This window comes from Bosea sp. F3-2 (assembly GCF_008253865.1).
Taxonomy (GTDB): domain Bacteria; phylum Pseudomonadota; class Alphaproteobacteria; order Rhizobiales; family Beijerinckiaceae; genus Allobosea.
In genome coordinates, this window is sequence record NZ_CP042331.1 from 781,712 (window position 1) to 837,786 (window position 56,075).

A 56,075-nucleotide genomic window follows, 5' to 3' on the forward strand; every position below is an offset into this window, starting at 1 on the left:
CAGTTTACCAGCGTAAAGGCCAGATAGCCGCCCAGCATGTAGAGCGAGCCATGGGCGAAGTTCACGATGCGCGTGACGCCGAAGATGATCGACAGCCCGCACGCCACCAGGAATAGCGACGACGCCGAAGCCAGGCCGTTCAGGGTCTGGGTGAGGACGAGATCCAGCATGTCGTCTCGAGCGAAGCGGCTGACCGATTGGAAACGTGATCGTCATTCCGGACAAGCGGCTGCAAGCCGCGCCGATCCGGAATCCATCACAGGCCTCGACACCCTATGATGGATTCCGGGTCAAGCCCGGAATGACGGCGTTTTCCATCGGACAAACTCAGCCGATGACCGGGCGCAGCTTGCGAACCTCGTCATCGCTAGGCAGATATTTGGCGCCGTCGCGATAGCTCCAGTCGACCATCACGCCCTTGCCGTTCCTTTGCGCGCTCTTGCCGACATAGGCGCCGAGCGTCGACTGGTGGTCGATCTTGCGGAACTCGATCGGGCCGAAGGCCGAGGTGAATTTCAGCCCCTCGAAGGCATCGACGAGCTTCTCGTTGTCGACCGAGCCGGCCTTCGCCAGCGCGGCTGCGATAGCCTGCACCGTCTCGTAGCCGACGACCGAGCCCAGCCGCGGATAGTCGTTGTACTTCGCCTTGTAGGCGTCTCGGAACTTGACGTGCTCCGGCGTCTGCAGATCGGCATGGGGATAGCCGGTGATGATCCAGCCTTCCGGCGTCTCGGCGCCGAGCGTGTCGAGATATTCGGGCTCGCCGGTCAGCATCGAGGCGACCTGGCGCCCCTCGAACAGGCCGCGCGTGTTGCCGGCGCGGACGAAATTGGCGAGGTCGACCGCGAAGGTTACGTTGAAGATCGCCTCGGGCTTGGCAGCTTCCAGCGCCTGGACGGTGGCGCCGGCATCGATGCGACCGAGCGCCGGGAACTGCTCGGCGACGAATTCGACATCGGGCCGCGCCTTCTTCAGCAACTCCTTGAACCACTTCACCGCCGACTGGCCGTACTCGTAGTTCGGCGCGACGATCGCCCATTTCTTCGCCGGGAGCTTCGCCGCCTCCTCGACCAGCATCGCCGCCTGCATGTAGGTCGAGGGCCGCAACCGGAAGGTGTAGCGATTGCCCTTCGACCAGACGAGCGCGTCGGCCAGTGGCTCCGAAGCGACGTAGAGCCGCTTGTTCTGGTTGGCGTAATCGGCGAGCGCCAGGCCGACATTGGACAGGAAGCCGCCGGCGATGATGTCGACCTTCTCGGCCGTCGCGAGATCGGCAGCGTGGCGTACTGCATCTTCCGGTTTGCCGGCATCGTCGCGGAAGGTCGTCTCGAGCTTGCGGCCGAGCACGCCGCCGGCCGCATTGATCTGCTCCTGCGCCAGCTCCCAGGCCTGACGATAGGGTTTCAGGAAGGCCGGCTGGGCGGTATAGCTGTTGATCTCGCCGATGCGGATCGGCCCTGCCCCCTGGGCACGCACCAAGCCGGGAGTTCCGACGGCGGCAACGCCGGCGATGAAACTGCGACGATCGATCTGCATCAGGCTGTCCTTCGCCCCGCTTCGGCCGCGGTCCGCGCCGATACCACCCGCCGCCTGATGCGGCAGGAGCGGAAATCATTTGCATGCATATGAAATTCCATGTTGGCCGATTGTCAACAGCATCTCGGCAATGCAGCAGAAGCAGGTCTGCCGAGAAACGCGGCGCCGCCAGCGCCCGAAATACATAAAATCGTTTGATTTCAAATTGATAAGGGAAGCTGAAAAATAAGTCAGTGCTGCTGCCCTTTTTGTCTTGCGGGAGCGAGGTGGCGCTCCTATCTAGTGGGCAGCGCAGCAGAGATGCTGCGTCGCCCTCCTTGGGCGTTTCCTCCCTAGACTTGGGCTGCGCTTTCCGGCGCGGCCCTTTTTTTGTCTGGGAGGCGGTTTGCTCACCACCAGCGGCGGCCGTAATACCACCCCGGCGGCGCATCGTAGCGGTCGAAGCGAGAACGCCGATCCGCCGCGCGATTGAGGTCGAGCTGCAGCAGGCAGTTCGCGAAGCCCTCGCTCGATGTGCGGAAGCCGAAGGAGCGGCAGCGCGCCTCGTCGGCCGCGCGCAGCTCGGCATCCGTCACGCAGCCGCTGCAGGCGAGCACCAGGAGAGCTCCGGCAACGAGCTTTCCGATCCTCATGGCGCGTCTCCTCTGCGCACTCGCTGCGAACGGGACTACGCGCAAAGCGGCCCTCCGGTTCCGGACCTGCTTCAGCGCGAGAACCGCACCGGCACCGCGAGTGCGATCGAGTTGCCGCCAATCCCGTCCGGCGGCGCCGGCACCGGGCTCGCCCGCCTGATCATCGCGACCGCCTCCTCGTCCAGCGCCGCATCTCCCGAGCCGCGCACCAGCCGCGCCGAAAGCACGCGGCCGCCCCGATCGATGCTGAAAGCGACCTGGACGGTGCCGGGGCTGGCGCCGCCCGGGAAGCGCTTGAAGCGATTGAGATGGGCGATCAGGGAGCCGCGCCAGCTGGCATTGGCGGCCGGCGAGGCTGAAGAGGCGCCCGAAGCCGGCGCAGCGGCCTGCGGCGCGTTCTGTGCCTGCGCCATCGGGGCCGTGGTCTGGTCGGCCTTGGGCTTGTCCGGATTCAGCGGCTTTCGCCGCTCGACGACCTTCGGCTTCGGCTTGGGCTTCGGCTTCACCTCCGGCGGCTTCGGCTGCTCCTCCGGCGGCGGGGTCAGCACGGCGGCAGCGTCAGGCAGCGGCGGCAGCTCGGGAATCTTGATCTCGGGTTCGGGGATCGCAACCGGCTCCGGCCGCGGAGGCTCGGGCTCCTTCGGCTGCTCGACCGGCTCAGGCGTCGGTGGCTCCGGTTCGGGCTGTGCCTCGACCATATCCGGACCCGGAGCGACATCCTGCTGCGGCGCCTCGGGCGCGACGGCGAGCGGGGCAAGCTCAATCATGACGGCAGCCGGCGGCGAGCCCATCGCGGCCTCGGCACGCTGCCAGTTCGCCACCACCCAGCCGGCCGCGCCATGGGCGCTCGCCACGACGAGCGCAGCGACGCTCCAGCGCAACGCCGCCGGCGCGAAACGCGACAGCGAACGGCGTTCCACGCTCATGGCTTGGGCCCCGCAACGGCGCCCTGCCCGGTATCCTCGAGGCCGACGAGGGCGATCTTCAGGTAGCCGGCATTGCGCAGGAGGTTCATCACCTCCATCAGCTCGCGATAGGCGACCGTGCCGTCGGCGCGCAGAAAGACACGCTGCTCGCGGTCGCGATTGGTGCGCTGGTCGAGGGTCGTTTGCAGGGTTTCGCGCGGAACCGGATCGTTGCCGAGCGCGAGCGAGAGGTCGCCCTTCACGGTGAGGAAGACGGGTGTGTCCGGCCGCGGCTGCGGCTGCGCGTTCGAGACCGGCAGGTCGACCGCGACATCGACGGTGGAGAGCGGCGCCGCCACCATGAAGATGATCAGCAGCACCAGGATGACGTCGATGAAGGGCGTGACGTTGATGTCGCTGACTTCGCCGAGATCACCGTCCTGCGCGTCCTTGACGGAAACGGCCATGGCTCACTCCGCCGGCACGAGCGACGCGGAGGCGGCCGCAGCCGCCGATGCCGACGAGGAGGATGCCGAGCGCGGAGCCGGTGCAATTGCACGCTGGCGCCGTTCGAGATCGCGCGAGAGATGGCGCAGGATCTCGCCGGAGGCGTCCGACAGGGTCGCGCGATAGCCGGTGATCGCACGGGCGAAGACGTTGTAGATGATGACGGCGGGGATCGCGGCAACGAGGCCGATCGCAGTCGCCAGCAGCGCCTCGGCAATGCCCGGCGCCACCACTGCGAGATTGGTCGTCTTCGCCTGGCTGATGCCGATGAACGAATTCATGATGCCCCAGACTGTGCCGAACAGGCCGACGAAGGGGGCGGTCGAGCCGATGGTGGCGAGCAGGCCGGTGCCGCGCGCCATGGCGCGGCCGGCGCGAACCTCGATCCGGGAGAGTGCGATGGCGACGCGCTCCTTGATGCCGTCCTCGCCGAGATCGGCCGAGCGGCGCGTCTCGGAGAGCGCGGCCGTGAGCAGCTCACCGACGGCGCCGCGCAGCTTGCCGCTCTTGGAAGCGGCGGCGCCGGCCGCTGCGCTGAGGCTTTCCGCCGCCTCGATGCGGCGCAGCGCGCGGCCGGCCGCGGCCTTTGCCGCGGCCAGTTCCATCGCCTTGGCGAGCCAGATCGTCCAGGTCACCAGCGAGGCGAAGGCGAGGCCGAGCATCACGGCCTTCACCACGATGTCGGCGGCCATGAACATGCCCCAGGGCGACAGGTCATGCGGCAGCACCGCCGTCGCGGCCGGCGCGGCAGTGGGAGCCGGCGGAGCCTCCGACGTCAGCGGCGGATGCGCGGTGCTTGGCGGGTTGATGCCGAGCTGAGACGGAACCGAAGGCAGCGGAGTGGTCGGAGCGGCCGGCTGGGCTTGAGCGGCGGGAGGCGGGGCGGCAGCAGGAGCTTGGCCCTGGGCCTGGACGGCAAGCCCGGACAGAGCCGAGAGACCCGCCGCGACGAGAGCCAGACGAAACGCGCGCATCATCACCAATCCAGTCTTCGCTGGAGGCAAGCTCGCCTGGCTGTCGCCGGCGCGGAACCCCTCGGTTTTCACCCTCCCCGGAGGCCGCCGCCTCCGCGCGAAAAGCACATCCCGAATTTCAGAGGCTCCGTTGCTTCCTCATTGGAATCATTACAAAAAAAGCTTGCAGAACCGATGCTGCATATGCGATACGCCTGTTCGAATCGGCCGGGCATGTCAAGGCAGACTCGCCCTGATTCATGCGGTCGCGCACTCGCGTTTTTCGGCGCCGCCGATGATCGCGCCGCTCTCACATATCCGTTATTCGATGCATGCAGGGCCGGGCGCCGGCTCGCCCTTTAGGAATCCGTCGGCCGGTCGATCTCGGCCTGAAGCGCGGCAAGGTGTTCGCTCGCCGCTGCGGTGGCCGCCTGCTCGACTTCGCGGAAGCGCATGATCAAGGCTTGGCCGAGATCGGTCACCCGGGCTCCACCGCCATTGCGGCCGCCGGTCTGACGCTCGACCACCGGCTTGCCGAACAGCGTGTTCAGCTCCTCGACCAGCTCCCAGGCCCGCCGATAGGACATCTCCATCGCCCGGCCCGCAGCCGAGATCGAGCCTCGCGCGGCGATCTGCTCGAGCAATTCGATCTTGCCGGGGCCGATCCGCCCCTCGGGATCGAGCTGGATGCGCAGGCTGAGCGAGGGCACCGTGGCCGCTCAGGAGGCTTTGGCGAGACCGGCGCTCTCCCCGCAGGCGGAGAGATAAATCGCCGCGATGCGCTCGATCCCGGCCTGATCGGCGGCGTCGAAACGCGCGACCGTGGGGCTGTCGAGGTCGATGACGCCGATGGCGCCGTCACGGCCGATCAGCGGGACGACAAGCTCCGAGCGGGAAGCCGAGTCGCAGGCGATATGGCCGGGAAAGGCATGGACGTCCTCGACCAGAACCGAGGCGCGACGCGCCATGGCGGTTCCGCAGACGCCCTTTCCGACCGGAATACGCACGCAGGCCGGCTTGCCCTGGAAGGGGCCGAGCACGAGCTCGCCCTCGCGCATCAGGTAGAATCCGGCCCAGTTGAGCTCCGGCATCATCTGGTAGAGCAGTGCCGAGGTATTGGCGGCATTGGCGATCGGGTCGCTCTCCCCGGTGAGCAGCGCTTCGAGCTGCGCCGCCAGCTCGCGATAGAATGCGGCCTTGTCGGTCGTGTCGATGCGATGGGCCTCGAACATGGTTCTGCGTCTCGCTGAGGGCTTTGAAATCCAAGGGCTGTCCTACCACCATCGAGAGGCCGGCGCCAAAGCCCTTTCCGAACGCAGGCGGGTCATGGCAATCCTCCCCCGCGCCATCTGGAAGGGAATCGACCTTTGAGCGGGACGACCCGGCGGCTGCGCATTGCGGCCGCCCTGCTGACCGACGAACGCCAGCGCCTGCTTCTCGTCAGGAAGCACGCAACCACGGCCTTCATGCAGCCGGGTGGCAAGATCGAGCCCGGCGAGCAGCCGCTCGACGCGCTGCTCCGCGAGCTGCGGGAAGAGCTCGGCTTCGCCATCCCGCGTGATGAGCCGCACTATCAGGGCCGTTTCGCTGCGCCGGCCGCCAACGAGCCCGGCTTCACGGTCGAGGCGGAGATCTTCGCGCTCGCCCTGCCCGCAACGCCGCGTCCGGCTGCCGAGATCGCGGAGATCGCCTGGCTGGAGCCCGACCAGCCGCCGGCCGTCGCACTCGCCCCGCTGACGCGAGACCATATCCTGCCGCTCTGGCGCTCCCTCCTTTCGGAGACTTTGCGTGATGAATGAGCCGAACCCCGTGGCCGGCCCGCGCCGCGCCGATGGCAGCGCCGGCGACGCCGATTACGGCCGGATCGGCCAGGGCTATGCCTCCTATCGCCAGCCCGAGCCTGCCATCGCCGCCCTGATCGAGGGCGCGCTCGGCCGGGCCGATCGCATCCTCAATGTCGGGGCCGGCGCCGGCTCCTATGAGCCGCGCAACCGCGACGTCACGGCGGTCGAGCCTTCCGCCTCGATGCGGGCGCAGCGGCCGGCCGAGATTGCCGTGGCGATCGATGCGACGGCGGAGAAACTGCCCTTTCCCGACCAGTCCTTCGACGCGAGCATGGCGACCTTCACCGTGCATCAATGGCAGGATCTCGATGCCGGCCTGCGCGAGATGCGCCGCGTGACACGCGGACCGGTCGTGATCCTCTCCTGCGACCCGGAGCTGGTCGAGGCCTTCTGGCTCAACCACTACGCTCCCAAGGTTCTGGCGACGGAGGCGCGGCGCTATCCGTCGCTCGGGCATATCGGCAAGGTGCTGGGCGGCGATGTCGAGATCGTCGCGGTGCCGATTCCCCTCGCCTGCCGCGACGGCTTCAACGAGGCCTATTACGGCCGGCCGGAGCTTTTTATGGAGCCGGGTGCGCGCTCAGCCTGCTCCGCCTGGAGCTTTGTGAGTGAAGCCGAGAGTGCCGGCTCGATCGCCCATCTGCTGGACGACCTCGAATCCGGAGCCTGGGACTCCCGCCATGGCTTCCTGCGCAGCCAGCCGAGCTTCGAAGGCTCGCTGCGCCTCGTCGTCGCGCGGCCCTGATTCAGGCGGCTTTCTGTCGGACGCGGGTGTTTCCGCGATCCAATGCTCCAGAGCGGCGGCGTAGTCCGCGGCGGCATCGTCGAGCGCGGGCTGCGGGAGCTTGTCCGCCTGGTAGAGGATGAAGGGCTCGCTCCAAGGCAGGCCGCAGCGATGGGCCGTGGCGCGCAGCGGGGCGAGCAGCTCGATCATCGGGAACATGTTCCGGCCGCCCGGCCGGTAGGCCTCGGGCACGTTGCCGGCGGTCGCGGCCAGCATCAGGGACGTTCCTTCCAGCAGCCGCCCTTCCATCTCGTAGGCGAGATAGAACATCCGGGTCAGCACGGCGTCCTGCCAGGCCTTCAGCAGTGCCGGCGTCGAATACCACTGGATCGGGAACTGCAGCACGATCCGGTCGGCCGTGAGCAGACGGGCCGCCTCGCGCTCGCCGTCCCGGAAGATGTCGATCCCCGTGGGATAGGCCGCCTGCATGTCGACGATCTCGACGCCGGGCAGCCTGCCGGCCGCCGCAGCCAGGGTAGCATTGGCCTTGGACTGGGAGAGGTCGCGGTGGAAGAGGAGGATGAGCGTCTTGGTCATGGTCGTCTCCTGCGGTGGTGAGACAACCCTGCGACCAAGCAAGAAATCCCTCCAATCGATTATCAATCTATCGTATTATCTGATCCATGAATTTGAGATCGCTCGACCTCAATCTCCTGGTGGTTCTCGATGCGCTTCTGGACGAGGCGCATGTCAGCCGCGCGGCCGATCGGCTCGGGCTGTCGCAGCCGGCGACATCCGCGGCGCTGCAGCGCTGCCGTCATCTGTTTCGGGACGAGCTTCTCGAACGCGGCCGGGGAACGATGTTCCTGACGCCAAAGGCGGAAGCTCTGCGCGCTCCGCTGAAATCGCTGCTGGCTGGCGTGACCGAACTCGTCGATCCGCCGCAGGTACCACTCGCGGAGATCCGCCAGACCCTGCGCATCACCACGGCCGACTATCCGGCTGTGTTCCTGATCGGCCCGCTGCAGGAAGAGCTGCAGCGTTCGGCGCCGGGGATCGATATCGTGATCCAGCCATGGCACGGCGCCGACACCGCCCGCGCAGCCCTGGTCGACGGCACCAGCGATCTCGCCATCTCGGTGTTTCCCCCGGCTGAGGACGACCTCCACCGCGAGGAGCTTCTGGTCGAGCATTATGCGGTCGCGATGCGCCACGGCCACCCGGCGGAAAGGGCCTTCGATCTGGCCGCCTGGCTGGCCTATCCGCATATCCTCGTCTCCGGCCGCGGCGATACGCGCACCCCCATCGACGCGGAACTCGTCAGCCGCGGCCTGACGCGGCGCGTCGGCTTCGTCGTGCCGAACTTCCAGATGGTCCAGACGCTGCTGCACGGCTCGGACATGATCGCGCTGCTGCCTTCGCGCGTGCTGTCGTCCTTCGAGGGGCTGGTTTCGTTTCCGCCGCCGCTTCCGGTGCCGGGCTTCGCGCTGCATCTCGCCTGGCACCGGAGACGCATGAAGGACGTCGCCCTGCAGCATGTCGCGGCGATTCTGGCCAGAATGTTCCGGTAGCGGCACGGTTTGAAAGACACCTTGCGAGGTGTCGAAAACATTGGCCGCACTCTTCGGACGTTCTAGAGGCTGTTAGGGACCATGGGAGCGATTTGACGCTGGCAATTTTGCGCGAATGCCAGGAGTTCGAGGACGCAAACCTTCCGGTTTGCTACGAAGAACGACGCAGCAGTCGCGCAAAAGCGCCGCGCCCTGCGGGTGAGGTGAAAACCGCAGAGCTGCAGCGTCGCACCGCTTGCCGATACGGAGGTATCGGCGGCACGATGCTCCTCCCGTCTCTGCGGTTTTGACCTCATCAAATCGTTCCCATGGTCCCTAACAGCCTCTAGGCTGCCATTTCCGAAGCCAATCTGGAGCGTATCCTATGGAGCGACGTTCGTTCGTGTTCGGATTGCTTGCCCTTGCAACGGGGTCGGCTTTCGCCTTGCCGGCGCAGGAGGCCGAAGCGGCGCCGAGGCAGCCGACGCTATCGCCGGATCAGGAACTGAGGTTGCCGGACGGCACGCCGATCGACTGGTCCCAGAATCGCTGGGGGCCCCCGGGCCACCGCCCGCCGCCGCATCATAATCGGCGCTGGCATCGCCCTCCTCGCCACCGGCGGCGGGTTTGCCGGACGCATTGGGATCGGTGGGGAAGGCCTATTCGCCGGTGCCACTGGGTCTGGGTTTAGGGCTGCTTAAGCGGGCGGGCACGGCAAATGTCCGCCCGCTCTATCAATGGCTTAGAGCCGGACCCGATCAGGTTGATGCAACCTGATCGGGGCCGGCTGCAGCGATCGCGACCTTGGGGGGAAACATGCAGACGCTCGATCATGTGATTGTCTGGATCATCATCGGAGTGATCGGTGGCAGCCTGGCAGGCCTCGCGATCAGATGGGACAGGCGCGGCTTCGGCCTCCTGCGCAATCTCGCTGTGGGTCTGGCGGGCGCCATCGTCGGCGGCCTGCTCTTCCGATCGCTCCAGATTCTGCCGGGCCTCGACAACATCGCGATTTCGCTCAGGGATGTGGTCGCAGCCTTCGTCGGATCGCTGATCGTGCTCGGCGGTCTCTGGGCCTGGAAGCGTTTCGAACGGCCTTCGGCCTGAGGCCGGAGCGCCGCGACCCTTCAGAACCGCCAGATCAGCGGCACGTAGAAGACGGCGATCACGAAGAACCAGAGCATCAGCGGTGTGCCGAGTTTCCAGTAGCTGTTGAAGCTGTAGCCGCCCGGCCCCATGACCATCATGTTGGTCGCGGTCGCGATCGGCGTCAGGAACGCGGCCGAGCCGGCGACGCACAGGCTCATCAGCACCGGACGCGGCGAGACGCCCATGCCGGCTGCTGCCGCCATCGCGATCGGAATGACCAGCATCGTCGTCGCGGTGTTGCTCATGACCTGGCCGAGGCTCGCGGTCAGCACGAAGAGGCCGGCGAGGAAGACGATCGGCCCTGCCCCACCGGTCAGAGACACGAGATGGTCGGCCACGACCTTGGCTGCGCCCGATTGCACCATCGCAGTGGAGAGCGGCATCATCGCCGCGATCAGGATCACCGTCGTCCAGTTGATCGCGCGATAGGCCTGCTCGACGCTCATGATGCCGGCGGCGATCAGCGCTCCGGCGCCCAGCAGTCCGGCGACGGCCGGCGGCAGGATGCCTGTCGCGAGCGCCGTGACGAGGCCGGCCAGCACCGCCAGCGCCACGCCTGCGCCTGCGCCCATCGGCACGGCCTGGCGCCTGACGAGGTCGGGCGAGTTGACGACGAGCACGTCGGGATCGTCGAGGCGCAGATCGAGCGCTTCCCAGCTGCCTTCCAGCAGCAGCGTGTCGCCTGCGACGAGGGCGTCGCCTGGCTCGAGGTCGACCCCGGCCCGCTGGACGGCCAGCACCACGAGATCGCCGCTGTCGGTCACCATGCCGGCGAACAGCGCACGGCCGATCAGCGCCGAGCGCGGCGGAATCACCACCTCGGCAAGGCCGGAACGGCGGCTGAACAGCCCCGATTGGTCGCCCGCCTCGCGCAAGGCGAGGTGCTTGTCCGCGGCCAGCTTCGCGACGGCCTCGGCATCGCCGCGCACGAGGAGATAATCCCCCTCGGAGACGGCCGGCGCCCGCAACGGCATGCCGGAGGCTCCCGCCTGCACGGCCATCAGGCTGAGCCGTCCGTCCAAATCGACATCGATCCCAGCCGGGTTGACACCGACATAGGAGGATGTCGAACGCACACGCAGCCTGAAAATCCCGTCGCTTAATCCGTAGTGCTCAACGAGAGTCTGAGCATGCTGGCTGAAATCGGCCGGCAGCCGCGCGCTGCTCTTCTGCGGCAGCAGGCGCTTGCCCAGCAGCAGGATGATCGCGATCGTGCCGGCCAAAAGCGGCAGGCCGACGAGCGCGAACTCGGCAAAGGCGAAGCCCGGCAGGCCGGCATCCTCCAGCGCCTCGGACACCAGGATGTTCTTGGGTGCTCCGGTCAGCAGCAGGTTGGAGCCGGCATGGGAGGCGAAGGCGAGCGGCATCAGGAGCTGGGCCGGCGACTGGCGCAGCCGCACCGCGGCCATGACCGCCACCGGCATGAGGGCCGCGACCGAGCCGCTGCCGCTGATGAACGCGCTGAGACAGCCGGCCGCCATCATGAGGATGATCAGCAGGCGCATCTGTCCGGAGCCGGCCTTCGCGATCAGATATTGCCCCGCCCAGGCGGTGACGCCGGTCTTCTCCAGTGCCGCGCTGACGATGAAGAGGCTGGCGACGAAGAGAGCGGCGCGATCGCCGAAGCCGGCGAAAGCCTGCTCGAGCGTGACCGCGCCCGTCGCCCAGAGCGCCAGCGCCGCCCCGATCGCGACCACGACGACCGGAAGCCTGTTCCAGGTGAACAGCGCGATCGCAGCCACGGTGACGACGGCGGTGCTTTCGATCGGTGTCACGCAGCGGTCTCCTGCAGGCCGTCGTCAGGTCCGGAGTATCAAAGCACCGCCGAGCAGGACGGCAAGAGCGATCAGCCGCAACCTGCTCGGCCACGGCCTCGCGCAGATCGAGGCAGTGGATGCGCAGCGTCCCGTCCACCTCAGCCGAGACCGGCAGCTTCCCCGGCTGCAGGCTCATCACGGCGCAGGCTGAGTCACGCGCCAGACCGCTGGGTATCGTGGAGCGGCAGGTCGCAAAGCCGGGCTGCAGGTCAGGTGTCCGGGCAAAGGCGCGCCGCGCGACGTCGAGTCCCGCGACGACAGATTGCGGCAGGAAACGAGCCAGGAAACGAGCAAGCCCGACCCATGAGAGCGCCCCACCGGTGGGCCAGAGAATCGTGCTGGTCCAGACGCCCGCGGCACTGGCGACCAGCCCGGCCGGCAGATCCTTCAGCGCGGGGCCCATCAGGGCGAGCCATAGCAGCAGCAGGCCGAGCCCTCGGGCCAGAAGCGCCGAGAGCGGCGTGTCGTCGGCTGGGCCCGCCGCCTTCATTCCATCCGTCTGCCTCTTCCGGGTGTCCTGCCGGACTGTCGGCGCAAGGTAGCCTTCGCTTCCGCAGGCAACATCAGCCCGACGTCTCACTCCTGTGCGCCGCGTCCCATTCTCGCCGCGGCTGCTGGCCGTGGCGGGGGCGATATGCGCAGGATGGCACTCCGCGCCGCTCTCCGGAAAACACATGAAACAGCCACGGCTTTCGCCACGACGTGCGCTCTGTCCCGCCGGGCTGTCGCGCCCATGATCATCGAGCCGCGCAATGGCGACGCCGAAGACGATGCCAGCAGCACCAAGAAGCGCTCGCTGATCGCGATCGCCGGCAGCCTGCTCGGCGAGATCAGTCTGCCGAAGCTTGCCCTCGCCTGGGTGCTCGGCGCCCTGCTGCCGAGCCTGTTGCTGGGTGTGGCTCCGCTGGTCATGACCGCCTGGGTCGCGTCGGTATCGGGCCGCGTGATGGCGCTGGCCGGGATCGGCTCCCTCGTCTTGCTCGTGCTCGTCGGAATCGTCGGCTGGTTTGGCTTCCGGCCGCTATTCCGCATGGCGGAAAGGAGCTTCTGGTCGTTGAACGCTCTGGTGGTCCAGCCCGGCTACGCGGTCTGTCGCGAAGGGCTGCAACATCTCGCCGAAAGCTTCATTTCCGTTGGCGCCGACCCCGACAAGCGCGCGCGATTGCGGGCTGGCAGCGCGATCGGAGCAGGGCTTCTGGGTTGCGCCGTTGCCGGCGGGGTCTTCGCCCTGGTCTGGCCAGCGACGCGCTGGTCGGGCGGCTTCGCCGACTTCATCGATCCGTTGCGGCTTGTCGTCCCGGCTCTCGCAAATGCCGTCGCGCTGATGTCGCTCTATCTGGCGGTGGCCTCGCTGCTCTGGGGCATGGCCGACGGTCTGATGGACCAGCCACGCGATCTCGGAAGCTTCGACACCGCGCCGGCCTCAGCGCGCCGATGGCGCGTCGCCCATCTCTCCGACGTCCATGTCGTCGGCGAGCGTTATGGCTTCCGGATCGAAAGCGGGCGCGCCGGACCGCGCGGCAACGAACGTTTCCTGCAGGTGCTCGACAGTCTGGCGGAGATCCACGCGCGCGAGCCGCTCGACCTGCTGCTGATCACCGGCGACATGACCGATGCCGGGCGCTCGGCCGAGTGGGCCGAATTCCTCGACGCGATGCAGCGGCATCCCGCCCTCGCCTCGCGCTGCCTGATCCTGCCCGGCAATCACGACGTCAACATCGTCGACCGCGCCAATCCCGCTCGGCTCGAGCTGCCGGGCAGCCCGGGCAAGCGCCTGCGCCAGATGCGCACGCTCTCGGCCATGGCGGCTGTGCAGGGGCAACGCGTGCAGGTCTTCGACCAGAGTCGGACCCGGCTCGCCGGCAGCCTCGCCGCCGCGCTGGAGCCGCATCGCGAGAAGATCGCCGCCTTCGCCGATGCGGGTGGCCTGCGCCTGTCGGCCGGGCTTTCCGCGATCTGGGCTGATGCCTTTCCCATGGTGTTGCCGCCGGCGGAACCGGACGGGCTCGGCGTCATCCTGTTGAATTCGAATGCGGAGGCGCATTTCTCCTTCACCAATGCGCTCGGCCTCGTCGCCGAGGAGGATATGCAGGCCGTGCTCGCCGCGGCCCGCGAATTCCCGCAGGCACGCTGGATCCTGGCGCTGCATCACCATCCGATCGAATACCCGAAACCGGCGAAAGCCTTTTCGGAACGCATCGGCACCGCGCTGATCAACGGCAGCCGCCTGCTGCGGCTATTGCGGCCGATCGCGGCCCGGATGGTCGCGATGCACGGCCACCGCCATGTCGACTGGATCGGCCGCTGCGGCGCCTTGAAGATCGTCTCCGCGCCCTCGCCCGTCATGGAGGGAACGGATGCCGAGCCGACCTGCTTCTACATCCACACGCTGGCGGCGGCGCCCGATGGGATCGCGCTGCTGGAGCCACAGCGCGTCGTGATCGAGCCCATGCCGCCCGTCGTCACCGTGTGACAGACGGGCCCTCCGCGACCTTCTCGTCCTTCTGCGGCGAGCCGAAGATTTCGGCGAGCCACAGGCTCGACGGATGCAGGGCGCAGAAGGTGAGGAAGGCGATGGTGATCGGCACGCCGATGAAGGCGCCGAACACGCCCCAGAGATAGCTCCAGAAGAAGACCGAGAACAGCACCGTCGCCGGCGAGATCGAGAGTGCGCTGCCGGCGACCCGCGGCTCAACATAGCTGCCGACGACAAACTGGATCAGGTTGAGGCAGGCGAAGACCGCGACCACCGCCTGCCAGGAGCCGAATTGCGTCATCGCGAACAGCGTCGGGAAGACGGTGGCGACGAGCGGCCCGATGAAGGGGATGTAGTTCAGCGAGAAGGCGATAAAGCCCCATTCCTCGGCGAGCTGCAGCCCGACCGCCTTGGCGAAGACCCAGACCAGCAGGCCGGTGATCACGCTCATCAGCGTCCGAACGAGCATGTAGCGGCGGATCTTGGTGGCGGTCGCCATGCTGCCGCGCAGCAGCAACTCGCCGGTCGTGCGGTTGCGCATGCCCCGAAGCTTGCGGCCGAAATCATCGACCTCGAGCAGGCCGAGGAAGACATAGACCAACACGACCAGCCAGAAGCTCATCGTGCTGTTGAGCCGGCCGGTGATCGTCTGCGCTGTGCGCAGCATCCAGCCGACGCTGAAATTCTCCGACCAGGCCCCGGCGACGGCGATGCCGTGGCCTTCGAGCCAGAGCGTGATCTGGTCGTAGAAGGACTGGAAGCGGGCGGCGTCGCTGACGATCCAGCGCCCGACGCGGCCGAAGGCCCAGACGATCAGGGAGCCGAAGGCGACGAAGGCCACGACCATGACGACGACGCTGATGGCCAGCGCCAGCAGTCGCGGCAGGACGCTCTGGAGCGCCTTCTGCAGCGGCCAGACCAGCGCGATGATGAACAATGCGAAGGCGACCGGGGCGAAGACCGAACTCGCGATCGACAGCGCCGCGACGACCAGGATCGTGGCAACCACGACCTGGGCTGCCTGATGAATGCCGCCACTCGTCATCGGGCGGCCCAATTCCGCATCCGAAGCTCCGCCGACGCAGCTCGATCCTTCAGCAAAAGCACCCGTCAGACCCCCTTTGTGAATTCGGCGAGATCGAGCGTCGAGCGCTTTCCGATTTCGTCGCGATGCGCCCGGTAGAATGTCTCGGCGGAGCGCCTGCCCTCGTCATGGAGCATCGTCAGGAACTCCCATTCTGCATTCAGCTTGGAAGAGTAGCCGAGCTCGGTCATGGCGTCGCTGGCGATGCGGTGGATCCGCATGCGCGCCCAGCGGGCGCCCTCGCCCGAGCCGGACACGGCTTCGCGCTGCAGGAGCGCCAGCATGCGCAGCTCCTTCAGCAGCACCGCATTGAAGGAGACCTCGTTGAGGCGGTTCAGGATGTCCCGCGCCGTCCGCGGCGTGCCCGGCCGCTCGACCGGGTTGATCTGGACGAGGATCGTGTCGCTCGCGTTGCTCTCCTCGATCAGCGGGGTCATGGTCGGGTTGCCGGAATAGCCGCCGTCCCAATAGCTCTCGCCGTCGATCTCGACCGCCTGGAACAGGGTCGGCAGGCAGGCCGAGGCGAGCAGCACCTGAGGCGTGACCTCGGCGTTGCGGAAGACGCGGTTGCGGCCGGTCCGAACGTTCGTCGCGGTGATGAACAGCTTGATCGGACTCTTCGCGACGGCGTCGAAGTCGATCACCTCGGCAAGGATGTCCGTCAGCGGGTTGGTGCCCATCGGGTTCAGGCTGTAGGGCGAGACGACCCGGGACATCATGTCCATGGCGACGAAGAGCGGCGAAGAGTCGAGTGTCCAGCGCCCGAGCAGCACGTCGAGCGGCGAGCGCTGGAACGGGCTGAAGCGTGCCGCCTCGGAGACCTTCCGCCAGAATTGGTTCAGCGCCTCGCGCGCGCCGTCCCGCCCGCCGGCGACATAGCCGGAAGCCAGGACTGCCGCATTCATCGCGCCGGCCGAGGTGCCCGATATCGCCTCGATCGTCAGCCAGTCCTCTTCGAGGATCCGGTTCAGCACGCCCCAGGTGAAGGCGCCATGTGCGCCGCCACCCTGCAAGGCGAGATCGATGTTCAGCGGCTCGCGCCGAGGAGCCGGTCCGCGCTCACCGCCGGTGCGGCTGGAAGGAGAAGGCGCCTTGCTCACGATATCACCCCTGCTGATGGCACCGGCCGCGTCACGACGACTTCACCAGCCCCGAGAAGCCCGCGACTGCGAGCAGGCTCAAGGCCCAGCCGACGACCGATTGGAAGTAGAAATAGTTGATCGCGACCCGCCCCCCGGGCTTGGTCGGGTTCGGCCGCCAGAAGCTGCGCTGGCCCATGTCCAGCACCGGCAGCAGCGTGTCGAGCGCGTACATCCACGGGCTGAAGGCGGGATAGCTCGAAGCCTCCCAGCGCTGGCGGAAGCAGGCGAGCTGGTTCTGGCCGGGCGCTGCCAGCCCTTGCGACGGCCCACTGGCGACCAGCGGCCGCTGCTCGCCTTGCTCAATGCCGCACAAGGTCCATTCCGGCGCGCGCAGCACCACGGCGCTGTTGGGCATCAGCGCGCCCTGGCGCTCGGCATAGGCGAAGATGGCGACGCCCAGAAGCCAGAAGAAGGCCAGCCAGACGAGGGCGAAAAGCGGTCTGCGGCCATAGCCGAGCGTGATCCCGAGAATGCCGTCGGCGACGAAGAGGAGCGCGCGCCAGACCGGGTTCTCCGTCCGCGCCCGGCGGGCCCGGCGCTGGAGCCTCTCCTTGATGACGAGCACGGAGCGGGCATCCTCGCCATGCCCCATCTCCCGAAAGACCGAGGCGAGCTGCTCATAGGGCTGCGGCCAGAAATCCTCGCCCCAGCGCTGGGGTGTCTGGCGTGCCAGCCAGTCCAGCCGGCTCGCGGCGTCGACGGGGCCGTCGATGAAGGCGCCGTAGCGGCAGCGGTTGAGCAACAGGTCGCCGGGCTTGGGCCAGCAGGCCGCCTCGTCATGGATCGTGCCGAGCGAGGCTCCGGTGAGGGCGAGCGTGCCATCCAGCCGCGCCTCGCGGCGCAGGAAGAAGGCGCCGTTGACCGCGCCCCGGCTCGCTTCGATCGCAGTCTCCCCCGCATTGTCGACGACGGTGCCGGAGCAGTCGAGATCGCCGGCGATGGCCGAACCGGTCAGCCGCACCTCGCCTGTCACGCGGGTGTTCCGCAGGACAACGCTGCCCTGGCAGGCGATCTCGCCCGCATCGAGCGCCATCCGCTCGAAAGCCGAGACGGTCGCGCCCGCCGCATCGAGATCGGCGACCAGAACGGCTCCCGACAGGTTGATGCCGCCGCGCAGCGTCGCGCCGCGCAGGAGGACGTTGCGAACCTCGAGGCTGCGGCCCAGCAGCGCGTAGTCTCCACGGTTGCGGATCGTCGCGCCGTCGCATTGCAGATTTCCGCCGAGGCGCGCCTGGTCGAGATTGACCGCGCCCTCGACCTCGGCCCCGCGCAGATAGACGCCGCCACGCGCCTCGAGCCGCTCCGCCTGCAGGCCGGGTAGCCGCGAGCCGTCGAGGAAGAGCCGGTTGATGATGGCCGCGCGCAGGATCGGCGTCGCCTCGAAATGGCAGTCGTTCAGGCCGATGTCGCGAAAGATGCGACAGGCCTCGAGATCGAGTACCTCCGAGATCCAGGCGCCTCGGACGAGCACGCCCTTCTCATGCGGCCGGCACCCCGCCTCGCCGCCCAGGATCAAAAAGCGCAGGAAGGCGGCGCGCACCAGCCGGGCCGGGGCCGGCCCCGTAGGCAGGACGCCGTCCCCCAGCCTGTCGAAAGTGCCGGACTGAAGCCTGGCGACGATTTCCTCCTCCGCCGGAAGCAGAGGCCGGAAATCGTCGAGACGCGCGGTCGACGCCGCCCAGACGGCGGCCTCTGCGCCCAGGCTCCAGTCGAGGGTCACGTCGCCGCTGCTTGCGTGCTCGCCGCGGCAGAGAGGGCTTCGCGCAGCTGCGCCTCCTTCGTCTCGTCGAAGGAGGTGCTGATCAGCGTGCCGCCGGTGCCCTTGAGATCGGCCAGCACCTTGTCCGTGGTCATCTTGCGGATGAGCAGGAAGAGGCCCGCCGTGTTCGGCTGGAGCGCCGAGGCGGCATCCTTCATGAACTGGTCGTTGATGCCGATGTCGCTGAACTTGCCGCCCAGCGCGCCCGAGGCCGCGCCGATCGCGGTGCCGATTAGAGGCGACAGGAAGATGAAGCCGATCAGCGTGCCCCAGAGCGCACCCGAGGCGGCGCCCGTGGCCGTCAGGTTGATCATCTGGTTGAGCTTCACGTGACCCTTGTCGTCCTTGACGACGACGACGGCGTCGCCGAGCTCGATCAGGTATTCGCGCTGAAGCGAGAGGACCTTCTGACGGACCTCCTCGGCCTTCTGCTCTGTCGGAAAGGCGATGAAGACGAGATCGCTCATGAGTGCAGCTCCGTTTTCGAGCGGGGAGGAAAGATCGGCTGGCCCGGCGCCGCTCGCGCCCGGCCGATCAGGAATTCGGCCAGCAATGGAACCGGTCGCCCCGTCGCCCTGCGCATGCGGCCGGCGGTCGAGGCCGTTCCCGAGATGTCCAGATGGGCCCAGGGATAGGCCGTGGCGAAGCGGGCCAGATTGGATGCGGCAGCGATCGCATCGGGCGGGCTTTCGGCCTGATCGGCCTCGCCCCGAACCGTGGTCAACGACAGCTCGTCATCCCAGAGCGGAAGCCGCCAGACGCGATCGCCGGACACCCCGCCGCAGTTCACAAGCTCCGATGCCAGGGCTTCGTCATTGGCGAAAAGGCCGCTGACGTGGCTGCCGAGCGCCACGACGCAGGCTCGCGTCAATGCCGCGACATCGATGACGCAGCTTGGCGAGAAATGCGCGGCATAGCAGAGGACATCGCCCAGCAGGGATGGTTCCAGCCCAGTCGATCCGCGGTTGCCCGCCGACCGCGGTCGCCGACCGATGCCACGGGAGAACTCGCCCTGGCCGGCCACGATCAGGCCCACGACATTCAAGGCAAGGCCGAGCCGCTCCACCGTCCGCATCGCACCCAGAACGCTGCCGATACCGCGCATGTCGCGGATCGGGGCGCGGTGCAGGCGCTGTTGCTGCTCGGGCAGCGCCTCCAAGGCCGCCATGCCGTTGCCGATCAGGACGATCGGGCGGCCGGTCGCCATGCGATGGTCGCTTCTCAGGACGATCAGCCTGCAGTCGCCGCCCGTCACTTGCTCCAGTGCGAGAAAGGTAGCGAGCCCATGGTTCTCGAACTCGCGCCGCCCCAGAATCTCGATGCTGAAGCCGAACTGGCGCGCCATCGCCTCCGCCGTCCGCGTGACGAAGGCCGGCGTGCACTGATCGGGCGGCAGGTTTCCGAGCTCCTTGGCAAAGGAGACGCCCTCCCCGATCGCCACGCCTTGCCGGAGCGCCACAACCAGCTCGGACGTCAGCGCCTGCGGCACGAGCAGCATGATGCTGCGCCGTTCGTCCCGCACGGACCTGTCGGGAAGCCCAAAATCATAGTGACTATCCGCGAGAATCCGCCCTGCCTGCTGCATCCGCCAGCTCAGCGTCCGACGCGGGACTTCGTTCTCCGCCAGCGTCACGACAACCTCCGCTGCCGGGTCGTCGTTGAGGGCCCTGGCCACGACGGCGAGCGCTTGGCGATAGGCCCTGTCCGAAAAGGTCTCCGCCCGTCCGAGGCCGACCAGCAGCAGGCGCTTTGCCGCAACACCGGGCAGCCGCCCGGTGAACAGCGTCGCGCCGACTGCCTCCCCGAGCTCGCCCTGGGCGAGCTTTGCTGCGAGCCGGCCGGCGGAGCGATCATTGACCGCCCGAGCCGACCCTGTCAGGGGGCCATCGCAAAAGGCGCCCAGGACGAGCAACTCGGTCCCGAGTTTCTGAGCTTCTCCGACTGCCGGAATGATCTCCATCGATGCTCTCTGCCAGGGAAACATCATATCGGTTGGCCAAATTCTCGAACGCCCTTGCCCTTTCTCCGCGCCAGAACCTGCCGCTGATGTCACGGCGGTAGCGCCAATGAGGCCGCCTGCTGCCGCGGTGAAGGCCTCTGTTCGGGCAAGGGCCTGACGCGCTGACCGGGGTGCAACGCCTGGATGCCGGCCGAGACAATGGTTTCGCCGGGCTCCAGCCCCTGGGACAGGATGACCTTGCCCGGATCGAAACGCAGCACATCGACGCTGCGCAGGGCGACGGTCGATTTGGCGGGATCGACGATCCAGACGGCGGGCGAGCGGCCCTGCTGGGTCAGCGCGCTCGCGGGGATCGCGACGATCGCTGCGGTGGTGAGCTCGATGGTGCCGACGACGGTGGAGCCGAGCCGCATCGCCTCCGGCGGGTTCTGCAGGCCGACCCTGACCGCGAAGGTCCGCGTCACCGGGTCGGCCTGCGGCGCGACTTCGCGCACCGTGCCATAAGCCGTCACGCTGGGTGAATCCGCCAGCGCGATGCGGATCCTGGCATCGCTGAGATGGGTGTCGAGCACCGCGGCCGGCACGTTGAACACCGCGTCGCGGTCGTCGTCGCGGGCGATCTGGACGACGACCTGGCCGGGCTGCACCACCTCGCCCGGCTCGATCTGCCGCGCCGTCACGACGCCGTCGACATTGGTGCGCAATTCGGTGAAGCCGAGCCGGTCCCGCGCCAGCTCGAGCTGCGCCTCCACATTCTCCAGTTGCGCCTGCGCGGTTTCCTGGGCGCTGTGCGCCTGGTCGAAGCGCGGCCTCGTCGTGAAGCCCTGCGCCATCAGGCGTTCCTGGCGCTCGAAGGTGTTGCGCGCCGTGCTGACCTCACCGCGTGCCACCTGCAGTGCTGCCTTCGCCGCAGCCAGTGCATTCTGTTCGAGGGCGGGGTCGAGCCGGGCGATGACCTGCCCCGCCTTGACCCGGTCACCGACATTGACCGGACGTTCGAGCACGCGCCCACCGATGCGGAAGGCGAGCCCGACGTCCTTCTTCGCCTGGATCTCGCCGCTGAGCTGGATGTCGTCGGAGAATTGTCCCGCCTCGACTGTGACGACTCCGACCGGTCGTCCCTCCGCCTGCGGCGCCTTTTCATTGCCGCAGGAAACGAGGACCGCGCCCAGCAGCGTGACCGCTGCAACCCGTCCCAGCCCCGTCATCGGCATCCGCCTTGTCGCGATCGCGCTCATGACTGGGAGCCTCCCGCACTGGCTGTTCGCTTCGCCTTGCCACGCGCGGTCGCGGCGCTGAAGACGGTGACGTAGAGGACGGGGAGGAGAACGAGCGTCAGCACCGTCGCGACCAGGAGGCCACCCATGATCGCGAAGGCCATCGGCCCCCAGAACACGGTTGGCGCGATCGGGATCATGCCGAGCACGGTCGAGATAGCGGTCAGCATGATCGGCCGGAAGCGCGTGCCGGCGGCATCGACTGCCGCTTCGACCACGCCCTTGCCGGCGGTCCGCTCGTCTTCGATCTGCCCGATCAGGATCACCGCATTCTTGGTGATGATGCCGATCAGGGCGAGGATGCCGAGCAGCGCGACGAAGCCGAGCGGCTTGCCGGAGAGCAAGAGCGCGCCGACGACGCCGATCAGCCCGAGCGGCGCGATGCTGAGCACGATCGCCAGGAGCCTGAAGCTCCGGAGCTGTGCCATCAGCACGGTGAACATGATCAGCAGCATCACCGGCACCACGGCGATGACCGAGGCCTGCGACTTGGCGCTTTCCTCGACCGTGCCGCCGACGGTGATGTCGTAGCCGGCCGGCAGCGCCTTCCGGAGCGCCTCCACCGAAGGCTGCAGCGCGGTGACCACGGTTTCCGGGAGCGTGCCCGGCGGAATATCAGCCGAGACTGTCAGGTTCGGCACGCGGTCGCGGCGCCAGATCAGCGGCGCGTCCAGCCCGTAGCTGAAACTCACGAATTGCGAGACCGGCACCGAGCGGCCGCTCGGCAACGCCACCTGCATACTGCGCAGCGTATCGAGCGAGGCGCGCTCGGCATCCTGCGCCCGCACGACGACGTCGACGAGGTAGATGGAATCGCGCACCTGCGTCACGACCGTGCCGGAGACCACCGTGTTGACGATCGCGGCGACGGCGGCGGAGCTGAGGCCGAGCCGGCGTGCCTCGTCCTGATCGACGCGCAAACGCAGTTCCCGGGCAGGTTCGATCCAGTCGAAATTGATCTGGAGGGCCTTGGGGTTCGCCGCGACGACCTGCGCGAGCCGCATCGCGATGCTGCGGATCTCGGCGATGTCGGGGCCGCTCACGCGGTACTGGACCGGCCAGCCGACCGGCGGGCCGAGCTCCAGCGGCGAGACGCGGCCGACCACATTGGGGAAGTCCTTGGCGAGCAGCGCCTCCAGCTCTTTCTGCAGCCGCTCGCGGGCCGCCACGCCCTTGGTGACGATCACCATCTGGCTGAAGAAGTCGTTCGGCAATTGCGCATTGAGCGGCAGGTAGAAGCGGATCGCGCCGCGGCCGACATAGGTGCTCCAGCGCACGATGTCGGGATCGCCCTTCAGCGAGGCCTCGAAGCGGTTGACGAGGTCTTCGCTCGCATAGATCGAGGCGTTCTGCGGCAAGGTCAGGTCGACGAGCAGCTCCGGCCGGTCCGAGGCCGGGAAGAACTGCCGCGGCACCAGCGGCAGCGCCAGGATCGACGCTGCGAACAGGCCGAGTGTCACCGCGATGGTCACCCAGCGCAGCTTGATCGCCCCCGACAGGAACGAGCGGAAGCGGCGCTCGACGCGGCCCGGCTCCTTGCCTTGGGCCGAGGCGTCCGGCGCCTTCAGCATGGCGACGCCGAGCACAGGCGCGAAGAGCACGGCGACGAACCAGGAGACGACGAGCGCGATCGTCACGACCGCGAAGAGAGAGAAGGTGTATTCGCCGGCCGAGCTCGCCGCGAAGCCGATCGGGACGAAGCCGGCGATCGTCACCAGCGTGCCGGCAAACATGGCGGTGGCGTATTTCTCGAAAGCGAAGGTCGCCGCCTTCATCTTCGCCTCGCCGGCCGCGAGCCGCGTGACCATGGCGTCGGTCGTGGTCATGGCGTCGTCGACCAGGAGCGCGAGCGCGATGATCAGGGCGCCGAGCGAGATACGCTGCATGTCGATGCCGGCGACCAGCATGCAGGCAAAGACGATGGCGAGCGTCAGCGGGATGGCAAGCGCGACGACGAGGCCGGGCCGAACGCCGAGGCTGATGAAGCTGACGACGAGGATGATGCCCACCGCCTGCCAGAGCGAGGTCATGAAGTCGTCGATCGCATGCGAGACCGTCACCGCCTGGTCGGCGACGAGATAGGGCTCGATGCCGAGCGGCAGGCCGGCGTTGACCTCGGCCATCGCCTTCTTGATGTTGGTGCCGAGCGCGAGGATGTCGCCGCCGTCGCGCATGGCGATGCCCAGCCCGATCGCCTCGCGCCCGTTCACCCGGAACATCGGCGTCGGCGGGTCGGCATGGCCGCGCCGGATCGTGGCGATATCGGCGAGCCGCAGCATCCGGTCCCCGGCGGGAAAATTGATGCTCAGCAGATCGGCTTCCGACTGGAAGGCGCCGGAGACCCGCACCGAGAATTTCTCGTCCTGTGTCTGCACCTCCCCGGCCGGCCGCACCACGTTCTGGGCCTGCAGCGCCGCGAGCAGGGCCGAGCGGTCGAGGCCGAGATTGGCGAGTTCCCTCACCGAGAACTCGATGAAGATGCGCTCGTCCTGCGCGCCGACGATCTCGATCTTCGAGACGTCGGGCACCAGCAGCAGGCGCGAGCGGATGGTCTCGACATGGTCGCGCAGCTCGCGGCTGGTGAAACCGTCCGAGGTGAAGCCGTAGATGATGCCGAAGGTGTCGCCGAAGCGGTCGTTGAAGAACGGGCCGAGCGTGCCGGTCGGCAGCGTATGCCGCATGTCGGCGATGAGATTGCGCACCCGGTACCAGGTGTCCTGCACCTGGCGGCCCGGCACCTCGCCCTTGAGGTTGACGAAGATCGTGGTCACGCCGGGCTTGGTGTAGCTGCGCACGCTGTCGAGGCCGGGCGTTTCCTCGAGCTGCCGCTCAAGGCGCTCGGTCACCTGGCTCAGCGTGTCTTCCATGGTGGCGCCGGGCCAGACGGCGGAGACCACCATCGTCTTGATGACGAAGGCCGGGTCCTCGTTGCGGCCGAGCCGGATGAAGGCGAGGATTCCGGCCGCGACCGCTACGATCATGAGATAGATCACGACCGAGCGGCTCTTCAGCGCCCATTCCGAGAGGTTGAAGCTCATCGCGGCTCGGCTCCGATCAGGCGCACCCGCTGGCCTTCACGCAGAAGCCGGGCCCCGGCGGTGACGACGATGTCGCCTATGTCCAACCCCTTTGAGATCTTGGCGGCCGCAGGGTCCGCGCTCGCGACGTCGAGCTTGCGCAGCGAGACGGTCAGCTTGTTGGGATCGACCACCCAGACGCCGGTTGCCTGATCGCGCGTCGTCAGGGCCGTCGCGGGAATGGTGATGGCGCCGCTCCCGCTGGCGCGGATCGAGCCCGAGACGGCGGCGCCGAGCCGGAAGGCCGGCGAGGGATCGGTGAGGCCGACCCTGATCCGAAAGGTGCGGGTGACAGGGTCCGCCTGGGGCGCGATCTCGCGCACGCGACCGGTCGCTTCGCCGCCGCCCTCCCCGGTCAGCGCGACCCGTACCGGCATGCCGGGCGTGAGCTGCCTTACCCGTTCCGCTGGAATCTCGAAGACGGCATCGCGGCCCTCCCGCCGCGCCAGCTGGACGATCATCCGGCCGGCCGTCACGACCTCGGAGGGCTCGGCGCCGACGCGCGTGACGATACCGGGCGCATCGGCCGTCAGCGTCGTGAAGCCGACGATATCCTCGGCCGAGCTAACCTGGGCCTGGGCGGCGTCGACCTGGGCGCGAGCGGCCGTGAGCGCCTGCTTGGCAGCCTCGAAATCCGCTTGCGTCGTGATGTGGCGTTTGAGCAGATGGCTCTGCCGCTGGAACTGGTTTTCCGCCTTGCGCTGATTGCCCTGGGCGGCGGTCAGCGCGGCTTGGGCCGAACGGAGATCGTTGAGCTCGTTTTCGGGATCGAGCCGCGCGACAGTCTCGCCCTCGCGCAGGTTCGCCCCGACGCCGACCAGGCGCTCCGCCAGGCGCCCGCCGATGCGGAACGCCAGCGAAGCCTGGTCCTGCGCCTCGATATGCCCGGTGAAGGCAAGATCGGGCGCCTGGCGCGGCGGCTCGACCGTCACGGTTCGGACGATGCGCACAGGCGGTGGCGCCGCCTTTTCCTCGCGGTTGCAGGAGGCGACGGCAAGCGCGATGACGGCCGCGACCACAGCGCAGCCGAGGCGCGATGTGGCTTCGCCGCGCCTCATGCCCGCTCCGCGGCAGCTTCCCGGTGCCCTGTCGGTGCATCCGGACGCCGTAAGCCTCGCCTCTGCATCGAATTGTTCCTCTGACGCCTGCCGCAACGCGCGTTCGCATGCGCGCTTGCGCCCTGCGAAACCCTTCGGACGGTGCTGCGACGCTAGCAACGGCAGAGGGAGCGCGGATTAGCTCAGAATCCCAACTCTGGGCTGCTCATCCCATTGTTGGGAAGGAGCGCTTTCCCGCTAGGTCAAGCTCAAAGGTTCCTGCGCCGTAACACGACGCAGACCGAGGGCGATCGGCAACAGCAGGGACAGCCCAACCGCCGCGACGACAGCCATGACGAGATAGATCTGCTCTCCCCATGTCTCGTAGAGCCGTCCGCAAAGCGTCGTCAGAACCGCCATGGCGCCGGCCCAGCCGCCGGCGAGCCAGGCCTGGGCGCGCGCTTGCATTCTGCCTGACGCCAGCCTCGCGAGGAGAAAGATGCTGGCGAGATGCGTGGCGCCGAAAGTCACCCCATGCGTCAACTGGAGAAACATCAGCGTGGAGAGGCCCGGATCCTGCGACATGGCGCCCCAGCGCAAGGTCGCGGTGACGGAAGCCACGACCAGCAGGCCGGCTGCGCTCGAGGCGCCTTTCACGCGGTAGCCCAGGAAAGAGAACAGGACGACCTCGGACAGGACACCGAGAGCCCAGAGCCCGCCCATCGCTGCGCCGGAAGCTCCGGACGCCTGCCAATGGAGCGTGCCGAAGCCGTAGAACGCGGCGTGGCTAGCCTGCACCAATGCCGCGCCAGCGATTGTGCCGACGAGCAGCAGCGGGCGCGCCGTCGGTCCCTCGCTCTCTTCGGAAACCCGCGAGCCGTTCGGCTCAGGAGCCATGCAGCTGGCGGCGGCGACAGCCGTGAGGATGGACGATAGCAGCAGCAATGGGACGATCGAGGAGGTCGAAAACCATTCGAGTGACCAGCCGGCCGCGAGATTGGCGGCCGCGAAGCCGAGCGACCCCCACAGGCGGATACGCCCATATGTCAGCTCGGATCGCGGCGTTTTGGCGAGACGGCCGAGCGTCATCGCATCGGCCAGCGCGATCAACGGGCCCTGCGCCAGAGCAATCGCGATGACGACGGCGAGGATCGGCCAGAAGCCGCGTGCGACGGTCAGGAGGCCGGTTCCGGCAGCAACCAACGCTGCGCAGACCATAAGCGTCGCCGAGATCCGTCCGCTCCGGTCGGCGAGGGCCCCGACCGTCGGATTCGCGATGATCCGGATCAGCAACGGCGCCGCCAGAACAATGCCTATCGCATCGGCGTCAAGCGATTGAGCCTGCAGCCAGAGCGGGAAGAATGGGAGGTTGACCCCGAGCTCGAAGAACAGAAATGCGTAGAGAAGCGCAAGCCGCCCTGTAGGTATCCCAGCCGTCGGGCTGGCTCCCTGCATTTGCTGAACGGCAGAGTTCGAGCCCCACCGGCCGAAACGCCGCGTTTTGGCGCGTGATCGAAGCCGCATCGTTCAGCCTTGGGTCGGCTCGTCCGGTTCATCGGGGAAGGAGCGTATGATCCCGCGCTCGCGCGCCTCTGTCGGGCTGTAGCCGAACTCCCGCCGGAAAGCCCGGCTGAAGGTCGAGTGATCGACAAATCCGACCTCGTTTCCGATCGCGTGGACGGAAAGTGTTTCGCGCTGCGAACTCAACCGGAGATGCGCTTTGCGCAGGCGCTCCCTGTTGATGAAATGCGCCACCCCGCCGCTGTTCTCGAAAAGCCGGTAGAGTTTCGAACGGGACATCGCCAGCAGGCGGGCCAGCCGCTCGGGGCCGAAATCCGGTGAGGCCATGTTCTGGTGCACGACGCTACGCGCTCTGTCGATCAGGACCGAACCCAGGGGCGCCCTCGCAGCCTCGTGGTAGACCGATTGCGGGATGATGCAGGCCGCGACGAGCGCCCTGGTCGGCATCTCGAGGCTCGCAGCATGCTCGGGAGTGACGTGAGGCAGCTGTCGCACCAGGCTGTCGAGATAGCCGATGAGCAGGGGGGCGAAATCCTGGCTCACCGCAAGGTCATGGGCCCGGTCGAAGCGCTGCTCGTCGGCAGCGTGCTGGTCGCGCGGAAGATAGAGGGTGATGACCTCGCTATCCTGGGCCCGCCCCTCATAAGGGAGCGCCAGGGAACGGAAACTCAGCTCCTCGTGCAGCGCGCCATTGGCCGCAGGCGTTCGCGCCAGCACGACGCACCAATGGTCCAGATAGGATTTGGGGCGATGCCGCCACTGCCTGTCCGGCGCGCCGGAGTAGACGACATGCGTCAGAGCGAGTTCGCCCATGCGCCATGAGCAGAACTCGGCGGCGAATCCTGCCGAGAACTCGCGCGTTGGGAAAAGCTCGATGGTGTTCCCGTGTAAAGACCGCCAAGCGTCGAACTGTTCTTGTGGCCGAAGATCAGCCGTACAAAAGTGGGCCACAGAAAATACGCTGGCGTCCTTTCTCACCCCGCCTTGAGAGAAAGTCGGCATCGGACACTCCGATTGTCCTATGATCTTCAAAAATAAGGTAGAATTCTGCCAACGATCAATTTTCGCTGAGATTGATCAAGATCAATAAACGATGAAAGGATTAGTATTTGTTAATCAGCAGTTTAAACTTAAAGTACCGCACAAATATTGGCACCCTGAACACAGCGCGTCAACCCTAGGGCGCCGCTGCAGCATCGAACACCCTGATCGGGGCAGTGACCAGAAGAGTTGCCGCGGAACCAAGCGCTCCCGCTGCAGCCAGGGGCGCGGGAACGTCGAAATCAGTGATCACTTGCCCCTGGAGGAGCCTGCCGCCGATCAGGCGAACGGCGTCCGGGCTGGCCGCGAAGAGATCGTGGTTGATCCTGTCCCCGGCATTGATCGCCGACAGGTCGATCACGGTAATCCCGGACAGTCCCGCGAACTGGGTGCGGTATTCCTCCTGTGTCGGATCGATGCCGCCGAGCCGCGTCGCTCCACGCGAGATGAACCGGGACAATTGCAGGGCCCGGTCATGCTGTGCCGTGAACAGGGTGACTTGCGGTCGTTTCGGCCCCATGTCCTCGATTTGGCGCCGGAAGACCCCGATATCGAGGTCGGGCGATGCCAGGATGAGGTTGCTGATCTTGCGCGGGACGCCGCCGTCCTTGAGCGCGATCTGCCTGACCGCTTCGACCGCCGGCCAGCTCCCCATCGAATGGGCCAGGATCACGACTTCCCGAACGGAGGGGCTCGCGACGGCCACCTTCAGCAGAGCCGCCAGATCCGAGCGCGAATAGGAGGCGTTGTCGAAATCGCGGCTGTAGTCGAGCAGATAGCCGCGCGACGGCCAGGAGAACAACACCGGCGCTGCGTCGGCGTCGGCGTCATGCGCCAGCTGGGCGAAGCGGAAGACGGCGCGATCGAACGGCGTGTTGAACCCGTGGACGAACACGAAGACGCGCTTCGCCCGCCCGCTCGTCGACCGGAACCAGTCGGCGAGTCTGGATTTCGGCAGCGGCGTCGAGCTGGTGACGACGAAATCGGTGGCGGGGTTGCCGGGAACCGAGCGCGGTAACTGGATCGTGCCGACCTCGCGCTCGCGCGGGACCGAGACAATGATGTTGCTGAACGAAACACCCTCGCCTCGCTCGCCGGTGAAGAGCATGCCGGGATCAGGCGAAGCTGCGCGCGTCGTTGCCGCCAGCATGTCGACACGGTCGGTCCCGGGAGCTGCAGCGACGGGTTGCAGCAGCCCCTGCGGCGTCGAAGCACAAGCGCCGAGGCCGATGGCGAAGACCAGGAAAAGAAGCAGGGAACGAACCCTGCAATCACCAAGTGAATACCGGCCGGGCCGAAGCTCGCCATCCGCCGCGAAGCAGGCCCCGGCCCCGCTTGCGCAACCATTCTCTTTGCCCCGAGCTGGCATTGCTTCGACTCTGTCCGTGACCGGTAGGCGGCATTCGCTTGTGCAGCAGACCGTAGAAAACCGCTCCGTCGGCGGCAAGCCAGAGCACATCCGGCCGGTACGACGGGCCCAATTTTGGGACAGGCGGCCCAGAGTTTGGGATTCTCTGCCGATGCCCTCCCCGCGTCTGGATTTAAGGTTCGTCCCCGAGACTCGGGGTCTTGTCAGCGCCGAAGCTGCTTGCCGGCGCGAACCACAGCTCTTGCGTCGAAGACTTTGGCTCAACGGGGATGAGAGCGATGACGACTGCCGCCGCCGCGCCGAAGACGACCATGCAGAGGTTCCTCGACACGGTCGAGAAGGTCGGGAACATGGTTCCCCACCCCGTCGTCATCTTCCTGATCCTGATCGGCATCGTCATCGTGCTGTCGGCCGTGCTGGGGCTGTTCGGCGCCGCCGTCACCTTCGAACGGATCAATCCCGATACGCACAAGGTCGAGACGGCGAGCACGGCGATCCGCAGCCTGCTGACCATCGACGGCATCCGCTTCATGTATTCGTCGCTCGTGCCGAACTTCATGAGCTTCACGGCGGTGGGCCTGATGATCGTGGCAATGATCGGCGCCGGCGTCGCTGAGGAATCGGGGCTGGTGACGGCCCTGATCCGCAAGCTCGTCATCGTCTCCCCCGGCTGGGCGCTGACCTATATCCTGTCCTTCGTCGGCATTCTCTCCTCGATCGCCGCCGATGCCGGCTATCTTGTCTTGATCCCGCTCGCGGGCATCGCCTATCTCGCCGTCGGCCGCAACCCGGTGGCAGGCCTGGCGCTGGGATTCGCGGCCGTCGCCGGCGCCTTCACCGTCAACATGTTGATCAAGCCGCTCGATGCCGTTCTCGTCGAATTCACCAATGACGCGGCGCGCCTGGTCGATCCGAACCGCACGATCGGCCTTGCCTCCAATCTCTGGTTCTCGATCGCCTCGGTGCTGGTCCTGACCGTCGTCGTCGCCTTCATCACCGACCGGATCGTCGCTCCGCGCCTGGGCACCTACGATCCCGCGCTGGCCGCCGAAGGCACGGTCACCGAGCAAGGCGCCGTGTTGTCCGAGGCGGAATCGCGCGGCTTGCGCTTTGCCGGCTTCGGCATGCTCGGCCTGATCGCCGTCTTCTGTCTGCTGACGCTGCCCCCGGGGGCGCCGCTGCGCGATCCGGCGACCGGCGAGCTGATCGGCAACTCGCCTTTCATGAACGGCCTGATCGCGCTGATCATGCTGATGTTCCTGATCTCCGGATGGACCTATGGCATCGGCGCCGGAACGATGCGCAGCTTGACCGAGGTCATCGCGGCGATCGAGAAATCGATCAAGAGCATGGGTGGCACGATCTTCCTGTTCTTCGTGCTCAGCCAGTTCGTCGCCTACTTCACCTACACCAATATCGGCACGGTGATGGCGCTGAGCCTCTCCGGAGTGCTGCAGGCGGCCAATGTCGGGGCGCTGCCGCTGCTGATCGGCTTCATCGTGGTGGTCGCGATCATCGACCTGCTGCTGACCGGCGCGATCGCGAAATGGGCGATCTTCGCGCCGGTCTTCGTGCCGCTACTGATGAAGCTCGGCGTCGAGCCCGAGGCGGTGCTGGCCGCCTATCGCGTCGGCGACTCGCCGATGAACGCGATCACCCCCCTCAACGCCTACTTCGCCCTGGTCGTCGGCTTCGCCCAGAAATACGACCGCACGGCCGGCGTCGGCACGATCGTCTCGCTGATGCTGCCCTATGTCGTGTGGATGTTCGTGCTGTGGACGGCCCTCTTCGCCGTCTGGAAGATGCTCGGCCTGCCCTGGGGGCTGTGACTCCCCGCTTACGGCCCTCCCCGTCGCCATTCCAACCCGACCGGATGCTGATCATGACGACACCCTCCATACCGCTCGACGTCGAAGCCGCCATCGCGCATCTCATGCGCTTCCTCTCGGTCGAAGGCGTGACCGGCAAGGAGGCGAATATCGGCGCTGCGGTCAGCGATGCGCTGAAGGCCGTCGGCGTTCCGGCCTCGGCGATCCGCTTCGACGATGCCAACAAGCGCATTCCCCTGCCGACCGAGACGGGCAACCTCATCGTCGACCTGCCCGGCGCCAAGGCCGGTCCGCGGCTGCTGTTCTCGACCCATCTCGACACCGTGCCGCTCTGCGCCGGCGCCAAGCCGAAGCGCGAGGGTGACCGCATCGTCTCGGACGGCACGACGGCGCTCGGCGGCGACGCCCGCACCGGCGTCGCGCTCCTCGTCGTGCTCGCCGAGACGCTGATCAAGCACAAGCTGCCGCACCCGCCGATCACGCTGCTGTTCACGGTGCGCGAGGAAAGCGGCCTGCATGGCGCGCGCGAGCTCGATCCGAAGGATCTCGGCGGTGCCGTCATGTGCATCAATGTCGACGGTCAGCTCGCCTCCGAGTTGCTGATCGGTGCGGTCGGCCAGGAGAACTGGGAGGTGGAGATCACCGGCAAGGCCTCCCATGCCGGCGTCGCGCCCGAAAAGGGCATCTCGGCCACGCTGGTCGGCTCCATCGCCATCGCCGACGCGCGCCGCGAAGGCTGGTTCGGCAAGATCGTCAAGCCGGATGGCCGCGGCACCAGCAATGTCGGCATCTTCGGCGGCAAGGGCGGCACGGTCGCGGCGGGCGACGCCACCAACGTCGTCACCGACTACGCCTATATCCGCGGCGAGGCGCGCAGCCCCGAGGCTGCCTTCGCCACCAGGATCGCCGAGGCCTTCAAGGCCGCCTTCGCCAAGGCGCAGGCCGAGGTGAAGGACGATGCCGGCGAGACGGCGCAGGTGAAGTTCACCCACAAGCCGGCCTACCCGCCCTTCGAGCTCGCCAAGGATGCGCCGGTGGTGCAGCGCGCCGCCAAGGCCCTTGGCATGCTCGGCCTCGAGCCGAACTACCTGTTCTCGAACGGCGGCCTCGACGCGAATTGGCTCGACAAGCACGGCGTGCCGACGATCACGATCGGCGCCGGCCAGGCCGAGATCCACACGATCAAGGAATATGTGAACCTGACCGAGTACGAGAAGGGCTGCCGCCTCGGCATCCTGATGGCGACGCTCGAAGACTAAGACCCTGCAAACGGGTCTGCGACCGAGCGGGCCCCACAGAGGAGCTGATGCGTGAGCCCGATCGCCTATACCGGCATCATCGTCGCCATCGCCGTCGTCCTGTTCGTCACGAACAAGGTGCCCGTCGTGCTCGTCGCGATGGGCACGGCGCTCGGGCTGTGGGCGACTGGCGTGCTGACCCTGCCGCAGGCTCTGGGCGGCCTGGGTGACCCGGCCGTCATCTTCATCGCCTCGCTCTTCGTGGTCAGCTCCGGTCTCGAGGTCACCGGCGTCACCGCCTGGGCGGGCCAGCTCCTGATCAAGGGGGCGGGCGAGGAAAGCCGGACGCGGCTTCTGCTGTTGATGATGGTGCTGGTCGCGCTTCTGGTCGCGCTGATCAGCCTCAACGGCGCCGTCGCCGCGCTGCTGCCGGTCGTGGTCGTCATCGCGGTTCGTCTCAAGCGCAACTCGTCGCAGCTCCTGATGCCGCTGGTCTTCGCCGGCCATGCCGGTTCCATGCTCGCGCTCACCGGCACGCCGGTGAACGTGCTGGTCTCCGAGGCCGGGCTCGATGCCGGTGTCGGCGATTTCGGCTTCTTCGAGTTCGCGCTGGCCGGCGTTCCGCTTCTGGCCGGCACCATGGCGATCATCATCCTGTTCGGCGAGCGCCTGCTGCCCCAGCGCAACGGCGCGACGATGCCGGCCGATTTCAGCCGTCACGCCAAGACGCTGGTCGAGCAATACGGCCTGGCGAGCGGCATCCACCAACTGCGGATTCGCGCCACCTGCCCCTATGTCGGTGCGCCCTCCAGCGCGATCACGCTGGATGAATGGCCCGGTCTCCAGCTCGTGGCGATCCAGGATGGCGCGACCGCAGGCCCCCTGCGCCGCGCTGCGATCGCGGAGGGCGATCATCTGCTGCTGCGCGGCGATGCCGAGGCCGCGGCCAATTTCGCGGCCAAGATGCATCTCGCCTTCCGCGAGGAAGGGGCCGGCGACAGCGAGGAAACCCTGTTCAACCGCCGTTCGGGCCTGGCCGAGGTGGTGATTCCGCCACGCTCCGGCCTGATCGGCCAGACCGTGTTTCCGGGGATGGTCACCGAAAGCGGCGACCTGATCATCCTGGCGGTCCAGCGCGGCGCGGGCGAGGCTCCGAGCGTCGGCACGACGAAGGCGGCAGGTATCGTGCTGCAGGCCGGCGACACCATGCTGCTGCAGGGCACCTGGAAGGCGCTCGATACGCATCTCGACGACCCCGACGTGCTCGTCGTCAGCTCGCCGGAACTGGTCCGGCGCCAGGCCGTGCCGATGGGACCGGGAGCCAAGCAGGCGATCGTCATCCTGTTCGCGATGGTGCTGATGCTGGCGACGGGCATCGTCCCCTCCGCCGTGGCGGGCCTGCTCGCTGCCGGCGCGATCATCCTCTGCGGCATCATGACCGTCGAGCAGTCCTACCGCGCGATCAGCTGGACGACCGTGATCCTGGTCGGCGCGATGATGCCGCTCTCGACCGCGATGATCGAGACGGGCGCCGCGAAGATGCTGGCCGACCGCCTCGTCACCCTGGTCGGCGGTGCCGGACCGACGGCGCTGCTCGCGGGACTGTTCGTCCTGACCGCGATCATGGGTCAGCTCATCAGCAACACTGCGACGGCGCTCATCGTCATTCCGATCGGCGTCGCCGCCGCAGCGGCCATGGGCATCTCGCCTCGGCCGGTGCTGATGAGCACCGCCGTCGCCGCCGCCGGAGCCTTCCTGACGCCGATCGCCACGCCGACCAATCTGATGGTGATGGGTCCGGGCGGCTATGCCTTCAGCGATTACTGGAAGCTCGGGCTGCCGCTCCTGATCTGGTTCTTCGTCGTCGCCGTTTTCATCGTGCCACTGATCTGGCGCTTCTGAGGGAGGAAACGATGCGTTGGAAGTTTGCTCTATTGGCCATCGGTTTGGCTCTTGCAGGCTGCAACACCAACTCGGCCGACCAGCGGACGCTGGGCGGCGGGCTCATCGGCGCGGGCACCGGAGCCGCGATCGGTGGCATCGCGGGTGGCGGCCGCGGGGCTGCAATCGGTGCAGCCGTCGGTGGCGTGACCGGTGCGGTGATCGGACGCGCGACCACCCCCAACAACTGCATCTATCGCGACCGCTACGGCCGCACCTTCGAGGCGCGCTGCCCCTAACCGTCGCCGATCATTCCGCGCGGTGCCATGCGACGGCCGTGACACCGCGGATGATGGTATTCTCAAGCTCGATCCGCGAGGCGCGCTCGACGCGCCTCGCGCCAGAAGCCTGCCGCCCAGGACGAAAAGCATGATCCGCGTGGGCAAGAAGTATCAGCACCTGATCCACGGCGCAGCCTGCGGCTGCTCCAATCCGATGCTCGTCCAGGCCTCGCGTCGCCTGGAGACCTTCACGCGCCGAGGCCTGCTGACGGGGGCGGCCCTGCTGGCCGGCGCAGCCGCCGCGCCGGCTCTGGCGCAGAGCACAACCCCTCCGACCAGGACCCTCTTCCGGCAGGTCAGGCTGTTCGATGGCAAGTCCAACAGCCTGCAGTCGAACGCCCAGGTGCTGGTCGAGGGCAATCGGATCGCCGCGGTCGACACCAGCAACAGCCCGCCCCAGCCAGACTGGACGGTGATCGATTGTGGCGGCCGCATGCTGATGCCGGGCTTGATCGATGCCCATTGGCATACGCTGTTCGCGGCGATTCCCGCGCCGATACTAATGACCGGCGATCCGGCATCGATCTTCACGACCGCGACCGCCGAAGCCAACCGCACGCTCCTGCGCGGCTTCACCAGCGTCCGTGACGTTGGCGGACCGGTCTTCTCGTTCAAGCAGGCGATCGACACGGGGGTGATCCCTGGCCCGCGCATCTTTCCCTCCGGGGCGATGATCACGACGACCGGGGGACATGCCGACCTGCGCATGCTGAGCGACATTCCGCGCGATCCTGCGCGCCTCAGCCTGATCGAGAGCATCGGCGGCGCGGCGATCGCCGACAGCGTCGGCGATCTGAGTATGCGGGTCCGCGAGCAGCTGATGCAGGGCGCCTCGCAGATCAAGGTCGTGGGCGGCGGGGGCGTCTCCTCGCCGCGCAGCCCGCTCGACATGACGACCTTCAGCGAGAGCGACCTCAGGGCCGCCGCCGCCATCGCCCGCGACTGGAACACCTATGTGACCGTCCATGCCTACGCGCCGCATACGGTCCAGCGCGCCATAGCGGCGGGGGCGGCCTGCATCGAGCATGCCCATCTGATGGATGAGGAAACGGCCGGCCTGATGGCCCAGAAGGGCATCTGGCTCAGTATTCAGCCCTTCCTGAGCGAGGCGGATTCCGTGCCGCTGACGGGGCCGAGCCGCGAGCGGATGCTGCAGGTCTTCGGCAACACGCCGCGGGCCTACGAACTCGTCCGGAAGCACGGCATCAAGACGGCGTGGGGATCGGACCTGCTGTTTTCGCCGGAATTGACGCCGCGGCAGAATGTGATGCTCACCCATCTCGGCCGCTGGTACAGCAACGCCGAGGCGCTGCGCATGGCGACTGCAGGCAATGCCGAGCTTCTGGCCCTGTCCGGCCCGCGCAACCCCTACCCGGGCAAGCTCGGCGTGATCGAGCCGGGAGCGCTGGCGGACATTCTGGTCGTCAACGGAAACCTGCTTGATGACCTCAAGCTTATCGAGCAGCCCGATCGGAGCCTTGCCGTCATCATGAAGGACGGGAAGCTCTACAGGAATTCACTGGCTTCATAGCGGGCTGCGTTGATGTCTCGCAGGCCGCGCAGGCCGGAACGCGCGCCCGGACCGGCAGGCCGGCGCATCCTTGCCGGAAAAGGGAGCGCAACAGTATGATGGACAGGCGTCTCTTCCTGTTCGGCCTTCTGAGCGGCGTCGGCCTGGCGCCGAACGGCGCCACTGCCGAGGCCAGCCTTCCCCCCGGCGACGATCGCCCCGTCACGAAACAGCTCGCACGCACGCTGGATAAGGCCGACGCCGTCTTCAGCCAGCAGCGGCCGCAATTGCACTATAATCGCCAGCGCCAGCACGGACAGCCGCCGCCGCGGCAGCGCCGCCAACGCCGGCGTTGGCCGCATTGGCGCCATCGCAGACAGTAAGCCACCCTGCTCTACGCAGGAACTGCTACCGAGCGGGAGGCTCCCGCCAAGCCTCCCGGAGTGAAAGGGAATGGCGTGTTCGGGAGCCCGAGTTCCGTCGGGCGCCGCCTTCAGAACGGGATGTCGTCGTCGAGATGGCTCGACGAGGAACGACCGCCGCCAGCGCCGCCCGACATGGCCGGCTGCCGCGAGCCACTGCTGCTGCCGCCCATCGCGCCGGAGCGCCCGAAGGAGCCACCGCCGCCCGAGCGGTCGTCCATATAGCCGCCGCCACCGCCGCCTTCGCTGTACTCATCCGAGCCGCCCTGGCGGCTGTCGAGGATGGTGAGCTCGCCGCGGAAGCGCTGCAGCACGATCTCGGTGGTGTATTTCTCGACGCCGGACTGATCCTGCCACTTGCGGGTCTGGAGCTGGCCCTCGATGTAAACCTTCGAGCCCTTCTTCAGGTACTGCTCGGCGACCTTCGCCAGGTTCTCGTTGAAAATCACGACCGAATGCCACTCGGTGCGCTCCTTGCGCTCGCCGCTCTGCTTGTCGCGCCAGGTCTCGGAGGTGGCGATACGCAGATTGACGACAGGCTCGCCGCTGCCGAGGCGGCGCACTTCGGGGTCACGCCCGAGATTGCCGACCAGAATGACCTTGTTGACGCTACCAGCCATGACAGGCTCCATTTCCTGCGCACTTCACACAAACCGGCCGCCCGACCGGAGCCGAACCCTATCGGCCGATTAAGGCATTATCAATGATGTTCCTGTTTTGTTCAAGTGACTCATACGAGGTTTTCCCCTGCTGATTCGCACGATGTCCGGCTGGCGCGGAGCCGGGTCGCGGCCAATCGCCGCCGCTTTCAGCCGGGCGATTTCCGGGCGCCGAGCGTCGCCTGCGCCATTCGGTCGAGCAGCACGGCGAGCAGGACGATGGCGAGCCCGCCGACGAAGCCGAGGCCGGGATCGGCCCGCTGCAGGCCGAGCAGCACGACTTCGCCGAGCCCCTTGGCGCCGATCATCGAGGCGACCACGACCATGGCCAGCGCCATCATGATCGCCTGGTTCAGCCCTTGCAGGATCGTCGGCCGGGCGAGCGGCAGCTCGATCAGCCAGAAGCTCTGCCGCGGCTTCAGGCCCAACGCCCGCGCGGCCTCGATGAAACCCGGATCGACGCCGCGCAGGCCAAGCTCCGTCAGCCGCGCAAAGGGCGGCAGCGCATAGATCAGCGTCGCGACGAGGGCCGGCGCGCGCCCGAGCCCGAGCACCATCGCCACCGGGATCAGGTAGACGAAGCTCGGGATGGTCTGCATCAGATCGTAAAGCGGGGTGAGCGCCCGGCCGAGACGCGGCAGCCGCGCCGCCGCAACGCCAAGCGGCAGCCCGATCAGCACGACGAACAGCACCGCGACGGCGACGAGGGCGAGCGACTGCATCGCCTCATTCCAGACGCCGAGCCCGGCCAGCGCCACCGGCAGGACCGCCATCGCCAGCGCGAAACCGATCCGCCGTGTCGCCAGCCAGGCGCCGGCGGCGACCGCCAGGACGAAAGCGGGAACCGGGATGTGCTGGAGTGCCATCTCAACCAGCCGAACCGGCGCGGTCAGCGTCGCACCGAAACCGTCGAGCTTGTCGCCATAGCCGGTGACGACGGCATCGACCGCGCGGTTGACGGCGCCCTGCAGCGCCTTGCCGAATTCCGGCACGAAAGCGGTCGTCACAGGCTCGACGCAACCTTCGTGGCGATATCGGCCGGCAACCATTTGCGCCAGATGTCAGGCTGCGACTTCAAGAAGACGATGGCCTGCTGCTCGGGCGTGACGCCTTTCTCGCGCGCCTCGGCGAGCATCTTCGAGGTCATGTCGCTCGTCGTGCCGTAGCTCTTGAAGAAGGTCACGAGCTGCGGCGCCTTCCTGGCGAGGTCGACATTGGCGCCGATGACCACCTTGCTCGTCGGGTAGGCGGTGGCGCGCTTGGGGTTGTCGCTCGCCTTGAGTTCGGCCCAGATCGCGGGGTCGAAGGGCGGCTCCTCGAGCTTGACGAGGTCATAGGCCCCGAGCAGCCAGCTCGGGCCCCAGTAGTAGAACAGCACCGGGCGCTTGCGCTTGAGCGCGGCTTCGATGGCGGCGACCAGTGCCTCGCCCGAGCCGCCGCGCGTATTGGTGAAGTCCTCGGCGAGCCCGTAGACCGCGAGCTTCTTGGTGTTGATGCCTTCGCAGACCCAGCCGGCGACGCAGTTGTAGAAGCGCCCCTTCCCCGGCTCCTCCGGATCGGCGAACAGGTTCTTGTAGCGCTTGAGATCCTGTGCGGACTTCAGATCGGGCGCCTTGGCATCAGGCCCGGAGACCAGATAGCGCGGCACGAACCAGCCCTCGTTCGCATCGGGAAAGGCCGTGCCCAGCGGCTCGACCTTGCCGGCCTCGGCTGCCTTCACCCAGGCCTCGACCGGATTGGCCGTCCAGATTTCCATGACGATGTCGACATCGCCGCGCGCCAGGCCGTTGACCAGCGGCGCGATGGCGCCAGGCACGCGCTCGACCTTGCAGCCGAAGCCGCGCTCGGCGATCGCGCTGGCGACGGCGGTGTGGAAGGCGGCGGAATCATAGTCGAGCCCCGCCATCTTCAGCGGGCGGTCGAGCTCGCAGGCCATGGCTGGAGCGCCGAGCCCCAGGCCAAATGCGAGCGCTGCGACTCCAAGAAGGGTTTTCATCGTCGTCGCTCCCCCGGTTGACCATGACAGAGGCCGTCGCGAATGATCGCACAGGCGGTTCGCGCTGTAACGCGGGACCGGGCGAATTGATCCCGGCTCGCGACCTTTCAGCGGGACCATCGCTCATGTGGCGCGGCGAGACTACGCCCTCCCCTGTCAGTGCCCGTCAGGACGTTAGATCGCCGTGCGTCCTACCGGACGCGAAGTGGCGATCTATCCTTTTGTTTGAGCACCGGATTTGCCCGAAAAGCGGATTCCACTTTTCGGTCCGATGCTCCAGGCGCGTGAACGCCTGTCGACACGGCTCCCCCAGAACCACCGCCGGCATTCCGGGTTGGCCCCTGGGCCGAGCCCGGAGCCCATGAACACGACGCTGCAGGCATGACCGTGTCGGGTCGGAGCTCCCTTCTGGCCCGAACAGTGTTCATGGGTTCCGGGCTCAGGCCTTCGGCCTGCCCCGGAATGACGGCGGTGGGGCCGCGAAGCCGGTTCGGCAAGGTCCGCAGACGGCCCATTCCCGACGTCTGGAACGTCTGCTGCTGCTGGGCAACGGGTATGCAGGGAATCGTTACCGGAGCGACATGAGATAAGTCGTGACGCCAGCGTCGATGCTGATGACGGGCTTGTCGCCCGACACCTTTGACCGATCGATTCCGGCATCGCGGAGCTGGGTCTCGGACAGGTCGGCGATGACACGGTGGGTACGCTCTCGAACAAGAGCCCTGCCGAAAGCCCGGCAGATGCGTCCGAGCGCACCGCTCAGATTGAGAATGGAAAATGTGGCGGCTTGCGGAAACGCTTGCGTGATCGGTGACATGGCTCATCTCCAAAGGTAGCGTTCCAACTGCGAACGGGACGAGCGTGCCACCACCGCGCTCGACCCGTGTTCGCCCCGGCGTGAACTCCATGTTTCGACAGGTTGGCCGAGACGTGAAATCGGCGTTAAATCGCAATTTGCCGCGCGATGGTCGTGACTTGAGCGCCGCGAGGTGCCGCATGCGGTTGCGAATTCTGGGCGGATTGGATTTCACGTCGGCCGGCGGCGAGCCCACGCAGGACGTGACCCGCCAGACGCGGCTTCTGCTGGCGTGTCTCGCATTGGCTGGAGCCAGGGGTCTCAGCCGAGCCGAGTTATGCGCGCTGTTCTGGCCGGACCGCCCGTCCGCGCAAGCGCGCAGCAGCCTGCGCCAGGCGCTCGCCGCCATCAGGAAAGCGCTCACCAGCGCTCCCGGCGATGCCGATGCGATATCACTGCAAAGCGATCTGGACATCGTGAAACTGGTGGCCAACCCCACGACCGTGGATGTCTTTGCATTCCGTCACGGCGTGAAGCAGGACGGTCGCGAGGGTTGGATCGTCGCGGCGAACGCCTATCGGGGCGAATTACTTGCTGGCGTCGAGGTGCCGGACGATATCGAGGAATTCCTGACACCGCATCGCCGGGGTCTCAGCGCTCAGGCGCAAGCGGTTGTCGAGGGCCTGAGCAAGATCGATGATGCTGATGGCGAAGCGCTGAGCGCTGCCCAAGCGCTCGCGGAGCGCGTGCTTCAGTCCATCCCCGCATCGGAGGAGGCGCATCGTGCGCTGATGCGCATCCATTTTCGGCGAGGCCGGACGAACGCAGCGCTGCGGCAGTTCGAGCAGTGCAGGGAAGCCCTGCGACGGGAGCTGCAGGCCGAGCCGGACGGGGAAACCAGGCAACTTCTTGGTTCCATTCAGTCATCCGTCAACGACAAGCATGACAAGCCCCGGCGAGCCGAAGCCGGCGAGCCAGAAGCGAATGGGACGGCAAACCTCATGATCAGCGGGCCGTCTGTCGCGATCATGCCGTTCGATAATCTCGGTGACGCCGCCGACGAGTATTTCGCGGATGGTGTGGTTGAGGAGATCACGGCGGCGCTTTCGCGCATTCGCGATTTCTTCGTCATCGCGCGACAGTCGGCGTTCACATTCAAAGGCCGTTTTGTTGACGTGAAGGAAGTTGGACTCGCGCTTGGGGTTGCCTATTTGGTTGAAGGCACGGTGCGACGGGGTGGTGATCGGCTGAGGATCTCCGTGCAGCTTGTCGACACGCTCACGCGAACGCAGTTGTGGTCTGAGCGGTACGAGGGCGCGACCGCCGAAATCTTCGAGTTCCAAGACCAGATCGCGACGCAAGTCGCCGGAGCGCTCAAGCCGGCGATCCGGGGAGCAGAGATCGAGGCCGCGCTGCGAAAGCCGCCGGCGAGCCTGCGGGCCTATGATCTGGTGATGCGCGCCTTTCCGAAGCTGTGGGGCCAGAACGCTGCAGCCATTGAGGAAGCCATCCCGTTGTTGACGGACGCACTTGGGATCGACCCGAAATATGGGCGGGCCCACGCCTTGCTCGCCTGGTGCCATACGCTCAAAGTCACCTATCTCTGGACCTCGGAACCCGACCGCGAACTGGAGGCCGCACGGCGCGCGATCGCAGCGACGGCCGGCCTGATCGACAATGACCCGACGGCGTTGACCGCGGCAGGCGCCGCTACCAGCTTCTGTGGCGACCAGGAGGGGGCATCTGCGCTGATCGAGCGAGCGCTCGCCCTTGATCCAAACAACGCCTGGGCATGGGCGCGCTGGGGGTGGAACGGCATCTACCGCGGACAGCCAGCGTTGGCGCTGGAACGGTTCGAGAAAGCGATGAAGCTCAGCCCACTCGATCCCTTCGCTTTCAACACCAGGATGGGCATGGCAGCCGCGCTGGCTCGTTCGGGTCGCCTAGAGGAAGCTGTCGCCATTGGGAAGGACGTTACCAGGAAGCACCCCGACGTCACCTGGGTCCACCGGCAGCTCGCTGCCTGGGCGGCAATGGCTGGCGATATCGAAACCGCGCGTGCGGCGGCACGCAAGCTGCTGGCAGCGAACCCCGAATTCACGATCAGGCGCTACTTGGCGATTCCGGCATTTCAGGACATGCCCGAATATTTCAACCAAATGGCGCAAGGACTGCGGGACGCCGGGCTACCGGAGAGCTGAGACGCCAAATCAGCTTCAACGCGGATCTGTGCCGCGGGCAACCTCTGCCTTATTCGAACTCATCGCCCTCGTCGCCGTCACTTGTGGCGCGCAGCAGACCTCGCGGCGCGACTCCGACAATGTCGGCTTCCCACCGACCCCAACTGGACATTCACGACGTCGGACGCCTGGAATCCCAACGCCGAATAGAAAACCCGGCAGGCCGAAGCCCGCCGGGTCGTGAATTGAGAGCCGTTCGCTCAGGCTCAGCCGCGCGGCGCGAAGGCCTTGAGCGTCGCGGCGGCAAGGGCCGACTTCAGGATGGCGCCGAGGATGAAGGGCGTCGCGCCGACGGCGATCGCCTTGGGTAGGCCGATGAGGACGGCGAGCCAGGCCACGCCGACCACCAGGCAGAGCGCATTGCCGGCCAGCATCGCAGCGAAGGCGAGCCCGACGCGGCTGCCGTTCCAGCCGCGCTGGGCGAGCCCGCCGGTGAGCGCCGCGGCGAAGGGGAAGGCCAGCAGGTAGCCGGCCGTCGGGCCGGCGAAATAGGCCGCGCCGCCGGCGGCACCGGCAAGGACCGGCAGCCCGACGAAGCCCTGCAGCAGCCAGGCGATCACGGTGACGGCGCCGAGCCGCCAGCCATAGAGCGCGCCGATCAGCGTCACGGCGAAGGTCTGCATCGTCATCGGCACCGGGTACATCGGCACCTTGATCTGCGAGGACAGCGCCAGCAGCAGGCTGCCGACGATCACGGCGCCGGCCTGCCAGGCGAGCGAGCGGCTTTCCAGCCGCAGCGGGCTGAAGGATCGGCTGAGGGCAAGATCGGTCATGGTCACTCCTTCATCGCGGCCAAATTATCTATAATTCTGACCTTTGATCTATGACAAAACTCATATCGCGGTTGAAAAGGCAAGTCGCACTCCCCGCACCAGCAACCAACTCCAGCTAATTTTCACGAGCGTCATTCCGGCCGCAGCGAAGCGGAGCGCCGGAATCCATCGTGGGGCACTGCGCTCTACGATGGATTCCGGAGCGGCGCCGCCTACGCGGCTTGTCCGGAATGACGGCACGGGGATGGTTCGGTTTCGATCAAGGCAGGACCCGGCGATTCGGAAGCCCGGGGTCGTCGTCGAGTTCCCCAGCGCACTCGACGGGCCACGACATCAGCCGACGATCGCGAAGGCCCCGCGCGTCGCGCCGGAGGCCATTCTGACGGGCCGCTCGCCGATCCACTGGGCATGCCGCGCCAGCGTCGCCGTCGCGGTTTCCAGGTCGCCGCTGCGCAGCGCGTTGAGGATGGTGCGGTGGTCGTGATCGGTGCGGGCTTCCCATTCCGAGCGCCAGGCCGAGAACAGGAAGCGCGCGCTCGCCGCGTGCAGATCGTCGATCGTCGCGAGCAGGCGCTTCATGCCGCAGGGCGCGACCAGCGTGCGGTGGAAGCGGCGATTCGCCTCCTCCCAGGCGCGGACATCGGTGGCCGCGTCGCAATCGCGGCGGGCCTGCTCGGCCTGGTCGAGAATGGCGGCAGTGAGATGCGGCGCGGCATGCCGCAGCGCCAGCACCTCCAGCGCTGCGCGCATCGCGGCGACTTCCTTCACCTCCGACAGGTCGAAGGAGGCGACGCGGACGCCGCGGCGCGGCTGGCTGATCGCCAGACCCTGCGCCTCCAGCCGGCGGAAGGCCTCCCGCACCGGGACATGGCTCGTCGCGAACTCCTCCGCGATGTGGTCCTGGCGCAGCCGCGCCCCTGGCTCGATCGTTCCGGCGATGATCCGTTCGGCCAGGGCCCTGGCTATGCGGACGGCGATGGTATCTTCGGCAGGCTTCGTCATGATTTATAGATAATTCACCCGCGCGCCGGTGTCGATTGCGATCGGCCGGATCCTCCCTACATGAACCCCTCGCCGCTGCTGACGTTTTCTGTCAGGACGACGGCAGCAGCCGGCGCGGCTGCGTGCTATTCATGCCGGGCAGATCGTCGCGAGGCTGGAACGGCCCGGCATTTGCCCTATCTCAAGAGGCTAGTATGAGCCATGGGAGTGATTTGACGCAGGCGATTTTGCGCGAATGCAAAGAGTTCGAGGACGCAAGCCTTTCGGCTTGCTACGAAGAACGACACAGCAGTCGCACAAAAGCGCCGCGCCCTGCGGGTGAGGTGAAAACGGGGGAGCTGCAGCGTCGCATCGCTTGCCGATACGGGCGTATCGGCGGCGCAATGCTCCTCCCATCTCCCCCGTTTTGACCTCATCAAATCGCTTCCATGGCTCATACTAGCCTCTAGGCCTTCATCGCAACGGACGCCCCGATGGCCCGCAAGACCGATACCGCCGCCGCCCAAGCTGCTGCGCTGGAAGACATGTTCGACCGCAACCGCACGGCCGATCCGAACAGCCGCGTCATCTCCGTGCGCGGCGCGCGCGAGCACAACCTCAAGAACATCGACCTCGCCATTCCGCGCGACAAGCTGGTCGTGTTCACCGGCCTGTCCGGCTCGGGCAAGTCCTCGCTCGCCTTCGACACGATCTATGCCGAGGGCCAGCGCCGCTATGTCGAGTCGCTCTCGGCCTATGCCCGCCAGTTCCTCGAGATGATGCAGAAGCCCGATGTCGACCAGATCGACGGGCTCTCGCCGGCGATCTCGATCGAGCAGAAGACGACCTCGAAGAACCCGCGCTCGACGGTCGGCACCGTCACCGAGATCCACGACTATATGCGCCTGCTCTGGGCGCGCGCCGGCATTCCCTATTCGCCCGCGACCGGCCTGCCGATCGAGAGCCAGACCGTGCAGCAGATGGTCGACCGCCTGGTCGAGCTGCCGGAGAAGACCCGCGGCTATCTGCTGGCGCCCGTCGTGCGCGGCCGCAAGGGCGAGTTCCGCAAGGAGATGGCCGAGTGGCTGAAGCGCGGCTTCCAGCGCGTCAAGGTCAATGGCGAGTTCTACGAGATTCCGGACGCCCCTGCCCTCGACAAGAAGTTCAAGCACGACATCGACGTGGTGGTGGACCGCATCGTGATCCGGCCCGATCTCGGCGCGCGTCTCGCCGACTCGCTGGAGCAGGCGCTCGAGCTGACCGACGGCATCGCCGTCTTCGAATATGCTGACGAGAAGCAGGAGAACGGCGAGGCGAAGCGTGTCACCTTCTCCTCCAAGTTCGCCTGCCCGGTTTCCGGCTTCACCATTCCCGAGATCGAGCCGCGGCTGTTCTCGTTCAACAACCCGTTCGGCGCCTGCCCGGTCTGCGATGGGCTGGGCCACGAGATGCGGATCGACCCGGACATGATCGTGCCGGACCATGCGCTGACGCTGAAGAAGGGCGCCATCGCGCCCTGGGCCAAGTCGACCTCGCCCTATTACGGCCAGACGCTGGAGGCGCTGGCGAAGCATTTCGGCTTCTCGATGACAAAACCCTGGTCGGAGCTGCCGGAGAGCGCGCAGAAGGCCATCCTGTTCGGCACCGGCACCGAGCCCGTGCGCATGGCCTACAACGACGGCCTGCGCTCTTACGAGGTGAAGAAGCCCTTCGAGGGCGTCATCACCAATATGGAGCGGCGCTGGAAGGAGACGGAATCGGACTGGGCGCGCGAGGAGATCGGCCGCTTCATGTCCGAGACGCCCTGCGCCGCCTGCAACGGCTATCGCCTCAAGCCCGAGGCGCTGGCGGTGAAGATCGACGGCCGGCATATCGGCGAAGTCTCGAAGCTCTCGGTCAAGGACGCGCTGGAATGGGTCACCGCCCTGCCCGCCCGCCTCTCCAAGAAGCAGAACGAGATCGCCCCGCGCATCCTCAAGGAGATCCGCGACCGTTTGACCTTCCTGCTCGATGTCGGTCTGGAATACCTCACGCTCGCCCGCGCCTCCGGCACGCTGTCGGGCGGCGAGAGCCAGCGCATCCGGCTGGCCTCGCAAATCGGCTCGGGCCTGACCGGCGTGCTCTATGTGCTGGACGAGCCCTCGATCGGCCTGCACCAGCGCGACAATGAGCGTTTGCTCGGGACGCTGCGCCGGCTAAGGGATCTCGGCAACACGGTGATCGTGGTCGAGCATGACGAGGACGCGATCCTGACGGCGGATTACGTCGTCGATGTCGGCCCCGGCGCCGGCATCCATGGCGGCGAGATCGTCGCCAAGGGCACGCCGCAGGATATTCTCGACGATCCGAACTCGCTCACCGGCAAGTATCTCACCGGCGAGATGAGCGTGCCGGTGCCGGCCAAACGCCGCAAGGCGCAGAAGGGCCGCAACCTCAAGATCGTCGGGGCGCGCGGCAACAACCTCAAACAGGTCGATGTCGAGATCCCGCTCGGCATGTTCACCTGCATCACCGGCGTCTCGGGCGGCGGCAAGTCGACGCTGGTCATCGACACGCTCTACAAGGCGGTGGCGCGCAAGCTCAACGGCTCGATCGAACACCCGGCCCCGCATGAGCGCATCGAGGGCATGGAGCATCTCGACAAGGTCATCGACATCGACCAGTCGCCGATCGGCCGCACGCCGCGCTCGAACCCGGCGACCTATACCGGCGCCTTCACGCCGATCCGCGAATGGTTTGCCGGCTTGCCGGAGGCGAAGGCGCGCGGCTACCAGGCAGGCCGGTTCAGCTTCAACGTCAAGGGCGGTCGCTGCGAGGCCTGCCAGGGCGACGGCGTCATCAAGATCGAGATGCACTTCCTGCCGGATGTCTACGTCACCTGCGACGTCTGCAAGGGCAAGCGCTACGATCGCGAGACGCTGGAGGTGAAATACCGCGACAAGTCGATCGCGGATGTGCTCGACATGTCGGTCGAGGAGGCGAAGGACCTGTTCAAGGCCGTGCCCTCGATCCGCGAGAAGATGGTGACGCTCGCCCGCGTCGGCCTGAACTATGTCCATGTCGGCCAGCAGGCGACGACGCTCTCGGGCGGCGAGGCGCAGCGCGTCAAGCTCTCCAAGGAATTGTCGAAGCGCGCCACCGGCCGCACGCTCTACATCCTCGACGAGCCGACGACGGGCTTACATTTCCACGACGTCGCCAAGCTGATGGAGGTGCTGCACGAGCTGGTCGACCAGGGCAATACGGTGGTGGTGATCGAGCACAATCTCGAGGTGGTGAAGACCGCCGACTGGGTGATCGACATGGGCCCCGAAGGCGGCGACGGCGGCGGCCAGGTGGTGGCGCAGGGCACGCCGGAGGACATCGTCCGGATCGGCAAAGGCCACACCGCGCGCTTCCTCAAGGAGGTGCTGGACAGGCGGCCGATCAAGAAGGGCAAGGTGCAGCGGCAGGCGGCGGAGTAGCGGCAACAGCCGAAGTTGGGCAATGGCCGAAAAGCAGACCTTCGCGCCCAAGACTCCGAAGATCGGATGCTCCAGGTTCATGCCGCTGATCGACATGCTCTGAGCGGCTCTGTTGGCAGGCGATTTCTGCCAGTCAAGCCGTCGGGATCGTCCCCCCATCGACAACGAACTCGGTCCCACTGATCGAGCTGGCGCGCGGCGAGACAAGGAACGCGATGAGGTCGGCGACCTCCGGAGGCTTCGCCGGCCGGCCTAGAGGTATGCCGCCCAGGCTTTTCATGATGATCTGCTTGCCGCCCTCGTAGTCGGTGCCGGCCTGCGCGGCCAGACGCTCGGCGAGAGCGACCGCGGCCTCCGTTTCGATCCAGCCGGGGGAGACGCGCACCACGCGGACCCCCTTCGGCGTCACCTCCTTCGACAGGCTCTTGCTGTAGGTTGAAAGTGCTGCCTTCGCCGCTGCATAGGCGGTCGTCGACTCGGGCAGCGGCAGGACATGCTGGATCGATGTGACGTGCACGACAACACCCGTCCCTTGCGCGATCATCGACGGCAGCAGCGCCCGGTCCAGCCGAACGGCCGGCATCAGATTGAGGTTCAATTCCTTCTGCCATTGTTGATCGTCCAGAGCGGCGAAACCGCCGGGCGGCGCGCTCGATCCGCCTAAGACATGGACGATGATATCGATCCCTCCCAGGCGGTCGAGCACCCCCTTGACCACCAGCGCGCACCCTTCGGCCGTGGTGATGTCGGAGGCAATGTAATGGAGATGATCCGAGGAGGATTCGGGCACGCGGCGCGCCGTCGCCACCACCCGCACGCCCGTTTCCCGAAGGACCGAGACAACGGCGGCCCCGAGGCCTTTCGTGCCGCCCGTAACGAGGGCGCGGCGCCCCTTCAAATCGAGATCGAAGCTCATGGTGCAATCTCCAGCGAGACGATCGCATCGCCTTCGATGACGAAGACGAAACGCAGATCGACAGGGCTGCCGGGGAAGTTGCCGGTCAAATGGCTCGTCACGATCGTTCGTTCGCCTTCGGTGGCGATCGCGACAGGCTCCACGACGTAGCTGTATTGCGACGAGGCTTCCGCCTTCCAGCAACGGATCGCGTCACGACCGGTGTAGGTCCGGCGTTCGTCGATGACAGTGGCATTCTCGGCGAAACAGCGGGCGACCGCTTCGCCATCCTTTCGATCGGCGGCGAAGTAATCCGCGATCGGCTTCGGGAGGGTGATGGACATCGGGCATCTCCGGCTTGTTGCTTGCGCATGGAGATCGACCTAGACTCCCCGAATGACAAGTACGCACGAAAAAGTAAGGTACAAACCTGAAGGTAAGCCGCATGGCCATACGCGGGAAACGGCGGCGGAAGGCGTCGAGAGAGCGCTGAAGCTGCTGGAGGGACGCTGGAAGCTCGTGATCCTGTTCCATCTCTTCGGCGGACGGATCCTGCGCTTCTCCGATCTCGAACGGGCAATCCCCGCTGTCTCCCAGAAAATGTTGATCCAGCAGCTCCGACAGATGGAACAAGACGGCATCGTCCGCCGCATCGTGCACCATCAGGTGCCGCCCAAGGTCGAGTACGGGCTGAGCGAATGGGGACAGGCTCTCTGCCCCGCTCTCGACGCCCTCCTGACATGGGCCGCTCTGCGCGAGGACATCCGGCCATCGGGCGGAGCTTCCTCGCCTGCGAATCCGGTAGATCAGGCATAGGCGGTCGCTTCGGTATCGTCGCCGTTCCGATGCCTTGCGAAGGCGCGCGCCGGACGGCCCACACTCTTCCAAGCTCGCAGAAGCTGTGTTGGAACTACCCAGACGTGCCTTGGCTTCGGCAGCGCTGGTGCTGCCGACTGGCTCGCTTCGGCCGAGCGCCAAGAACGGACGCTGCATCATCGTACAACGACGGACGTCGGCTTTGCGCCCCAAGGCCTTACCGTGAACACGGCTAACGGAGCTTGGCGATCCCAATGCCATCGAGTTTGGCGCGGTCTTTGATGGATTCTTCGCTGCGGGTCATCGCTTTCGAAATCGCCTTCAGTGCCATGCCCTTCTTGGCGAGCAACTTTAGCTTCTCAAGTTCCTCATATGTCCAGGGTTGGCGATGCCGTTCAAATCGCTCGGTCACAATCTGCTCCTGCTCTGCCGGGACATCTCCAGCATTCGCGCCATCTATAGCAGTGATAGCGACGAATTTGGCCGCACGTACAGATGGGTGCCGAGCCCATCCGGGCGCTCGGCGCCACTTTGTGCATTGGCCTGCGTGCCAACCACATTGCCCGAAAGCAGACTCCCCAGCCGTCGGGAATGGGCCAGTGTCGGAACCGGCTCGCTAAACTTATCCCCGCCCCTCATCACCGGCCCTATCCTGCCCTCGCCCATCACCCAAACGGGGCGGCCGTCCGGAGGTATGCTGGAGGTTGGGTGAGGGTCGGCGCCTGCGGGCGGGGGTTACGCCCCGCTCCCGGGAGGCTTCGGGGCACCGCCCTGGGGACACTACGGTCCCTGTGCGAGGAGCTCGCTGGAAGGCTCGGCCGGTGACGGTGAGGCAAGGCGACGACGCGACGTTCCCGATGAGGGGAACTGGCGTCCAAGCCCGCTCATCCTGAACCGCCCCGCCCGATAAGCGCGGCCCGGAGTCCGAAATCGCCGGAGGCGGAGCGCCACGGGGCGTGCGACGGGTGGCTCAACCCCGCCGCGCCGCAGCCTGGCTCAACGGTTGCGGATCTCCCTCGCGCCTCGCGGCGCTCCGCCAGCCCCGCTCGTTCCCGCCGCGCGTCAGCGCGGGCGGATGATCCTGCGTGCCTGTCCCGACCGGAGCCCCGCCATGCCGAAACGCCAAAACCCCTTCGCCGATATCCCGCCGATCACCGATTTCGAGAGCTGCCAGAAGGCGCGGCCGCTGATCCTGCAGCGTCTCGGCGATGTCATCGGCGTCTGGCGCGGCTGCGAGAACAGAGCCTGCATCCGGGCGCGGAGCTGCCGGCGCGGCGATGGGGCGTGCCTCACCGCCTTCATGCAGGCGGTGCCGGACGAGGAGCGCCGGTTGTTCCGCTATGCGCTGGAACACCGAAGCAGCGGCCTCGAGCCCGGCGAGGCGTTTGAGCGGGCGCAGGCTCGCGTCGCGGAGGAGATAGCCCGGTTCGGGGAGTGAGGGGGCGCTGCCCTTACAGAACCACGCGCGGGAACCCCTCCCCCTCGTGGGGAGGGGATAGGGGTGGAGGGCGGAAAGTCGGAGCGAACTCGCCAGTAAATGGACCGACTCGCTTCTACGAGCAGCCTTGCACCCTGTCGCACGCCCCCCATCCCCATACCCTTCCCCACGAGGGGGAAGGGAGGAGCCAGCACTGGACCGACGTCAAAACCGATCGATGATCGTCACGCCCGTCCCCTCGAACCGGTCCATCGCCATCAGCGCGGGGATCGACTCGGCCAGGTCGATGCGCCGGCCCACCAACTGCTGCGGCGTGAGCTTGCCGGCGCTGATCATGTCGAGCATGGCGCCATAGCGATGCGCCTGCATGCCGTGGCTGCCGAGGATTTCCAGCTCGTTGGCGATGACCTGCGCCATCGGGATCGGCGGCGTCGCCTGATCCGCCAGCAGAAGCCCGACCTGGACGTGCTTGCCGCGCTTGCGCAGGTTCGCCACCGAATTGAAGCAGGTCTGCGGAGACCCTAGCGCATCGAGCGAGACATGGGCGCCGCCGCCAGTGGCGTCGCGGACCGCCGCGACGACGTCGGGCTCACTCAGCGCGTTGATGGTCACCGCGGCGCCGACCGCGCGGGCGAGGCGCAGCTTGTCGTCGGAGATGTCGATGGCGACGACATTGGCGCCGAGCGCATTCGCGATCATGATCGCCGAGAGGCCGACGCCGCCGCAGCCATGCACGGCGACCCATTGGCCGGCCGAGGCCTTGCCCTGATCGACCACGGCGCGGAAGGAGGTGACGAAGCGGCAGCCGAGGCTGGCGGCCGTGGCGAAATCGATCTCGTCGGGCAGGCGCACGAGATTGAGGTCGGCCCGGTCGATCCTGACATATTCGGCGAAGGAGCCCCAATGGGTGAAGCCGGGCTGGAACTGGTAATCGCAGACCTGCTGGTTGCCGGAATGGCATTGCGGGCAGGAGCCGCAGCCCGCGACGAAGGGCACGGTGACGCGGTCGCCCTCGCGGAAGCGCACGACGCTGCGCCCGACGGCGGCGATGACGCCGGCGAGCTCATGACCCGGCACATGCGGCAGGCGGATATCGGGGTCGTGCCCGACCCAGCCATGCCAGTCGCTGCGGCACAGGCCCGTCGCTTCCACCTTGATGACGACGCTGTGCGGCTCCGGCACCGGGTCGGGCAGGATGCGCAGCTCGGGGGCCTGCCCGAAGGCTTCGTAGACGACGGCTTTCATGGCGCGCACTCCTTTGCTCGACAGCCGTGTCATGGGGCACCGCTGCTGGCATCGTCAATTGCGGGGCGTCGCGGGTCGCCTGCATCCCCGTCATGCTCGGGCTTGTCCCGAGCATCCACGTCTTGCGGCGCCCAGGGCGAGCGCCAGCCAATGACGAAGGCCGCGCGCGGTCGTTCCGGCGCAAAGACGTGGATGGTCGCCACAAGGGCGACCATGACGGGGACGGTTCCCGCACTGAACTTATCCCCGTCCCTTCGCGCCTCCCCTATCCTCGGTCGTTCAAACGCCGCAGGCCTTCAGCGCATCGAGCGGGAATTTCAGATAGCGCTGCCCATTGGCTTCAGGCTCCGGCAGGCGCCCGCCATTGATGTTGACCTGCAGGGCATGGAGGATCAGGCGCGGCATCGGCAGCGTCCGGTCGCGCGCCTCGCGCAGGGCGACGAACTCGGCCTCGCTCCGGCATTTGACGATGTGGGTATTGGCGGCCTTCTGCTCGCAGACCGTGCTTTCCCATCGGGGCGGCCGGCCTTCCGGCCGGTAGTCATGGCCGGTGAACAGCCGCGTCTGCTCCGGCAGGGCGAGGATGGCCTGGATCGAGCGCCAGAGCCGGCCGGCATCGCCGCCGGGAAAATCGGCCCGCGCCGTGCCGCTGTCGGGCATGAACAGCGTGTCGTGGATGAAGGCCGCATCGCCGGTGAGATAGGCGATCGAGGCGAGCGTATGGCCGGGCGAGAACAGGACCCGGACCGGCATCTCGCCGATCAGGAATTCCTCGCCATCGGCGAAGATGCGGTCCCATTGCGAGCCGTCCGCCGGAAAGCCGGGCCAGTTGTAGATGGTCTTCCAGAGCTTCTGGACGTCGACGATGCGCTCGCCGATCGCGGTCGGCGCGCCGGTCCGGCCCTTGAGATAATGCGCGGCCGAGAGATGGTCGGCATGCGGATGGGTGTCGAGGATCCACTGGAGGCTGAGGCCCTCGGTATCCAGGTAGTCGAGCAGCGCATCGGCATTCGCGGTGCTGACCGCCCCGGATTTCTCGTCGAAATCGAGGACCGGATCGATGATCGCGCAGTGCCGCGTTGCCGGGTCGGCGACGACGTACTGGATCGAGCCGGTCGGCGGATCGTAGAATCCCCGGACCATCGGCTTGAGCTGCGTGATGTCCACTTCAACGCTCCCCTGCCTGCGTCAACGCCGGATACGGCCGCGGCAACGGCAATGCCTCCGGGCCGATCGGCACCCGCAACGGACGTGGCGGGTGCCGTCTTCTCGTCAGGCAGCGGGGTGCTTCGTCTTGCGGAGATAAGGCAGGACGCGCTCGAAGAGGCCGAAGCGCTTGGTGGCGTCCTCGTCCGAGACCGAGCCGGCGATGACGACGTCTTCTCCCGGCTTCCAGTCCGCCGGGGTCGCCACCGGGTATTTCGCCGTCAGCTGGATGGAGTCGATCGCGCGCAGGATCTCCTGGAAGTTGCGGCCCGTCGTCATCGGATAGGTGAGCGTCAGCTTGACCTTCTTGTCCGGGCCGATGAGGAAGACCGAACGCACGGTCTGGTTGTCGGCCGGGGTGCGGCCTTCGGAGGTGTCGCCGGCCGAAGCCGGCAGCATGTCGTAGAGCTTGGCGACCTTGAGCTCGCTGTCGCCGATCATCGGATAGGTGACGTTGTGACCGGTCGCGGTCTGGATGTCGGCCTTCCATTTGTGGTGGCTCTCGACCGGATCGACGGAGATGCCGATGATCTTGACGTTGCGCTTGTCGAACTCGCCCTTGATGCCGGCCATCGTGCCGAGTTCGGTGGTGCAGATCGGCGTGAAGTTCTTCGGATGGGAAAACAGCACCGCCCAGCTGTCGCCGATCCAGTCATGGAATTGGATCGGTCCCTCTGTCGTTTCGGCCGCGAAGTCCGGGGCCGTGTCGTTGATGCGCAGGGTCATGGGTTCCTCCAATTCTTCCGCTGTCACGGAGACGGGTTGCAGCTCAGTAGCCGGCGGCGTCGCCGATCACCAGGTCACGTCGAACAATTGCGTCTTTGGCAAGAGGTGTTGGGCCTCGTCGGCGCGCAATGCAATTCTGCCACGAACGCCGGCTCCTTCGCGAGCCCCTTACGCAAGGAAACTGCGATCTGCGCGCGCTCAGCCGAGGCGGCGCGTGACCCCGCCCTTCTGCACGCGCCCACCATATGGGGCCGGCGGGCCCAGGTAATAGGCGCCTCCCAGGCCAACGCCGACACCGAGCGGCGGCCAGCCGGGATCGGCATAGGCGTTGAGCTCCCAGCAGCGCAGCATCTGCCGCTCGGCCTCGGTGGTGGCGTCGTTGCAGCGCGAGACCTGGGAGCGCTGCCAGAAGGCCGCGGCCGGCTGCGACGCGGCTGGTACGGCGGCGCCGGCCAGCAGCGCCAGGAGGAACATCCTGTTCATCGCCTCTTCCCGTTCAGGGTTGGAGCCCTATGATGGCCGGCAGGGCCTTGCCGAACGCTTAAGCGGGGCCTGCGAAACCGAAACGCGCCGCCCGGCTGCTTCGTTGGTTTCCGACGAGCGCAGGAGCGCCCCCCGATGCGCCTTGGGGACGGTAGGGCGAGCCGGACGAGCAAAGGAGATCACAACGTGAAGCTGCCCATCGTCATCCATAGCGACGAGGACTACGACCGCGCCCAGCAGCGGGTGAAGGAGCTGAACGCCATGCCGGACACCGCGGACAAGGAGAAGGAGCTGCACGCCCTCGCCGAAGCCATGCTCTCCTTCGAGCTTCGCCGCGAAGACGCCGACGATTGATGCCGGCGCAATTCGCCGGAGGTCATTCCGAGCGACACCCCTATAGCATCGGACCGAAAAGTGGAATCCACCTTTCGGAAAAATCAGATGCGATATCAAAGATGTAGATCACCTTTATCGCGTCCGATAGGACGCGCGGCGATCTAGGAGTCGTTGCTGGCGTTGAGCTCCTCGGGGCGTAGCCCCTCATCCGGCGGACCGCCCTGCCCGCCTTGTGTCGCGGCCCATTGCGAGACGATCTCGGCGATCAGCTCGGCGTGCGTACGGGGCGGGGTCTGCGTCGTGATGTAATGATCGAGCGCTGCCAGAACCTCCCTGCTCAGCGCAACCGTAATCATAGCCGGCGACATTGCAGTCTCCTCCTCAGATGGAACAGTGCCGTGCTCCCGGCGTTCTTCCTCCGCGGCATACGAGCACGGCCTCGTTCCGCGAGCAAATTCTTTCAGAACCGAAGCGAAGCCAGCGTCTTCGGAGAGATGTTCTTTGCCGAAACGTTTCAACACAGCTTCGATAACACATGCTCTGAACAAATTTGACTCTCGATTGTTGTTACGACAATCCGCATCGCTGCGGAAACACTCAGGAGGAAAACATGATCAAACATGTTGTGTTCGCTTCTGTCGCCGCGGGCCTGCTCGCGGCGACCGCGCTCGCCCAGACCACTGCGCCCTCGCCGCCGTCCTCTGCGCCGAAAGCCTCGGCTCCTGCCGAGAAGAGCACACCGGCGCCGATCAATCTCGCCGGCCAGGGCAAGTGGCGCACCACCAAGCTGATCGGCGTCGACATCTACGGCCCCGACGACAAGAAGGTTGGCGACGTCACGGAAGTGATCATCGACAAGACCGGCAAGGTCGAGATGGTGACCGTCGGCGTTGGCGGCTTCCTCGGCATCGGCGCGAAGGATGTCGCGATTCCGTTCGAGCAGGTGAGCTGGAGCGACCAGCCGATCACGCCGCCTGCGCCGGCTCCGGCTCCGGCCGCGTCGGGTAGCGGTGGTGCGGCCGGGACCGGCGGCGCGATGCCGTCCACGCCTCCGGCTGCAGCGGCGCCCAAGGCGCCTGCGATGTATCCGGACCATGGCAAGATCACGCTGACCAAGGATCAGCTCCACGCGGCGCCTGCCGTGACCTATTCGGGCAGCTGAGCGATACGTGCTTGGGTAACCGAGCGAAGCCCGCCCGCAAGGGCGGGCTTCTCCTCGGCGCAGGACTACTTCACCCCGCAGACAGGCTGCGGAGCAATGGCGGAACCGCCTCCGGCAGGTCGTCCGCGATCAATCCCATGCCGAGCGCCTCTCCTGCCCGGCCATGCAGCCAGACGGCTGCGCAGGCCGCTTCGAAAGCGCTCATCCCTTGCGCGAGCAGGCCGGCGATCAGTCCCGCCAGCACATCGCCGGAGCCCGCGGTCGCCAGCGCCGCCGAG

The 56,075-nt window shown here is 66.9% G+C and carries 52 protein-coding genes and 2 pseudogenes (2 of these 54 running past the window's edge); 16 read left to right on the forward strand and 38 right to left on the reverse strand.

Annotated elements, in window-relative coordinates; genetic code table 11:
* The 8 genes from FQV39_RS03745 to FQV39_RS03780 form a co-directional block, all read right to left on the reverse strand.
* Window positions 1-167, reverse strand: the beginning of a protein-coding gene (locus FQV39_RS03745; protein WP_149133641.1) for an ABC transporter permease. It extends 1,699 nt beyond the left edge of the window; the window shows 167 of its 1,866 coding nt (coding positions 1-167); the start codon lies at window positions 165-167; its stop codon lies beyond the left edge, outside the window.
* A 160-nt stretch (window positions 168-327) separates the two neighbouring features.
* Window positions 328-1,536, reverse strand: a complete 1,209-nt coding sequence (locus FQV39_RS03750; RefSeq protein WP_149129079.1) for an ABC transporter substrate-binding protein — start codon at window positions 1,534-1,536, stop codon at window positions 328-330.
* A gap of 389 nt (window positions 1,537-1,925) precedes the next feature.
* Window positions 1,926-2,168: a hypothetical protein gene (locus FQV39_RS03755; RefSeq protein WP_149129080.1), complete on the reverse strand. Its 243-nt coding sequence runs from the start codon at window positions 2,166-2,168 to the stop codon at window positions 1,926-1,928.
* A gap of 71 nt (window positions 2,169-2,239) precedes the next feature.
* Window positions 2,240-3,094, reverse strand: coding sequence for an energy transducer TonB family protein (locus FQV39_RS03760; protein WP_149129081.1), 855 nt, complete (start codon window positions 3,092-3,094; stop codon window positions 2,240-2,242).
* Complete coding sequence (gene exbD, locus FQV39_RS03765; RefSeq protein WP_149129082.1) at window positions 3,091-3,540, reverse strand: TonB system transport protein ExbD; 450 nt, start codon at window positions 3,538-3,540, stop codon at window positions 3,091-3,093. Before exbD ends, FQV39_RS03760 begins: the two co-directional genes overlap by 4 nt.
* 3 nt (window positions 3,541-3,543) lie before the next feature.
* Window positions 3,544-4,557, reverse strand: a complete 1,014-nt coding sequence (gene exbB / locus FQV39_RS03770) for a tonB-system energizer ExbB (protein WP_149129083.1) — start codon at window positions 4,555-4,557, stop codon at window positions 3,544-3,546.
* Window positions 4,558-4,892: 335 nt separating this feature from the next.
* Window positions 4,893-5,243, reverse strand: a complete 351-nt coding sequence (locus FQV39_RS03775; protein ID WP_149129084.1) for a winged helix-turn-helix domain-containing protein — start codon at window positions 5,241-5,243, stop codon at window positions 4,893-4,895.
* A gap of 9 nt (window positions 5,244-5,252) precedes the next feature.
* The gene (locus FQV39_RS03780) at window positions 5,253-5,765 is read right to left on the reverse strand and encodes a GAF domain-containing protein (RefSeq protein WP_149129085.1); all 513 of its coding nucleotides are present in this window, start codon (window positions 5,763-5,765) and stop codon (window positions 5,253-5,255) included.
* Between the two features lie 135 nt (window positions 5,766-5,900).
* Between FQV39_RS03780 and FQV39_RS03785 the strand changes: the two genes are divergently transcribed.
* A complete protein-coding gene (locus FQV39_RS03785; RefSeq protein WP_149129086.1) occupies window positions 5,901-6,332 on the forward strand; it encodes an NUDIX hydrolase in 432 nt (143 codons plus the stop codon).
* Complete coding sequence (locus FQV39_RS03790; protein ID WP_149129087.1) at window positions 6,325-7,122, forward strand: class I SAM-dependent methyltransferase; 798 nt, start codon at window positions 6,325-6,327, stop codon at window positions 7,120-7,122. The genes FQV39_RS03785 and FQV39_RS03790 overlap by 8 nt, the downstream gene beginning before the upstream one ends.
* Window positions 7,123-7,188: 66 nt before the next feature.
* Here FQV39_RS03790 and FQV39_RS03795 read toward each other — a convergent pair.
* Window positions 7,189-7,698: pseudogene (locus FQV39_RS03795) on the reverse strand (NAD(P)H-dependent oxidoreductase); the annotation flags it as partial.
* An 86-nt stretch (window positions 7,699-7,784) separates the two neighbouring features.
* Between FQV39_RS03795 and FQV39_RS03800 the strand changes: the two are divergent.
* Window positions 7,785-8,672, forward strand: coding sequence for a LysR family transcriptional regulator (locus FQV39_RS03800; RefSeq protein ID WP_149129088.1), 888 nt, complete (start codon window positions 7,785-7,787; stop codon window positions 8,670-8,672).
* Window positions 8,673-9,467: 795 nt separating this feature from the next.
* A complete protein-coding gene (locus tag FQV39_RS03810) occupies window positions 9,468-9,758 on the forward strand; it encodes a GlsB/YeaQ/YmgE family stress response membrane protein (RefSeq protein WP_149129090.1) in 291 nt (96 codons plus the stop codon).
* Window positions 9,759-9,778: 20 nt separating this feature from the next.
* On the opposite strand, the gene FQV39_RS03815 is transcribed toward FQV39_RS03810, so the two are convergent.
* Together FQV39_RS03815 and FQV39_RS34305 are read right to left on the reverse strand one after the other, a co-directional pair.
* Window positions 9,779-11,575, reverse strand: a complete 1,797-nt coding sequence (locus FQV39_RS03815) for an SLC13 family permease (protein ID WP_149129091.1) — start codon at window positions 11,573-11,575, stop codon at window positions 9,779-9,781.
* 91 nt (window positions 11,576-11,666) lie between these two features.
* A pseudogene (locus FQV39_RS34305) lies at window positions 11,667-12,293 on the reverse strand (Na+/H+ antiporter subunit E); the annotation flags it as partial.
* Window positions 12,294-12,350: 57 nt separating this feature from the next.
* On the opposite strand from FQV39_RS34305, the gene FQV39_RS03825 reads away from it, so the two are divergent.
* Complete coding sequence (locus FQV39_RS03825) at window positions 12,351-14,090, forward strand: metallophosphoesterase family protein (RefSeq protein ID WP_149129092.1); 1,740 nt, start codon at window positions 12,351-12,353, stop codon at window positions 14,088-14,090.
* Here the strand turns inward: FQV39_RS03825 and FQV39_RS03830 are convergent.
* The 11 genes from FQV39_RS03830 to FQV39_RS03880 all read right to left on the reverse strand — a co-directional run bounded on the left by FQV39_RS03830 (window position 14,080) and on the right by FQV39_RS03880 (window position 29,141).
* On the reverse strand, window positions 14,080-15,138 hold the full coding sequence (locus tag FQV39_RS03830) for an AI-2E family transporter (protein ID WP_149133642.1): 1,059 nt from the start codon (window positions 15,136-15,138) through the stop codon (window positions 14,080-14,082). The two genes, FQV39_RS03825 and FQV39_RS03830, sit on opposite strands and share 11 nt — an antisense overlap.
* Window positions 15,139-15,203: 65 nt before the next feature.
* A complete protein-coding gene (locus tag FQV39_RS03835; protein WP_149129093.1) occupies window positions 15,204-16,277 on the reverse strand; it encodes a patatin-like phospholipase family protein in 1,074 nt (357 codons plus the stop codon).
* A gap of 31 nt (window positions 16,278-16,308) precedes the next feature.
* On the reverse strand, window positions 16,309-18,039 hold the full coding sequence (locus tag FQV39_RS03840; RefSeq protein ID WP_149129094.1) for a hypothetical protein: 1,731 nt from the start codon (window positions 18,037-18,039) through the stop codon (window positions 16,309-16,311).
* On the reverse strand, window positions 18,036-18,545 hold the full coding sequence (locus FQV39_RS03845; protein WP_149129095.1) for a DUF1269 domain-containing protein: 510 nt from the start codon (window positions 18,543-18,545) through the stop codon (window positions 18,036-18,038). The genes FQV39_RS03840 and FQV39_RS03845 overlap by 4 nt, the downstream gene beginning before the upstream one ends.
* On the reverse strand, window positions 18,542-20,038 hold the full coding sequence (locus tag FQV39_RS03850) for a M17 family peptidase N-terminal domain-containing protein (RefSeq protein ID WP_187640155.1): 1,497 nt from the start codon (window positions 20,036-20,038) through the stop codon (window positions 18,542-18,544). Before FQV39_RS03850 ends, FQV39_RS03845 begins: the two co-directional genes overlap by 4 nt.
* Before the next feature lie 89 nt (window positions 20,039-20,127).
* Window positions 20,128-21,276, reverse strand: coding sequence for an efflux RND transporter periplasmic adaptor subunit (locus FQV39_RS03855; protein ID WP_248313235.1), 1,149 nt, complete (start codon window positions 21,274-21,276; stop codon window positions 20,128-20,130).
* On the reverse strand, window positions 21,273-24,353 hold the full coding sequence (locus FQV39_RS03860; RefSeq protein WP_149129097.1) for an efflux RND transporter permease subunit: 3,081 nt from the start codon (window positions 24,351-24,353) through the stop codon (window positions 21,273-21,275). The genes FQV39_RS03855 and FQV39_RS03860 overlap by 4 nt, the downstream gene beginning before the upstream one ends.
* Window positions 24,350-25,450, reverse strand: coding sequence for an efflux RND transporter periplasmic adaptor subunit (locus tag FQV39_RS03865; RefSeq protein WP_149129098.1), 1,101 nt, complete (start codon window positions 25,448-25,450; stop codon window positions 24,350-24,352). Before FQV39_RS03865 ends, FQV39_RS03860 begins: the two co-directional genes overlap by 4 nt.
* Window positions 25,451-25,687: 237 nt before the next feature.
* Window positions 25,688-26,884 (reverse strand): MFS transporter, encoded by a 1,197-nt coding sequence (locus FQV39_RS03870; protein WP_187640156.1) that lies wholly within the window; start codon window positions 26,882-26,884, stop codon window positions 25,688-25,690.
* A 72-nt stretch (window positions 26,885-26,956) separates the two neighbouring features.
* Complete coding sequence (locus FQV39_RS03875) at window positions 26,957-27,763, reverse strand: AraC family transcriptional regulator (protein ID WP_187640157.1); 807 nt, start codon at window positions 27,761-27,763, stop codon at window positions 26,957-26,959.
* Window positions 27,764-28,127: 364 nt separating this feature from the next.
* The gene (locus FQV39_RS03880; protein ID WP_248313236.1) at window positions 28,128-29,141 is read right to left on the reverse strand and encodes an alpha/beta hydrolase; all 1,014 of its coding nucleotides are present in this window, start codon (window positions 29,139-29,141) and stop codon (window positions 28,128-28,130) included.
* Window positions 29,142-29,638: 497 nt separating this feature from the next.
* Here FQV39_RS03880 and FQV39_RS03885 point away from each other — a divergent pair, with 497 nt between their 5' ends.
* The 5 genes from FQV39_RS03885 to FQV39_RS03905 all read left to right on the forward strand — a co-directional run bounded on the left by FQV39_RS03885 (window position 29,639) and on the right by FQV39_RS03905 (window position 36,180).
* Complete coding sequence (locus FQV39_RS03885) at window positions 29,639-31,189, forward strand: AbgT family transporter (RefSeq protein WP_149129102.1); 1,551 nt, start codon at window positions 29,639-29,641, stop codon at window positions 31,187-31,189.
* Window positions 31,190-31,242: 53 nt separating this feature from the next.
* Window positions 31,243-32,448, forward strand: coding sequence for a M20/M25/M40 family metallo-hydrolase (locus FQV39_RS03890; RefSeq protein WP_472840621.1), 1,206 nt, complete (start codon window positions 31,243-31,245; stop codon window positions 32,446-32,448).
* A gap of 51 nt (window positions 32,449-32,499) precedes the next feature.
* Window positions 32,500-34,329 carry an SLC13 family permease gene (locus tag FQV39_RS03895; protein WP_149129104.1) on the forward strand — a complete coding sequence of 610 codons (1,830 nt, stop codon included), beginning with the start codon at window positions 32,500-32,502 and terminating at the stop codon, window positions 34,327-34,329.
* An 11-nt stretch (window positions 34,330-34,340) separates the two neighbouring features.
* On the forward strand, window positions 34,341-34,607 hold the full coding sequence (locus tag FQV39_RS03900; protein WP_149129105.1) for a YMGG-like glycine zipper-containing protein: 267 nt from the start codon (window positions 34,341-34,343) through the stop codon (window positions 34,605-34,607).
* Between the two features lie 130 nt (window positions 34,608-34,737).
* Window positions 34,738-36,180, forward strand: a complete 1,443-nt coding sequence (locus tag FQV39_RS03905; RefSeq protein ID WP_149129106.1) for a metal-dependent hydrolase family protein — start codon at window positions 34,738-34,740, stop codon at window positions 36,178-36,180.
* On the opposite strand, the gene FQV39_RS03910 is transcribed toward FQV39_RS03905, so the two are convergent.
* The 5 genes from FQV39_RS03910 to FQV39_RS03930 form a co-directional block, all read right to left on the reverse strand.
* Window positions 36,156-36,521, reverse strand: coding sequence for a hypothetical protein (locus tag FQV39_RS03910; protein WP_149129107.1), 366 nt, complete (start codon window positions 36,519-36,521; stop codon window positions 36,156-36,158). The genes FQV39_RS03905 and FQV39_RS03910 overlap by 25 nt on opposite strands.
* A gap of 131 nt (window positions 36,522-36,652) precedes the next feature.
* The gene (gene ssb / locus FQV39_RS03915; protein WP_149129108.1) at window positions 36,653-37,201 is read right to left on the reverse strand and encodes a single-stranded DNA-binding protein; all 549 of its coding nucleotides are present in this window, start codon (window positions 37,199-37,201) and stop codon (window positions 36,653-36,655) included.
* Between the two features lie 188 nt (window positions 37,202-37,389).
* Entirely contained in the window at window positions 37,390-38,247 is an 858-nt protein-coding gene (locus FQV39_RS03920; protein ID WP_210251162.1) for an ABC transporter permease, read from the reverse strand.
* The gene (locus tag FQV39_RS03925) at window positions 38,244-39,236 is read right to left on the reverse strand and encodes an ABC transporter substrate-binding protein (RefSeq protein ID WP_149129110.1); all 993 of its coding nucleotides are present in this window, start codon (window positions 39,234-39,236) and stop codon (window positions 38,244-38,246) included. The genes FQV39_RS03920 and FQV39_RS03925 overlap by 4 nt, the downstream gene beginning before the upstream one ends.
* Before the next feature lie 568 nt (window positions 39,237-39,804).
* Window positions 39,805-40,053, reverse strand: coding sequence for a YjiS-like domain-containing protein (locus tag FQV39_RS03930; RefSeq protein WP_149129111.1), 249 nt, complete (start codon window positions 40,051-40,053; stop codon window positions 39,805-39,807).
* A gap of 179 nt (window positions 40,054-40,232) precedes the next feature.
* Here FQV39_RS03930 and FQV39_RS03935 point away from each other — a divergent pair, with 179 nt between their 5' ends.
* Window positions 40,233-42,233, forward strand: a complete 2,001-nt coding sequence (locus FQV39_RS03935; protein WP_149129112.1) for a BTAD domain-containing putative transcriptional regulator — start codon at window positions 40,233-40,235, stop codon at window positions 42,231-42,233.
* A 245-nt stretch (window positions 42,234-42,478) separates the two neighbouring features.
* Here the strand turns inward: FQV39_RS03935 and FQV39_RS03940 are convergent, their stop codons facing one another.
* Both FQV39_RS03940 and FQV39_RS03945 read right to left on the reverse strand, forming a co-directional pair.
* A complete protein-coding gene (locus FQV39_RS03940; RefSeq protein WP_149129113.1) occupies window positions 42,479-43,045 on the reverse strand; it encodes a biotin transporter BioY in 567 nt (188 codons plus the stop codon).
* Between the two features lie 333 nt (window positions 43,046-43,378).
* The gene (locus tag FQV39_RS03945; protein ID WP_149129114.1) at window positions 43,379-44,047 is read right to left on the reverse strand and encodes a GntR family transcriptional regulator; all 669 of its coding nucleotides are present in this window, start codon (window positions 44,045-44,047) and stop codon (window positions 43,379-43,381) included.
* Window positions 44,048-44,520: 473 nt separating this feature from the next.
* Here FQV39_RS03945 and uvrA point away from each other — a divergent pair, with 473 nt between their 5' ends.
* Window positions 44,521-47,490 carry an excinuclease ABC subunit UvrA gene (uvrA, locus tag FQV39_RS03950; protein ID WP_149129115.1) on the forward strand — a complete coding sequence of 990 codons (2,970 nt, stop codon included), beginning with the start codon at window positions 44,521-44,523 and terminating at the stop codon, window positions 47,488-47,490.
* A 133-nt stretch (window positions 47,491-47,623) separates the two neighbouring features.
* Here the strand turns inward: uvrA and FQV39_RS03955 are convergent, their stop codons facing one another.
* Both FQV39_RS03955 and FQV39_RS03960 read right to left on the reverse strand, forming a co-directional pair.
* Complete coding sequence (locus tag FQV39_RS03955; protein ID WP_149129116.1) at window positions 47,624-48,406, reverse strand: SDR family oxidoreductase; 783 nt, start codon at window positions 48,404-48,406, stop codon at window positions 47,624-47,626.
* On the reverse strand, window positions 48,403-48,729 hold the full coding sequence (locus FQV39_RS03960; RefSeq protein WP_149129117.1) for a nuclear transport factor 2 family protein: 327 nt from the start codon (window positions 48,727-48,729) through the stop codon (window positions 48,403-48,405). Before FQV39_RS03960 ends, FQV39_RS03955 begins: the two co-directional genes overlap by 4 nt.
* A 52-nt stretch (window positions 48,730-48,781) precedes the next feature.
* Between FQV39_RS03960 and FQV39_RS03965 the strand changes: the two genes are divergently transcribed.
* Window positions 48,782-49,201: a winged helix-turn-helix transcriptional regulator gene (locus FQV39_RS03965; protein ID WP_149129118.1), complete on the forward strand. Its 420-nt coding sequence runs from the start codon at window positions 48,782-48,784 to the stop codon at window positions 49,199-49,201.
* A 232-nt stretch (window positions 49,202-49,433) separates the two neighbouring features.
* Here the strand turns inward: FQV39_RS03965 and FQV39_RS03970 are convergent, their stop codons facing one another.
* The gene (locus tag FQV39_RS03970; protein WP_054140785.1) at window positions 49,434-49,613 is read right to left on the reverse strand and encodes a hypothetical protein; all 180 of its coding nucleotides are present in this window, start codon (window positions 49,611-49,613) and stop codon (window positions 49,434-49,436) included.
* A 699-nt stretch (window positions 49,614-50,312) separates the two neighbouring features.
* Between FQV39_RS03970 and FQV39_RS03975 the strand changes: the two genes are divergently transcribed.
* On the forward strand, window positions 50,313-50,639 hold the full coding sequence (locus tag FQV39_RS03975; protein WP_149129120.1) for a hypothetical protein: 327 nt from the start codon (window positions 50,313-50,315) through the stop codon (window positions 50,637-50,639).
* Between the two features lie 204 nt (window positions 50,640-50,843).
* Here the strand turns inward: FQV39_RS03975 and FQV39_RS03980 are convergent, their stop codons facing one another.
* The 4 genes from FQV39_RS03980 to FQV39_RS03995 form a co-directional block, all read right to left on the reverse strand.
* Complete coding sequence (locus FQV39_RS03980; RefSeq protein ID WP_149129121.1) at window positions 50,844-51,884, reverse strand: zinc-dependent alcohol dehydrogenase family protein; 1,041 nt, start codon at window positions 51,882-51,884, stop codon at window positions 50,844-50,846.
* A gap of 279 nt (window positions 51,885-52,163) precedes the next feature.
* Window positions 52,164-53,027 carry an MBL fold metallo-hydrolase gene (locus tag FQV39_RS03985; protein WP_187640303.1) on the reverse strand — a complete coding sequence of 288 codons (864 nt, stop codon included), beginning with the start codon at window positions 53,025-53,027 and terminating at the stop codon, window positions 52,164-52,166.
* 129 nt (window positions 53,028-53,156) lie between these two features.
* Window positions 53,157-53,816, reverse strand: a complete 660-nt coding sequence (locus FQV39_RS03990; protein ID WP_149129123.1) for a peroxiredoxin — start codon at window positions 53,814-53,816, stop codon at window positions 53,157-53,159.
* A 198-nt stretch (window positions 53,817-54,014) separates the two neighbouring features.
* Window positions 54,015-54,299, reverse strand: a complete 285-nt coding sequence (locus FQV39_RS03995) for a hypothetical protein (protein ID WP_149129124.1) — start codon at window positions 54,297-54,299, stop codon at window positions 54,015-54,017.
* A gap of 186 nt (window positions 54,300-54,485) precedes the next feature.
* On the opposite strand from FQV39_RS03995, the gene FQV39_RS33020 reads away from it, so the two are divergent.
* Window positions 54,486-54,653 (forward strand): hypothetical protein, encoded by a 168-nt coding sequence (locus FQV39_RS33020; protein WP_187640158.1) that lies wholly within the window; start codon window positions 54,486-54,488, stop codon window positions 54,651-54,653.
* Window positions 54,654-54,796: 143 nt separating this feature from the next.
* On the opposite strand, the gene FQV39_RS04000 is transcribed toward FQV39_RS33020, so the two are convergent.
* Window positions 54,797-55,003, reverse strand: a complete 207-nt coding sequence (locus tag FQV39_RS04000; protein ID WP_149129125.1) for a hypothetical protein — start codon at window positions 55,001-55,003, stop codon at window positions 54,797-54,799.
* A gap of 242 nt (window positions 55,004-55,245) precedes the next feature.
* Between FQV39_RS04000 and FQV39_RS04005 the strand changes: the two genes are divergently transcribed.
* Complete coding sequence (locus FQV39_RS04005) at window positions 55,246-55,797, forward strand: PRC-barrel domain-containing protein (protein ID WP_149129126.1); 552 nt, start codon at window positions 55,246-55,248, stop codon at window positions 55,795-55,797.
* Window positions 55,798-55,867: 70 nt separating this feature from the next.
* On the opposite strand, the gene FQV39_RS04010 is transcribed toward FQV39_RS04005, so the two are convergent.
* Window positions 55,868-56,075: the 3' portion of an NAD(P)H-hydrate dehydratase gene (locus FQV39_RS04010; protein WP_248313237.1), read on the reverse strand. 1,295 nt of this gene lie beyond the right edge of the window; 208 of the gene's 1,503 nt are visible here — the last part of the coding sequence; the start codon falls outside the window, past its right edge; the stop codon is at window positions 55,868-55,870.

Excerpts from the sequence above, each read along its gene's own strand:
- FQV39_RS03940 (WP_149129113.1), bottom strand. The coding sequence starts at position 43,045 with ATGACCGATCTTGCCCTCAGCCGATCCTTCAGCCCGCTGCGGCTGGAA.
- FQV39_RS03925 (WP_149129110.1), bottom strand. The coding sequence starts at position 39,236 with ATGAAAACCCTTCTTGGAGTCGCAGCGCTCGCATTTGGCCTGGGGCTC.
- FQV39_RS03870 (WP_187640156.1), bottom strand. The coding sequence starts at position 26,884 with ATGCAGGGAGCCAGCCCGACGGCTGGGATACCTACAGGGCGGCTTGCG.
- ssb (WP_149129108.1), bottom strand. The coding sequence starts at position 37,201 with ATGGCTGGTAGCGTCAACAAGGTCATTCTGGTCGGCAATCTCGGGCGT.
- FQV39_RS03955 (WP_149129116.1), bottom strand. The coding sequence starts at position 48,406 with ATGAGCTTCGATCTCGATTTGAAGGGGCGCCGCGCCCTCGTTACGGGC.
- FQV39_RS03935 (WP_149129112.1), top strand. The coding sequence starts at position 40,233 with ATGCGGTTGCGAATTCTGGGCGGATTGGATTTCACGTCGGCCGGCGGC.
- FQV39_RS03910 (WP_149129107.1), bottom strand. The coding sequence starts at position 36,521 with ATGCGGCCAACGCCGGCGTTGGCGGCGCTGCCGCGGCGGCGGCTGTCC.
- FQV39_RS03845 (WP_149129095.1), bottom strand. The coding sequence starts at position 18,545 with ATGAGCGATCTCGTCTTCATCGCCTTTCCGACAGAGCAGAAGGCCGAG.
- FQV39_RS03800 (WP_149129088.1), top strand. The coding sequence starts at position 7,785 with ATGAATTTGAGATCGCTCGACCTCAATCTCCTGGTGGTTCTCGATGCG.
- FQV39_RS03880 (WP_248313236.1), bottom strand. The coding sequence starts at position 29,141 with ATGCTGGCGGCAACGACGCGCGCAGCTTCGCCTGATCCCGGCATGCTC.
- FQV39_RS04000 (WP_149129125.1), bottom strand. The coding sequence starts at position 55,003 with ATGTCGCCGGCTATGATTACGGTTGCGCTGAGCAGGGAGGTTCTGGCA.
- FQV39_RS03810 (WP_149129090.1), top strand. The coding sequence starts at position 9,468 with ATGCAGACGCTCGATCATGTGATTGTCTGGATCATCATCGGAGTGATC.
- FQV39_RS03850 (WP_187640155.1), bottom strand. The coding sequence starts at position 20,038 with ATGGAGATCATTCCGGCAGTCGGAGAAGCTCAGAAACTCGGGACCGAG.
- FQV39_RS03855 (WP_248313235.1), bottom strand. The coding sequence starts at position 21,276 with ATGAGCGCGATCGCGACAAGGCGGATGCCGATGACGGGGCTGGGACGG.
- exbD (WP_149129082.1), bottom strand. The coding sequence starts at position 3,540 with ATGGCCGTTTCCGTCAAGGACGCGCAGGACGGTGATCTCGGCGAAGTC.
- FQV39_RS03900 (WP_149129105.1), top strand. The coding sequence starts at position 34,341 with ATGCGTTGGAAGTTTGCTCTATTGGCCATCGGTTTGGCTCTTGCAGGC.
- FQV39_RS03980 (WP_149129121.1), bottom strand. The coding sequence starts at position 51,884 with ATGAAAGCCGTCGTCTACGAAGCCTTCGGGCAGGCCCCCGAGCTGCGC.
- FQV39_RS03780 (WP_149129085.1), bottom strand. The coding sequence starts at position 5,765 with ATGTTCGAGGCCCATCGCATCGACACGACCGACAAGGCCGCATTCTAT.
- FQV39_RS03875 (WP_187640157.1), bottom strand. The coding sequence starts at position 27,763 with ATGGGCGAACTCGCTCTGACGCATGTCGTCTACTCCGGCGCGCCGGAC.
- FQV39_RS03750 (WP_149129079.1), bottom strand. The coding sequence starts at position 1,536 with ATGCAGATCGATCGTCGCAGTTTCATCGCCGGCGTTGCCGCCGTCGGA.
- FQV39_RS03865 (WP_149129098.1), bottom strand. The coding sequence starts at position 25,450 with ATGAGGCGCGGCGAAGCCACATCGCGCCTCGGCTGCGCTGTGGTCGCG.
- FQV39_RS03760 (WP_149129081.1), bottom strand. The coding sequence starts at position 3,094 with ATGAGCGTGGAACGCCGTTCGCTGTCGCGTTTCGCGCCGGCGGCGTTG.
- FQV39_RS03825 (WP_149129092.1), top strand. The coding sequence starts at position 12,351 with ATGATCATCGAGCCGCGCAATGGCGACGCCGAAGACGATGCCAGCAGC.
- FQV39_RS03860 (WP_149129097.1), bottom strand. The coding sequence starts at position 24,353 with ATGAGCTTCAACCTCTCGGAATGGGCGCTGAAGAGCCGCTCGGTCGTG.
- FQV39_RS03930 (WP_149129111.1), bottom strand. The coding sequence starts at position 40,053 with ATGTCACCGATCACGCAAGCGTTTCCGCAAGCCGCCACATTTTCCATT.
- FQV39_RS03965 (WP_149129118.1), top strand. The coding sequence starts at position 48,782 with ATGACAAGTACGCACGAAAAAGTAAGGTACAAACCTGAAGGTAAGCCG.
- FQV39_RS04005 (WP_149129126.1), top strand. The coding sequence starts at position 55,246 with ATGATCAAACATGTTGTGTTCGCTTCTGTCGCCGCGGGCCTGCTCGCG.
- uvrA (WP_149129115.1), top strand. The coding sequence starts at position 44,521 with ATGGCCCGCAAGACCGATACCGCCGCCGCCCAAGCTGCTGCGCTGGAA.
- FQV39_RS03990 (WP_149129123.1), bottom strand. The coding sequence starts at position 53,816 with ATGACCCTGCGCATCAACGACACGGCCCCGGACTTCGCGGCCGAAACG.
- exbB (WP_149129083.1), bottom strand. The coding sequence starts at position 4,557 with ATGATGCGCGCGTTTCGTCTGGCTCTCGTCGCGGCGGGTCTCTCGGCT.
- FQV39_RS03790 (WP_149129087.1), top strand. The coding sequence starts at position 6,325 with ATGAATGAGCCGAACCCCGTGGCCGGCCCGCGCCGCGCCGATGGCAGC.
- FQV39_RS03830 (WP_149133642.1), bottom strand. The coding sequence starts at position 15,138 with ATGACGAGTGGCGGCATTCATCAGGCAGCCCAGGTCGTGGTTGCCACG.
- FQV39_RS03975 (WP_149129120.1), top strand. The coding sequence starts at position 50,313 with ATGCCGAAACGCCAAAACCCCTTCGCCGATATCCCGCCGATCACCGAT.
- FQV39_RS03985 (WP_187640303.1), bottom strand. The coding sequence starts at position 53,027 with ATGGTCCGGGGATTCTACGATCCGCCGACCGGCTCGATCCAGTACGTC.
- FQV39_RS03995 (WP_149129124.1), bottom strand. The coding sequence starts at position 54,299 with ATGAACAGGATGTTCCTCCTGGCGCTGCTGGCCGGCGCCGCCGTACCA.
- FQV39_RS03960 (WP_149129117.1), bottom strand. The coding sequence starts at position 48,729 with ATGTCCATCACCCTCCCGAAGCCGATCGCGGATTACTTCGCCGCCGAT.
- FQV39_RS03755 (WP_149129080.1), bottom strand. The coding sequence starts at position 2,168 with ATGAGGATCGGAAAGCTCGTTGCCGGAGCTCTCCTGGTGCTCGCCTGC.
- FQV39_RS03905 (WP_149129106.1), top strand. The coding sequence starts at position 34,738 with ATGATCCGCGTGGGCAAGAAGTATCAGCACCTGATCCACGGCGCAGCC.
- FQV39_RS03890 (WP_472840621.1), top strand. The coding sequence starts at position 31,243 with ATGACGACACCCTCCATACCGCTCGACGTCGAAGCCGCCATCGCGCAT.
- FQV39_RS03945 (WP_149129114.1), bottom strand. The coding sequence starts at position 44,047 with ATGACGAAGCCTGCCGAAGATACCATCGCCGTCCGCATAGCCAGGGCC.
- FQV39_RS03885 (WP_149129102.1), top strand. The coding sequence starts at position 29,639 with ATGACGACTGCCGCCGCCGCGCCGAAGACGACCATGCAGAGGTTCCTC.